The sequence below is a fragment of the [Clostridium] symbiosum genome (assembly GCA_036419695.1).
GTDB lineage: Bacteria > Bacillota > Clostridia > Lachnospirales > Lachnospiraceae > Otoolea > Otoolea symbiosa_A.
Genome location: CP143946.1, coordinates 756,200 through 813,870, shown reverse-complemented (window position 1 = coordinate 813,870; position 57,671 = coordinate 756,200). Strand labels below are relative to the sequence as shown.

Annotated in this window: 53 protein-coding genes (2 of these 53 running past the window's edge); 16 read left to right on the top strand and 37 right to left on the bottom strand. The window is 48.9% G+C overall.

The window, feature by feature from the left end; all coding sequences use genetic code 11:
* The 3 genes from ftcD to V3C10_03745 all read right to left on the bottom strand — a co-directional run.
* Positions 1–290, bottom strand: the start of a protein-coding gene (gene ftcD, locus V3C10_03755) for a glutamate formimidoyltransferase (protein WVP62953.1). Its footprint begins 637 nt before the window's first position; 290 of the gene's 927 nt are visible here — the first part of the coding sequence; it begins with the start codon at positions 288–290; its stop codon lies off the left edge, out of view.
* Between the two features lie 139 nt (positions 291–429).
* A complete protein-coding gene (locus V3C10_03750) occupies positions 430–1,047 on the bottom strand; it encodes a HutD family protein (GenBank protein WVP62952.1) in 618 nt (205 codons plus the stop codon).
* Positions 1,048–1,068: 21 nt separating this feature from the next.
* Positions 1,069–2,016, bottom strand: a complete 948-nt coding sequence (locus V3C10_03745) for an agmatinase (GenBank protein ID WVP62951.1) — start codon at positions 2,014–2,016, stop codon at positions 1,069–1,071.
* Positions 2,017–2,221: 205 nt separating this feature from the next.
* Between V3C10_03745 and V3C10_03740 the strand changes: the two genes are divergently transcribed.
* Positions 2,222–2,674, top strand: a complete 453-nt coding sequence (locus tag V3C10_03740; GenBank protein ID WVP62950.1) for an Lrp/AsnC family transcriptional regulator — start codon at positions 2,222–2,224, stop codon at positions 2,672–2,674.
* Between the two features lie 270 nt (positions 2,675–2,944).
* Here V3C10_03740 and V3C10_03735 read toward each other — a convergent pair whose 3' ends face one another.
* Both V3C10_03735 and trxB read right to left on the bottom strand, forming a co-directional pair.
* On the bottom strand, positions 2,945–4,366 hold the full coding sequence (locus tag V3C10_03735; GenBank protein ID WVP62949.1) for an NlpC/P60 family protein: 1,422 nt from the start codon (positions 4,364–4,366) through the stop codon (positions 2,945–2,947).
* 13 nt (positions 4,367–4,379) lie between these two features.
* On the bottom strand, positions 4,380–5,300 hold the full coding sequence (gene trxB, locus V3C10_03730; GenBank protein ID WVP62948.1) for a thioredoxin-disulfide reductase: 921 nt from the start codon (positions 5,298–5,300) through the stop codon (positions 4,380–4,382).
* 522 nt (positions 5,301–5,822) lie between these two features.
* On the opposite strand from trxB, the gene V3C10_03725 reads away from it, so the two are divergent.
* Positions 5,823–6,554 carry an SDR family oxidoreductase gene (locus V3C10_03725; GenBank protein ID WVP62947.1) on the top strand — a complete coding sequence of 244 codons (732 nt, stop codon included), beginning with the start codon at positions 5,823–5,825 and terminating at the stop codon, positions 6,552–6,554.
* A gap of 560 nt (positions 6,555–7,114) precedes the next feature.
* Here V3C10_03725 and V3C10_03720 read toward each other — a convergent pair.
* Complete coding sequence (locus V3C10_03720) at positions 7,115–8,182, bottom strand: C45 family peptidase (GenBank protein WVP62946.1); 1,068 nt, start codon at positions 8,180–8,182, stop codon at positions 7,115–7,117.
* Positions 8,183–8,201: 19 nt separating this feature from the next.
* Positions 8,202–9,737, bottom strand: coding sequence for an AbgT family transporter (locus V3C10_03715; GenBank protein ID WVP62945.1), 1,536 nt, complete (start codon positions 9,735–9,737; stop codon positions 8,202–8,204).
* 284 nt (positions 9,738–10,021) lie between these two features.
* Here V3C10_03715 and V3C10_03710 point away from each other — a divergent pair, with 284 nt between their 5' ends.
* Entirely contained in the window at positions 10,022–10,945 is a 924-nt protein-coding gene (locus V3C10_03710; GenBank protein WVP62944.1) for a LysR family transcriptional regulator, read from the top strand.
* Between the two features lie 140 nt (positions 10,946–11,085).
* Here V3C10_03710 and V3C10_03705 read toward each other — a convergent pair whose 3' ends face one another.
* The 7 genes from V3C10_03705 to V3C10_03675 form a co-directional block, all read right to left on the bottom strand.
* Complete coding sequence (locus tag V3C10_03705; protein ID WVP62943.1) at positions 11,086–12,276, bottom strand: Xaa-Pro peptidase family protein; 1,191 nt, start codon at positions 12,274–12,276, stop codon at positions 11,086–11,088.
* Between the two features lie 184 nt (positions 12,277–12,460).
* Positions 12,461–13,513 carry an electron transfer flavoprotein subunit alpha/FixB family protein gene (locus tag V3C10_03700; GenBank protein ID WVP62942.1) on the bottom strand — a complete coding sequence of 351 codons (1,053 nt, stop codon included), beginning with the start codon at positions 13,511–13,513 and terminating at the stop codon, positions 12,461–12,463.
* Positions 13,514–13,540: 27 nt separating this feature from the next.
* Entirely contained in the window at positions 13,541–14,332 is a 792-nt protein-coding gene (locus V3C10_03695; protein ID WVP62941.1) for an electron transfer flavoprotein subunit beta/FixA family protein, read from the bottom strand.
* A gap of 70 nt (positions 14,333–14,402) precedes the next feature.
* Positions 14,403–15,557 carry an acyl-CoA dehydrogenase gene (locus tag V3C10_03690; protein WVP62940.1) on the bottom strand — a complete coding sequence of 385 codons (1,155 nt, stop codon included), beginning with the start codon at positions 15,555–15,557 and terminating at the stop codon, positions 14,403–14,405.
* Positions 15,558–15,632: 75 nt separating this feature from the next.
* Positions 15,633–16,469 (bottom strand): 3-hydroxyacyl-CoA dehydrogenase NAD-binding domain-containing protein, encoded by an 837-nt coding sequence (locus V3C10_03685; GenBank protein WVP62939.1) that lies wholly within the window; start codon positions 16,467–16,469, stop codon positions 15,633–15,635.
* 25 nt (positions 16,470–16,494) lie between these two features.
* Positions 16,495–17,271: an enoyl-CoA hydratase-related protein gene (locus tag V3C10_03680; protein ID WVP62938.1), complete on the bottom strand. Its 777-nt coding sequence runs from the start codon at positions 17,269–17,271 to the stop codon at positions 16,495–16,497.
* A 96-nt stretch (positions 17,272–17,367) separates the two neighbouring features.
* A complete protein-coding gene (locus tag V3C10_03675) occupies positions 17,368–18,552 on the bottom strand; it encodes an acetyl-CoA C-acetyltransferase (protein WVP62937.1) in 1,185 nt (394 codons plus the stop codon).
* 1,020 nt (positions 18,553–19,572) lie between these two features.
* Here V3C10_03675 and V3C10_03670 point away from each other — a divergent pair.
* The 8 genes from V3C10_03670 (at position 19,573) to V3C10_03635 (ending at position 28,843) form a co-directional block, all read left to right on the top strand.
* Positions 19,573–20,364, top strand: coding sequence for an enoyl-CoA hydratase-related protein (locus tag V3C10_03670; GenBank protein ID WVP62936.1), 792 nt, complete (start codon positions 19,573–19,575; stop codon positions 20,362–20,364).
* A 186-nt stretch (positions 20,365–20,550) separates the two neighbouring features.
* Entirely contained in the window at positions 20,551–22,107 is a 1,557-nt protein-coding gene (locus V3C10_03665) for a CoA-transferase (protein ID WVP62935.1), read from the top strand.
* Between the two features lie 30 nt (positions 22,108–22,137).
* The gene (locus tag V3C10_03660; GenBank protein ID WVP62934.1) at positions 22,138–23,445 is read left to right on the top strand and encodes a GntP family permease; all 1,308 of its coding nucleotides are present in this window, start codon (positions 22,138–22,140) and stop codon (positions 23,443–23,445) included.
* 238 nt (positions 23,446–23,683) lie between these two features.
* The gene (locus tag V3C10_03655) at positions 23,684–24,823 is read left to right on the top strand and encodes an acyl-CoA dehydrogenase family protein (protein ID WVP62933.1); all 1,140 of its coding nucleotides are present in this window, start codon (positions 23,684–23,686) and stop codon (positions 24,821–24,823) included.
* Positions 24,824–24,981: 158 nt separating this feature from the next.
* Positions 24,982–25,404 carry a MarR family transcriptional regulator gene (locus V3C10_03650; GenBank protein ID WVP62932.1) on the top strand — a complete coding sequence of 141 codons (423 nt, stop codon included), beginning with the start codon at positions 24,982–24,984 and terminating at the stop codon, positions 25,402–25,404.
* An 84-nt stretch (positions 25,405–25,488) separates the two neighbouring features.
* Positions 25,489–26,205, top strand: coding sequence for a hypothetical protein (locus tag V3C10_03645; GenBank protein ID WVP62931.1), 717 nt, complete (start codon positions 25,489–25,491; stop codon positions 26,203–26,205).
* A 16-nt stretch (positions 26,206–26,221) separates the two neighbouring features.
* Entirely contained in the window at positions 26,222–27,238 is a 1,017-nt protein-coding gene (locus tag V3C10_03640; protein ID WVP62930.1) for an electron transfer flavoprotein subunit alpha/FixB family protein, read from the top strand.
* A gap of 261 nt (positions 27,239–27,499) precedes the next feature.
* Positions 27,500–28,843 carry a butyryl-CoA:acetate CoA-transferase gene (locus tag V3C10_03635; GenBank protein ID WVP62929.1) on the top strand — a complete coding sequence of 448 codons (1,344 nt, stop codon included), beginning with the start codon at positions 27,500–27,502 and terminating at the stop codon, positions 28,841–28,843.
* 136 nt (positions 28,844–28,979) lie between these two features.
* On the opposite strand, the gene V3C10_03630 is transcribed toward V3C10_03635, so the two are convergent.
* The 3 genes from V3C10_03630 to V3C10_03620 form a co-directional block, all read right to left on the bottom strand.
* Complete coding sequence (locus tag V3C10_03630) at positions 28,980–29,231, bottom strand: Smr/MutS family protein (protein ID WVP62928.1); 252 nt, start codon at positions 29,229–29,231, stop codon at positions 28,980–28,982.
* Entirely contained in the window at positions 29,228–29,668 is a 441-nt protein-coding gene (locus tag V3C10_03625; protein ID WVP62927.1) for a hypothetical protein, read from the bottom strand. Before V3C10_03625 ends, V3C10_03630 begins: the two co-directional genes overlap by 4 nt.
* Before the next feature lie 107 nt (positions 29,669–29,775).
* Positions 29,776–31,059: a 2-hydroxycarboxylate transporter family protein gene (locus V3C10_03620; protein WVP62926.1), complete on the bottom strand. Its 1,284-nt coding sequence runs from the start codon at positions 31,057–31,059 to the stop codon at positions 29,776–29,778.
* 386 nt (positions 31,060–31,445) lie between these two features.
* On the opposite strand from V3C10_03620, the gene V3C10_03615 reads away from it, so the two are divergent.
* On the top strand, positions 31,446–31,874 hold the full coding sequence (locus V3C10_03615) for a MarR family transcriptional regulator (protein ID WVP62925.1): 429 nt from the start codon (positions 31,446–31,448) through the stop codon (positions 31,872–31,874).
* A complete protein-coding gene (locus V3C10_03610; protein WVP62924.1) occupies positions 31,867–33,225 on the top strand; it encodes an MATE family efflux transporter in 1,359 nt (452 codons plus the stop codon). The genes V3C10_03615 and V3C10_03610 overlap by 8 nt, the downstream gene beginning before the upstream one ends.
* Positions 33,226–33,345: 120 nt before the next feature.
* On the opposite strand, the gene V3C10_03605 is transcribed toward V3C10_03610, so the two are convergent.
* The 9 genes from V3C10_03605 to V3C10_03565 all read right to left on the bottom strand — a co-directional run bounded on the left by V3C10_03605 (position 33,346) and on the right by V3C10_03565 (position 42,986).
* Positions 33,346–35,430 carry a sodium-translocating pyrophosphatase gene (locus V3C10_03605; GenBank protein ID WVP62923.1) on the bottom strand — a complete coding sequence of 695 codons (2,085 nt, stop codon included), beginning with the start codon at positions 35,428–35,430 and terminating at the stop codon, positions 33,346–33,348.
* Between the two features lie 270 nt (positions 35,431–35,700).
* Positions 35,701–36,204: a transcription elongation factor GreA gene (gene greA / locus V3C10_03600; protein WVP62922.1), complete on the bottom strand. Its 504-nt coding sequence runs from the start codon at positions 36,202–36,204 to the stop codon at positions 35,701–35,703.
* Positions 36,205–36,300: 96 nt separating this feature from the next.
* Positions 36,301–37,653 carry a phosphoglucosamine mutase gene (gene glmM, locus V3C10_03595; GenBank protein ID WVP62921.1) on the bottom strand — a complete coding sequence of 451 codons (1,353 nt, stop codon included), beginning with the start codon at positions 37,651–37,653 and terminating at the stop codon, positions 36,301–36,303.
* 34 nt (positions 37,654–37,687) lie between these two features.
* Positions 37,688–38,545: a dTDP-4-dehydrorhamnose reductase gene (gene rfbD, locus V3C10_03590; GenBank protein WVP62920.1), complete on the bottom strand. Its 858-nt coding sequence runs from the start codon at positions 38,543–38,545 to the stop codon at positions 37,688–37,690.
* Between the two features lie 19 nt (positions 38,546–38,564).
* A complete protein-coding gene (rfbB, locus tag V3C10_03585) occupies positions 38,565–39,587 on the bottom strand; it encodes a dTDP-glucose 4,6-dehydratase (GenBank protein ID WVP62919.1) in 1,023 nt (340 codons plus the stop codon).
* Between the two features lie 151 nt (positions 39,588–39,738).
* Positions 39,739–40,632: a glucose-1-phosphate thymidylyltransferase RfbA gene (gene rfbA, locus V3C10_03580; GenBank protein ID WVP62918.1), complete on the bottom strand. Its 894-nt coding sequence runs from the start codon at positions 40,630–40,632 to the stop codon at positions 39,739–39,741.
* A gap of 207 nt (positions 40,633–40,839) precedes the next feature.
* Positions 40,840–41,733 carry a class B sortase gene (gene srtB, locus V3C10_03575; GenBank protein ID WVP62917.1) on the bottom strand — a complete coding sequence of 298 codons (894 nt, stop codon included), beginning with the start codon at positions 41,731–41,733 and terminating at the stop codon, positions 40,840–40,842.
* A gap of 101 nt (positions 41,734–41,834) precedes the next feature.
* Positions 41,835–42,095 (bottom strand): DUF2164 family protein, encoded by a 261-nt coding sequence (locus V3C10_03570; GenBank protein ID WVP62916.1) that lies wholly within the window; start codon positions 42,093–42,095, stop codon positions 41,835–41,837.
* A gap of 18 nt (positions 42,096–42,113) precedes the next feature.
* Entirely contained in the window at positions 42,114–42,986 is an 873-nt protein-coding gene (locus tag V3C10_03565; protein WVP62915.1) for an AraC family transcriptional regulator, read from the bottom strand.
* A gap of 296 nt (positions 42,987–43,282) precedes the next feature.
* Here V3C10_03565 and V3C10_03560 point away from each other — a divergent pair, with 296 nt between their 5' ends.
* From V3C10_03560 to V3C10_03550, 3 genes are read left to right on the top strand one after another with little or no spacing between them, the layout of a single operon-like run.
* The gene (locus tag V3C10_03560; protein ID WVP62914.1) at positions 43,283–44,251 is read left to right on the top strand and encodes an alpha/beta hydrolase; all 969 of its coding nucleotides are present in this window, start codon (positions 43,283–43,285) and stop codon (positions 44,249–44,251) included.
* A gap of 20 nt (positions 44,252–44,271) precedes the next feature.
* Positions 44,272–44,754 (top strand): TRAP transporter small permease subunit, encoded by a 483-nt coding sequence (locus tag V3C10_03555; GenBank protein WVP62913.1) that lies wholly within the window; start codon positions 44,272–44,274, stop codon positions 44,752–44,754.
* On the top strand, positions 44,751–46,076 hold the full coding sequence (locus tag V3C10_03550) for a TRAP transporter large permease subunit (GenBank protein WVP62912.1): 1,326 nt from the start codon (positions 44,751–44,753) through the stop codon (positions 46,074–46,076). Before V3C10_03555 ends, V3C10_03550 begins: the two co-directional genes overlap by 4 nt.
* 140 nt (positions 46,077–46,216) lie before the next feature.
* Here V3C10_03550 and V3C10_03545 read toward each other — a convergent pair whose 3' ends face one another.
* The 11 genes from V3C10_03545 to V3C10_03495 all read right to left on the bottom strand — a co-directional run.
* Complete coding sequence (locus V3C10_03545; protein ID WVP62911.1) at positions 46,217–47,347, bottom strand: WG repeat-containing protein; 1,131 nt, start codon at positions 47,345–47,347, stop codon at positions 46,217–46,219.
* Between the two features lie 453 nt (positions 47,348–47,800).
* Positions 47,801–48,379, bottom strand: coding sequence for a helix-turn-helix domain-containing protein (locus tag V3C10_03540; GenBank protein ID WVP62910.1), 579 nt, complete (start codon positions 48,377–48,379; stop codon positions 47,801–47,803).
* 62 nt (positions 48,380–48,441) lie between these two features.
* A complete protein-coding gene (locus V3C10_03535; GenBank protein ID WVP62909.1) occupies positions 48,442–49,197 on the bottom strand; it encodes a class I SAM-dependent methyltransferase in 756 nt (251 codons plus the stop codon).
* An 823-nt stretch (positions 49,198–50,020) separates the two neighbouring features.
* Positions 50,021–50,347 carry an MmcQ/YjbR family DNA-binding protein gene (locus V3C10_03530; protein ID WVP62908.1) on the bottom strand — a complete coding sequence of 109 codons (327 nt, stop codon included), beginning with the start codon at positions 50,345–50,347 and terminating at the stop codon, positions 50,021–50,023.
* 107 nt (positions 50,348–50,454) lie between these two features.
* Complete coding sequence (locus tag V3C10_03525; GenBank protein ID WVP62907.1) at positions 50,455–51,552, bottom strand: penicillin-binding transpeptidase domain-containing protein; 1,098 nt, start codon at positions 51,550–51,552, stop codon at positions 50,455–50,457.
* A 125-nt stretch (positions 51,553–51,677) separates the two neighbouring features.
* The gene (prfA, locus tag V3C10_03520; protein ID WVP62906.1) at positions 51,678–52,754 is read right to left on the bottom strand and encodes a peptide chain release factor 1; all 1,077 of its coding nucleotides are present in this window, start codon (positions 52,752–52,754) and stop codon (positions 51,678–51,680) included.
* Between the two features lie 41 nt (positions 52,755–52,795).
* Positions 52,796–53,872 (bottom strand): HemK/PrmC family methyltransferase, encoded by a 1,077-nt coding sequence (locus V3C10_03515; protein WVP62905.1) that lies wholly within the window; start codon positions 53,870–53,872, stop codon positions 52,796–52,798.
* Positions 53,869–54,810, bottom strand: coding sequence for a DUF1385 domain-containing protein (locus V3C10_03510; protein WVP62904.1), 942 nt, complete (start codon positions 54,808–54,810; stop codon positions 53,869–53,871). The genes V3C10_03515 and V3C10_03510 overlap by 4 nt, the downstream gene beginning before the upstream one ends.
* A 149-nt stretch (positions 54,811–54,959) precedes the next feature.
* On the bottom strand, positions 54,960–55,169 hold the full coding sequence (rpmE, locus tag V3C10_03505) for a 50S ribosomal protein L31 (protein ID WVP62903.1): 210 nt from the start codon (positions 55,167–55,169) through the stop codon (positions 54,960–54,962).
* A gap of 227 nt (positions 55,170–55,396) precedes the next feature.
* Complete coding sequence (gene rho / locus V3C10_03500; GenBank protein WVP62902.1) at positions 55,397–57,214, bottom strand: transcription termination factor Rho; 1,818 nt, start codon at positions 57,212–57,214, stop codon at positions 55,397–55,399.
* Between the two features lie 122 nt (positions 57,215–57,336).
* Positions 57,337–57,671: the end of a replication-associated recombination protein A gene (locus V3C10_03495; GenBank protein WVP62901.1), read on the bottom strand. The gene runs 988 nt beyond the window's last position; the window shows 335 of its 1,323 coding nt (coding positions 989–1,323); the start codon falls outside the window, past its right edge — the gene reads right to left on this strand; it ends in the stop codon at positions 57,337–57,339.

The window sequence follows — 57,671 nt, the reverse complement described above, 5'->3', positions numbered from 1 at the left end:
CAAGGAATGAATGGAACTACGTCAACTGCGCCCATTCTAGGATGCTGTCCTTCGTGTTTGGTCATATCAATTAACTCAACTGCTTTTCCAAAGGAAGCAACTACGGCGTCGCGCAGTTCATCCGGCTCACCGATAACAGTTACAACACATCTGTTGTGGTTCGGGTCTGTCTGGTAATCTAAGAGCTTAACTCCTTTTTTACCTCTGAAGCAGTCAACGATCTGCTCCACCTTCTGCAGGTCACGGCCCTCGCTGTAGTTCGGTACGCATTCAATCAGTTTGTTTCCCATGATAATGATCCTCCTCTGTTTTAATAGTGATAAATAATAGTGATAGTGATATATATAATGGTGATATATATTATAATGAATCTATTATAGCTTATTCTGTGTCATTCAGGATAAGCCTGAGATAATCTTAACTCTTTTATTACTGGAAGTGGACGGCCGCCACAACAGCCGCTACGGCCGTCTTTGCGGAACATGACCAGCTGGCCCCGCCGAAGTTTCCGGTCAGTTTCATCGTATCTCCGGTTTCCAGAAGGTACTCACTTCCGTTCTCCAGTGTAATGGCAAGTGTTCCTTTATAACAGTAAACCATAACTGCTTTGTACTCCGGCATCTCAAAAGTAAGGATACTGCGCAGGTCGCAGCCTTCCCCCTCTTCCATGCGCAGCGGAACCACATGTCCGGCGCACTGGCCTTTCCGTAACATTAGGTTGAAATCTATTACTTTGCCTTTGCTCACGGTCTCATCTTTACCGTCAAAGGCATGCGGTGTAAATTCCGGCAGGTCAATCCAGTTGTCGTTGTTATGTGAAAGACTGATGTCGCCCTTCAGTGTCATAATAATGCGGTCATAATCGGGAAGGCATGTGAAATCACTCTCTTCCAGTTCCACGGTAGCTGAACTCAGCCTCCACATGAAATCTCTGTCTGCATAAATGCTGCCTTCCGGTGCAATGGAAAGTTCGGTTGTCATTCCGCCGCTCCACTCCGTCGTCTTATAATCTTCTTTGTGTAACAATTCCGCCTGGTATTCTGCCATAGCCTTACCCCTCTCTCCTGTTTAACCCTTGTCTGTTTCTTTTTGTTCCTCTATCTTGGCGAACACATGCATCATCATCAATGACGCGAGCCGCAATGTAATTCCCGACGGGTCAAACATCGGATCCACCTCCACGAGGTCGGCTGCCACGATTTTTCCCATCTTTGCGATACCGTCTATGATGTCGCATTCCTGGTTATAAAAAAGTCCTCCGGGCAGCGGTGATGCAACTCCCGGTGCGATGGACATATCAAATCCATCAATATCTATCGTAAGAAAATAATTCTTTGCTTTTGGTATCTTTGCCAGAACGCCTTCTACGCCAATCTCCTCTGCCTCGCGTGCCGAGATGAGAACACTGCCGTATTTCCTGGCATCGTCAAAATCTGTTTTCCTGCTGCTTCCCATACCCCTTAAACCAATCTGTGCCATCGGTCCGATATGGTCCATCTCCGACATACGCCTCATCGGGCTTCCGTTGCCGGTTTTCAAAGGCCCGACATGGTCGGTCCAGTCGAGGTGGGCGTCAAACTGTATTACGCACACTTCCTCCCCCAGCTCCTCAAGTGCTTTTCCCACTGGAATAGAGATAGAGTGGTCGCCTCCCATAACAACGGGAACGGCTCCTTTTCTGATAATCTTCTTTACACTTTCCGTTACATTGGCGAAGGTGTAATTAAAATCGCTGTGTAGTACATCGACATCCCCACAGTCTACAATCTTTAAAGGCGATGCAAGTCTCTGCTTACCACTCTCAAAGTCATAGTACCCCGTCTTCCCGCGGCCATACTGGGTGGATGCTTCCCTGATTCTTCTCGGGGCCAGCCTCGCGCCGCTCATAAAACCTACCGCAAAGTCTACAGGTACCCCCAATACTGCTATATCCGCATCAAGTTCATCAAGGTCGGTACAAATCGGATATTTGCCAAAAGAACAGATACCCGTAATAGGTAAATTCAACGGCTCCATGAGACATATCTCCTCTTTTAATATTGTACGATAATTTTAACAATATTACACCGTTGTGTAAATATCTTTCCGTTTGCAAAACTATTCATTCTCTAAAATTCTTATTTCAATTTTGCCCAACCGCTTTACAGAAAGTCTTTACTTACCAATTTTTATCATGTATAATGAGACTTTAGGGGAACTATTTACAGAAAGGGGAAGAGGCATGGATAATACAGATATCAAGATCATTAATATTCTCCAGGATAACTGCAAAACTTCAACCCGTGAAATCGGACAGATGGTAGGACTGACCGCTCCGGCTGTAGCCGAAAGAATAAACCGTTTAAAAGATGCAGGGGTTATTGAAGGATTTCACGCGCAGATTAACGAAACTCTTTTGGGGAGTAATATTTCAGCGTACGCGCTTGTGAACGTCCCTCCGAAGGAATACGAACCGTTCTGCAGATTCTGCGAAAATGATCCTTCTATCGTTGAACATCATCATATAGTAGGCTTAAATAATGTACTGATTAAAATGCGCGTAGGCAATGCGCAGGAACTGGAGGTGCTCCTTGAGCAGATCCGCAAGTATGGTCTCTCCAACACCTCAATTTTACTTTCCACCTATTTCAGGCAGAAAGAATTTTCTCCGTTAAGCGGAATCAAGCTGGACTGATTTCACCGGGTACGAATCATATAACAAAAATTAAAATTTCAGGCCATGCAGGACAGTATAAGCTGTTTTGCGTGGCTTTTTTAAATCATGGGAAGGTGCTCCTATGACGTAAAAAGCCTCCGGGCAGGTCGCACTGCACAAAGATGCAATATGCTGCCACTGCACAGACACATTCTTCATAAAAATAAAAACGGCGGAAAGCCTGATGCGCTTTCCGCCTGATAATCAATATGTCTATGTATATCTTCTCTTCTATATCTTATTCCTTTATTAATCCAGGAACGATACCGCTTTACACGGCGTACGGTAATTGGACGATGTAATCGTGATACCGGTCGCAGGAGTGCTGGAATGGATTACCTGGCCTCCGCCTATGTACATGGCAACGTGGTTAATGTAATTACCGCTGGCATAAAACAGAAGATCTCCCGGCTGTACGCTGCTAACCGAAATCTCACGTCCTTTGGCCGCCTGATCCCTGGAGCTTCTTCCCGTTGTGATTCCAAAGTGGGCGTATACTCCCTGTGTAAATCCGGAACAGTCCGCGCCGTTTGTCAGGCTGGTTCCTCCGTAAACGTACGGGTTGCCCAGGAACTGTTTTGCATAAGCCACAACGGCAGACCTTGTCGCGGAAGTGACCTCGCTCGATCCGCCGCCAGGGCCTTTGGCTCCTGAATCCCCGCCTCCGGGTCCTTTATTGTTTGCGGCCTTCGTCGTCTCAGGCGCCTTGGCCTGCGCTTTGGTTGTTTCCGGCGCCTTAGTCGGGACGCTGTCCGGATTCGCTTCTATCGTTCCGTTGTAGGATGTCTCAGGCGCTTTCGTCGTCGGCTGTGCCTTGGTCGTCTGCTTCGCGGCTTCCGTTGTCTGCCTGGCAGCATCCTTCTTGGCATCCTCCATCTTCTTTATCGCGTCCTCCGCATCTTTCTTAAGCTTTGCGGCCTCGGCTGCTTTCTGCTGTTCCTCCTGGGTGGAGACTGCCTGGTTAAATTCTACCTTTACATCGATATAATCTTTAAAAACATAACCAACCAGGTCGTTATCAACGGATATCTTATAAAAATCCCCCTCTTCCCCGATTACTACGTATTCCGCATCCGGTGAAAGAAGATCGAGCGTCCTGCTGTCCAATCCGGGCTTCTCGCGCAGCCTCAGAGTGCCGGTGCTGGCAACGCGGGCCTTCTGCGTCCCCACCTGCCTGGCAATCGACTCCGCCTCCGAACCCGTTATAAAATACTGTGACTTAATATATCCTTTTACGCTGCCCGACTGGATCTGGTACCACTTTCCGCCTTCCCCATCCACGGTGGAAAGAATCGTGGCGGCACAGTTGTTATAGATTTTTCCCACCACGGCGCTTTTCGTGTTGGCCTCCGCCCTCACGTTGACATAATTGCTGACACGGGAAATCGCCACATTGTCATATGCTGACTTTGCTGTGGCTTTTACAACCGGTACCTCTCCGCCACGGGACGATGTGGCCGCCTGGGCCAGTTTCTCATCCGAGGAGAAGGCCTGGGCCAGCTCCTCCTCCGGGTTCAGGCTTCCGGCATAGTAATTATTAATCGCTACCGAAGCGCCCGCCACCGGGGAATCCGTCTCAAGATTCATTGCAGCTTCCGATGAAAACGCCATCCCGCTTGCAAAAAGCAGACAGGCAGACGACATCATCAGTATCTTCAAACCCTTTTTCATGTGAAACTTCCCCCTAAATCATGGTAAGATAACTTTGGGCGCTGGTAATACAGTTCGCTCCGTCAGCAGCTGCCGTTATAACCTGTCTGAGTGCTTTCGTCCTCACATCTCCGGCGGCATATACGCCCTCCACCGATGTCTTTCCATCCTCGCCGGCTACAATATATCCGTGCTGGTCCATCTCTACCTGTCCGGAATACTGTTCGCTGTCAGGCTCGATCCCCACGGCTATAAATACGCCGTCCACCTTCAGTTCGCTCTTCTCCCCGGTCTTTTTATTTCTGAGCATTAATGACTCTACTTTGTCTTCTCCTTCTATCTCATCCACTACCGTATCCCAGATAACTTCCACGTTATCCAAGGACAGCAGGCGGTTCTGCAGGCTCTTAGCGCCTCTCAGCTCGTCCCTTCTGTGGATCAGGTATACTTTACTGCACATCCTTGCAAGGAATATGGCATCCTCTATCGCCACATCGCCTCCGCCGATGACCGCCGTTACCTTATTTTTAAAGAACGCTCCATCACATGTTGCACAGTAGGAAACACCTGAGCCCGTCAGGATTTCTTCGCCCTTCGCGCCCAGTTTTCTATGATGGGCGCCCGTGGCGATAATCACGGTCCTGGCAAGATATGTGTCGTTCTCACAGACAATCTTCTTCACATCTCCGCCCAGCTCGGCTGCCATGACGGTGTCCTCTTTAAATTCGGCTCCCAGCTTGTCCGCATGTTCCCTCAGCTTCATTCCAAGGTCAAAACCGGAAATTCCCGGAAGTCCGGGATAATTGTCTACCTCGTATGTGTTGAGGATCTGTCCTCCGCTCATCATATTTCTCTCGATCACCACCGTGTCGAGCTCCGCCCTCTGCGCATAAACGGCGGCGCTTAATCCTGCCGGTCCTGAACCGATAATGATCAAATCATGGATTTTGTCCATCTGACCGTCCTCCAATCGTCCTGATATTTTAGTCTGATTTACTGTTTTCTTCAATTACTATATTGAATTTCTGCCGTATATTTTCTGGATTTTATCTGATAGCCAGGTATCTCCGGTCGGATTACCCTGATTTTTTACGTATTCCGAACTGCTCTTATCGTCCGTTTTCAGCCATTTTAGGATCATTTAGAATTGACTTTTAAGCTTACTTTTAAGTATACCACATCTTTCCAGCGTGGAACAGATATTTTATATGGAAACTTCTTACATTTTTTGTAATCTTGTCTGACCATAAAAGGGAATTGAATTGAGATGCGGGGACGCCCGTTTCTGTGCATCGCGCAGCGTATTACCGGGCACGGAGTGAACAGTAACATGTTCTCATTCTTCAACTCCCCTATCCGTTTTTATCATGACTTTTTCCCCAATCCGTGATAAAATAACCTTATCCCCAATGAGGAACTTACTGATACGATTCACAGTGAATATCCCACAGGGTATTCTATCAAAGGAGTTGATTTTATGCCAAGAAAAACTGTACTTGTCACTGGCGCTTCCCGCGGAATCGGAAAGGCCATCGCGATAAAATATGCCAAAAAGGGCTATAATGTGGTCATCACCTGCGTTCACCGGCGTGAGCAGCTTCTGCAGACCGAGATGGAGATCGAGGATTATAATGTGGAATGCCTGACCTGGGTAGGGGACGCCGGGGACTACGGCTCATGCGAAGAGCTGTTCCAGAAAATCAAAAAGCAGTTTGGAACCCTGGACGTCCTTGTCAATAACGCCGGCGTCTCCTATATCGGGCTGCTTCAGGACATGAAGCCGGAGGATTGGGATCTTATCGTCCGCACCAACCTGACCTCGGTATTTAACTGCTGCCGTCTGGCCGTTCCTATGATGATTCAGAAACAGCAGGGCAAGATCGTCAACATCTCATCCGTCTGGGGCGTCAGCGGTGCTTCCTGTGAAGTTGCCTATTCCGCCACCAAGGGCGGGGTCAACGCGTTTACAAAAGCGCTGGCCAAAGAACTGGCTCCCAGCAACATCCAGGTGAATGCCATCGCCTGCGGCGCCATCGATACGGAGATGAACCATTTCCTGCACAGGGAAGACCTGATGAACCTGATGGATGAGATACCGGCCGGACGTCTCGGTAAAGCCGAGGAGGTAGCGGATCTGGCCTACCATCTTGGATATAAGGAGTCTTATTTAACCGGGCAGATTATCGGACTGGACGGTGGATGGATTTAAACGGACTACCCGATCATTTTGAACCCGATTCGGTAGTTCTTAATCTACCGGGCTTATAACTAAAATATGGATTACCAGGCGCTGTTTTGTAACGAGTGTCTGCTGGTGGAACACGGGAGAAAAATATAACCCGTTCTATTAATGTCATTTATAAAGTTAATAAAATATATTAAAATCACAAATACCTCCGTTTCAGATATCGTTATCATATCAAAAAGCGGAGGTATTTTTATGGACTTTCAAAATTCTTTATCGGTACATTGACAATATTTCGCCTGAACTTTCGGCAATGACGACGGAACGGAAATGGCCGAAAGTTCAGCAGTTGGGAGACAAAGCCCTTGTCATAATGCATGATACAAATTTCAAACGCACAACCGGCGTGGTTCTGAACCGGTTGCCACCTTAGATGATGGGCTCTCCGAGGCCAAAGGACGTATCGGCCTGATAACGGATAACCCGCACGCACGCTTCTGTATTGCTCAGATCGGCAGGAATCTTTATACGGAAACATCGACAGAACTGCTATTTCCATAAAAACCGCCGTTTAAATATGTCCGCTACCATGTTTTCATATGTATCAGATGTTCGCATGGATTTCCCGGCGTAGTATATAATTCCCCATCCTCCAGTACGGTGATACTGCAGGAAACCGTTTCCGTCCCCGCCTGGGGATTGGAATGACGGCAAATTGCGTTGACCGGACTGTTTGTATGGTCCGACATGATGCGTATAAAATCCTGGAACCTCAGTTTTCCCGTTCTCTCCAAAAGCATTTCTCGGATACGCTCGTACCGCAGATAAGTGGATAAATAGCTCTCCCGCTCCGGGTTCTGCTCTACATGATCTCCCAGACAAAAATGGTTGGTCCTGTATAAAACCCCGCTTTCATCCGCCCATTCGCAAAGATAGCCGTCCCTTGTTGTTTCAATGAGTACCGCACTCTCCCGATCTGCAGCTATAATATTCAGGCCGTTCATCCTGGGATAGGTATCCAGGGCCTTCAGCACCTCCCCTGTGCTGCGGCATGATTGAAGCAGGTGATGCAGGTTAACAAAGATATGGCATTTGTCAATATCCTCCATCACTATCTCCGTCTTTGGAGACCAGAATCCGGTGGAGGTGATGGTCAGGCCGGCACTGTTCAAACCAATGGCCGGATAAGTAATAATACCGGCTCCGTTCACCTCGATAATAGAACTTCCATCCGGATATTTATACTCCACGGACACCTGGTGCACCGTCATTTCCATATCTCTGTTTTTAATCAGATAGGTTAAACTGTCCATTGTCGCATTTCCACGCGCCAACAGCATACTGCAGTCCTGGGAGAAGGAATTCTTCATAAAATATGTGGGCACATTGATCATCAGAATGTCTTCAAATGGAGTTCCTGCGCCGTCGGCAATTCCTTTCATCTCTTCCCACTGGTCGGGATACCGGCTTTTAAGGAATTCGGCATTCCGTTCCGTCATTTCCTGATATTTCTCCATATTCAGAGATTCTGTTTCCAAACTTGTTCTGATATTGTTGATATTCTCATGGATCAGGCTGCAAAAACATATTCCCTCCCGAAGACCTTGCTCATAAGGCGTTCCTGTGACCGTAATTTTCCGTAATTGCTCCACTCAAATTCCTCCTTTTTCTCTAGAGATACAGACCTGCTCCCGGACCAAACGGGAGTTCCAGGACAAACCAGATAACAAATAACGCCGTCATCACCAGGCCGGATGCAATACAGTAAGGTGTCATATTGGCAAACAGTGAGCCGAAACGCAGCCGTTTATCATATTTCTGCCCCAGCGCCAGCAACATACCGAAATAGGCGAAGGTAGGTGTAATCGGATTTGTACAGGCATCGCCGATACGGTATGCCATCTGCAGCATAGCTGGATTGTATCCTAACAGCATAAACATTGGAACGAAAATGGGAGCTATAACCGCATATTTTGTCGGAGCGCCTCCAACCGGGATGTTCAAGAGTGCAATAAAGATAATAAACAGTACCAGCACCAGCCAGATTGGCAGTCCCGACGCTTTCAGCACCTCTGCTCCCTTGATTGCCAGAATCAGCCCCAGGTTTGACCAGTCGAAGTAATTCATAAACTGCGCCATGAAAAAAATCATCGCTATGTAACTTCCCATTCCAGACATCGCATTAGCCAGTCCCTCGGCCAGGTCTGCGAAATTCTTAAACTTGCCGGTTCTGAATCCAAACACGGCTCCCGGTATTGCAAACATTAAAGCTATCAGGATTGACATGCCCTGCATCAGCGGAGCGGAAGAAGCAACCGCAGATCCCGTTTCCGGATCTCTCAGCACGCCGATTACCGTTAATACGGCAACAACTGCGAGGTATCCTACAAATACAATTCCAGCAGTCTTAAGAGCCTTCATTTCCTGTCCCGTTATCGCCTCATCTTCTTCTATCGTCCCCTCTTTCGCATATTCAGGACTGTATTTTCCCATTCTCGGTTCAACGATTTTGAGGGTGACATATAGTGATACGGGAACAAGTAAAACGGCCGCAGCTGATGAGAAGAACCAGTTACACGCCGCCGACAGATGGTAATTCTTATCCAGGAGATCGATCGCCGTCTGTGTGAAACTTAAGTTTACAATATCCATGGAAGTTACCAGGATATTAGCACAAAATGCACTGGCTGTCGTTGCATAGGCGGCAAACATACCGGCCAGAGGGTTTCGTCCCATACTCAGCCAAATCATTGCCCCCAGCGGCGGCAGTACCACCCAGCCTGCACCTCCCGCACAGTCTGCCAGGACACAGCAGATAAAAAATATAACCATGACTTTCAAGTTGGAACCTTTTGAATTCTCTACAGTCCCCTTAAGAGCCACTCTGAACAGACCCGACTGTTCGCACAGGCTCACGCCCATCATACAGACCAGAACCATACCGAGGGCGCTGACTCCGGTAAAATTCCCCTGTGCCGTCACCAGCATTTTGATAAAGCCCTTAACAGACAAAAGATTATATGCCTCAATCACCTCTCCTGTAACCGGATTCACCGCCGTGATACCAAGAGCAGAGAACGCAAATGAAAGCACAATTGTAATGCCCATTAGCCATAAAAACAACAAAGTCGGATGCGGAATTTTATTTCCTATGTACTCGACCTTTTCCAAAAAGCGTTCAAATAAAGACTTCCTTTCTTTTTCCATATCTTCCCCTCCATCTGAGCCGGCTTGACAATTACTTTATAAATTTATTATAGTAAGCCCCCCTTTCTCTGTCCAACAGACTTATTCGGGCGATTTGACAGCCATTTTCCTGTCATTTTTCCTTTAAAATCCAATTTCATATCATTGTCCGATTCCGGGCAGGGTGATATAATATCCTAAAAGCAGAGAAAGTATGAAAAAGGAGATAACGCCTGCAAAGAAACCCGGTAAGTCTGCGTCATTTCATGCCTGTGCACAAGTTCGTATAGAAAGGAGGAAACACCATGATTAATTTTCTGAATCTTAAATATTTTCTCGTCCTCTCAGAGGAGATGAACTTCCGGAAAGCAGCTCATAAGCTGTACATTACTCAGCAGTCCTTAAGCGGCCATATCCAGAAGCTGGAAGAATATTTTGGTGTGCCTCTGTTCAAGCGGGGAACGCCCCTGAGGCTAACACCGGCAGGTATCCATCTTAAGAACCGCGCTGCCGAACTGCTGGCCATGGAAAGCGATTTACAAAAGGAACTGATCGATATCAGCGGATTTATCGGCGGCTCCCTGACGATAGGCAGTACCCATGTCAGGACACAGGTGCTTCTTCCCTCCGTTCTGCGGGTCTTTAATGAAAAATATCCCAGTGTAGCCATCCGGCTTTTCGAGGGAAATACGGATGAGGTTGAAGGGGCTCTCCACAATGGAACCGTTGATGTCAGTATTGGTTTTCTTCCAAAGGACACTGCCCAAATCTCCAGCATTCCTCTTTACGAAGAACATTTTATGGTCATCATACCGAATGTCCTGATCCAGAAATTTTTTCCGGAGCACAGCGTACTTAGCACCGGCAAACCGGATGCTGCTTTCGTCAACCTGTGCCTGAATACCTGTCCATTTTTATCCATGACTCCTGATACAAAGCTGGCAGAGTACAGCCACGAATATTTTAAATACCATAATTTTGTTCCGCATCCCTTCCTTGAGACGAAGAATGTGGGAACGCTTTTATCCCTGTGTTCGGCCGGTCTCGGGGTTATCATCTGCCCGGAGACGTTTATCCGTTATTCTTTCTATGACTTCTCGCATCATCAGATTTATCTCATCGAGGAGCCCCACAGAAAAAACAGTATCGTTGTAAATTTCCGTGATGTAAAGTTCCGTTCTCCTACTATCGATGCGTTTGTCCAGACCACCAAGGAAGTCATCTATTAAAAACAGACATGATAATACAAAATAACGGAGGACTGTTTTTTTACAGCCTCCGCTTTTTGTTCCTGATAATCCGGTTTTCCCCGCCCGGGCGGGAGTCCAGTATTGATTTGCATACAATTACAATAAGAGTATATCACAGATTATTTTTTGATTTGTATGGTAATTTCTCCCATCTCTAGTCTGGTCAGCCTCTCATAGCCATTCTCCGTTATCAGTACCGTATCGGAATGGCGTACCCCTCCCCAGGACTCGTCCATCAGCCCGGGCTCCACCGTGATCACCATCCCCGGCTGAAGCGTGAGCTTGTTCCCCCTCTCGATTGATGGAAATTCATGGGCGGAGCAGCCAATCCCATGGCCGACACGGCCGGGAAGTATATTTCCAAATCCATACTCCGTATAAATCCGGGCAGCCGCACAATAGAGTTCTTCATAAACCGCTCCCGGCTTTAATATCTGAAAAATGCATTCTCTGGCTCTCAGCATTCCATCGTATGCTTTTTGTCTGAACGAATCGGGACGTCCAACCATAACCGTTCTTTCATTTTCAGCATGATACCCGTCTGTCTTCGCCCATGCCATGGGAAGAGTAAGATCTCCGTCATGTGGATGGTAATGTTTGGGACAGTCGCAGCCATAGGCAATATGCCCGTTCGACAGGCACCACACATGGAGACTGTCGATCATGCCTCCTTCCGATGTCCCGAATCCGCACACCTCCGCATCGGGTAACTTTTCATGCCACAGCCTTCTCATCGCATATTGCCCCTCGGTGGATGCCTCCGCCTCCGAATATCCCTGGCTGATGTATTCAATCGCAGTTTTCACTCCCATATCAACCAGTTGGGCCGACTTCCTGATACAACCGATTTCATATTCGTCCTTAATGACTTTCATCATACTTGTCATATACGATATGGAAATAATTTCGCTCGGCCGCAGCTTCACGGTTATTTCACGGTATAACTCTACATTGATGTGATCAAGCTCCATTCCGATTCTCATATTCTCCCGGCCGAGCAGTTCTCTGAACGCATCGGCCGGTTTTAAGGCCAATGAAACTTTATCTCCCCATTTTCCGTAAATCTCCACGCAGTCAAGCGCTCCTTCTTCCTTCGCGTGTTCCATTCGAAGTGCATGTACCAGCAGACAGGGCGCTCTGTCCGGGCAGACCACCACAAAGGCAGGATGGCTGTTGATAACCGGATTGAAATTGCTGAAATAAAAGACTGTCTCCGGTTTCTGGATAATCACCGCATCCAACCCCTGTTCAACCATCCTGTTTTTCAGACGTTCTATTCTTGCTTCCACATATTTTTTAACTGACATCATTTCTCCTGCCTCCTTTGCAGCAGTTCATTGGTTCCTTTGATAAGCCAATTATACTATCGGCCCTTTTTTATTTCCAAAAGTTATTCCAAGCAAAGGTAACAGGTAAATAGCTGTTAATTAAAAAAGCACCGCAAACCCTGTTTTCACAGATGGTCTGCGGTGCTTTTTTAATTAAATCTGCTGATTAGTTCTCTTTTGCAGCAGCTTTTGCTTCTTTGATCTTCTCTGTTAAGAAAGGAACAATCTTGTTCAGATCGCCTACTACGCCGTAGTCAGCTACATCAAAGATAGGAGCTGTCTCATCTTTGTTGATGGCAACAATGATATCGGACTCTTCCATACCTGCAAGATGCTGAATAGCGCCTGAGATACCGATTGCAAAGTAAACGTTAGGACGAACTGTCTTACCTGTCTGGCCTACCTGTAAATCTTTCGGTTTCCAGCCTGCATCTACAACTGCACGGGAGCAGCTTACTGTTCCGCCGATTGCTTCAGCAAGGTCTTCAAGGATCTTGAAGTTTTCCGGGCTTCCCATTCCACGTCCGCCGGATACGAGGATCTTAGCGTCCATGATATCTACAGTATCAGTTACAGCCTTAACGATGTCAAGGATTTCTACGTACTGGTTGTTTGGTGTAAATCCTGGGTTGAACTCTTCAACTACAGCTTTAGCGCCTTTTACCTTCGGAGCTTTCTTCATAACGCCTGGACGTACGGTTGCCATCTGAGGACGGAATTCCGGGCAGGCGATAGTAGCGATTGTGTTACCACCGAATGCAGGACGTGTCATCAGTAACTGATTATGTTTTGTCTCTCTTCCAGGAATCGGGTTCATTGGGAAGTCACCGATATCAAGCTGTGTACAGTCAGCTGTTAAACCTGTATGGATTCTTGCGCAAACACGAGGTCCAAGGTCACGGCCGATTGCTGTAGCACCAATTAAGAAGATTTCCGGTTTATATTTCTCGATTACAGATGCAAGAGCGTGTGTGTATGGCTCAGTTCTGTACTCTTTTAACTCAGGATCGTCAACAACGATTACTTTGTCGGCGCCGTATTCAGCCAGCTGATCTGCAAGGCCTTTTACATCGGAACCAACTAAAACAGCTGTTACTTCTGTGTTTAAGTCTTTTGCTAATTCTTTTCCTTTGCCAATCAGCTCGAATGCGATACCGCCGATTACGTTATCAACCTGCTGTGCAAAGACAAATACTCCCTTATATGCTTCTAAGTTCATCTTATTCACCACTCTTTTCTTTGATTTTTAAATAACGTGTTTTTCTGCCAGTTTGCTTACGATGTAATCTGCGGAAGCTGCCGGGTCTAAAGTTACATGCTCGCCGGCGCCCTTTCTGACTTTATCGGAAGCCTTAGCGATCTGAGTTGGAGAACCTTTTAAACCTAAGTTGGAATCTTCTACGTCTTTCAGGTCATTTCTTCCCCAAACAGTGATTTCTTTGCTGTAAGCATCGAAAATTCCGCCTGGAGTCATGTAACGCGGCTCATTTAATTCTGCAAGAGCTGTGAGTAAGCATGGTAACTGAGCTTTAACAACATGATATCTGTCGTCATACTGACGCTCAACAACGATATATTTGTCTTCGAGATTGATCTCTTTTATTTCCTGAGCATAGCTGATTACCGGGATTCCAAGATGCTCGGAGATCTGCGGTCCAACCTGTGCCGTATCACCATCGATAGCCTGACGGCCTGTGATGATTAAGTCATACTCCATATTGCGGATAGCGCCTGCAATTGTCTGGGATGTTGCCCATGTATCTGCGCCGCCTAATACTCTGTCTGTTACTAAAACGCCATTGTCTGCGCCCATAGCCATAGCCTCACGAAGAACTTCTTCAGCCTTTGGAAGACCCATCGTAACTACGGTAACTTCTGCGCCATACTGATCTTTTAAACGGAGGGCTGCTTCCAGACCAGCTTTGTCGTCTGGGTTCATGATTGTAAGCATTGCGCCTCTGTCAAGAGTACCATCAGGATTAAATTTAACTCCGCCTTTGGTATCCGGAACCTGTTTAATACAAACTACTATTTTCACGGTATGTTCACTCCTTATTCTTGTTTTTTTCTCATAATTGAGATACGTTAAAATCTATTGCCTGGAAATCTTATTTTAACAGGGAAGCAGAAATTACCATTCTCTGAACTTCAGATGTTCCTTCGTAGATCTCTGTAATCTTAGCATCACGCATCATACGCTCTACATCGTATTCTCTTGTGTAGCCGTAACCGCCGTGAAGCTGAACAGCCTTGGTTGTTACTTCCATAGCAACCTCTGCTGCGTATAATTTAGCCATAGCTGCTTCTACAGAATAAACTTTCTGTGTCTTCTTAGCCATAGCTGCTCTGTAAACAAGGAGCTGAGCCGCTTTAACTTTTGTAGCCATATCAGCTAACTGGAACTGTGTATTCTGGAACTGTCCGATGGAACGGCCGAACTGTTTTCTTTCCTGAACATATTCAACGGTTCTGTCGAGAGCGCCCTCTGCAAGGCCGAGTGCCTGAGCGGCAATACCGATACGTCCGCCATCCAGAGTATGCATAGCGATACCAAAGCCTTTACCCTGCTGTCCTAAGAGGTTCTCCTTCGGGATTCTGCAGTCTGTAAAGATCAGCTCATATGTTGCTGAACCACGGATACCCATCTTCTTCTCTTTCGTTCCGAAGGTAAATCCTGGAGTTCCTTTTTCTACGATAAATGCAGAGATTTCTTTTTTCTTTCTTCCTCTTGCATCTTCTTTAATACCTGTTACAGCGATGATTACATAGACATCAGCTTCCTTACCGTTTGTGATGAAGATTTTGGAACCGTTAAGTACCCACTCGTCACCATCTAAAACAGCTTTTGTCTGCTGCCCCTGTGCATCTGTACCAGCACCTGGCTCTGTTAAACCGAAAGCACCTAATTTCTCACCTTTTGCAAGGGGAACCAGGAATTTCTGTTTCTGCTCTTCAGTACCGTAGGTCTGGATTGGGTCACAGCAAAGAGAGGTATGTGCGGATACGATAACGCCTGTAGTACCGCAAACCTTTGAAAGCTCCTCAACACACATAGCGTATGTTAACGGATCGCAGCCCTGTCCGCCGTACTCCTTCGGAACCGGAATTCCCATGAAGCCCAGTTTCTGCATTTTCTCAACGGTGCCTGTCGGGAAATGTTCTGTCTCGTCAACTTCCTGTGCTAAAGGTTTTACTTCTTTTTCGGCGAAGTCATGGAATAACTTCCTCGCCATTTCATGCTCTTTACTTAATGTAAAATCCATGTCTATTCCTCCATCATTTTCTTATATAGCGCTTAAAGGCGGCTTAGGCACGCCTGATGCGGTTCAAATAATTCATTAATTGTACTTATAGAAGCCTTCGCCGGATTTCTGTCCTAACTTTCCGCCGCGGACCATCTTACGAAGGAGCTGGTGCGGACGATACTTCGGATCTCCGGATTCAGCCTGTAATACTTCCATGATGGCAAGTACTACGTCAAGGCCAATCAGATCTCCCAGGGCCAGCGGTCCCATCGGATGGCTTGCACCCAGCTTCATAGCTGTGTCGATGCCTTCTACAGTTGCTTCGCCCTCAGCATAAATGCCGATAGCTTCATTTATCATCGGAATCAGGATTCTGTTTACTACGAAACCTGCGGCTTCCTCTACCTGAACCGGGATCTTTCCGATTTCTTCTGAGATTGCTTTTACTTTGTCGACAGTCGCTTCCGGTGTGTTCAGTCCGGCGATTACCTCTACCAGCTTCATAACAGGAGCCGGGTTAAAGAAGTGCATACCTACTACCGGTCTGTCAAGTCCTGCGCCGATTGCCGTGATGGACAGAGAGGATGTGTTTGTTGCGAAGATACACTCCGGTTTGCAGATTGCAGCCAGTTCTCTGAAGGTCTGTTTTTTAATTTCCATATCCTCGATTGCTGCTTCAACTACCAGATCGCAGTCAGCGCAGATTGTCTTCACACCTGGGTGGATTTTGGCAAGGACTTTGTCAGCCGTTTCCTTATCCATCTTGCCTCTTGCAACACGTTTCTCAAATCCCTTTGCAATTCTCATTTTGCCGTTTGCGGCGAATTCTTCATTAATATCACATAAACATACTTCGTAACCATCTACCTGGGCAAAAGCCTGGGCAATACCGGAACCCATTGTTCCCGCACCAATAATACCAACTTTCATGACAAATCCTCCTGATTTTACACTGTTATTTGTTATTGAAATTTTCCACTTTCCGTTTCTCGAGAAACGCGGTCATGCCTTCTTTCTGATCCTCTGTCTCGAAGCAGTCGCCAAATGCCTTTTCCTCAATGACGATAGCCTGATCCATATCAACCTGAAGTCCTTCGTTCATCGCTTTCTTAGAATTTCTCACTGCAATAGGAGCATTCTTTGCGATGCCTGCCGCCAGCTTCTTTGCCGCCGGCATCAGTTCTTCCTGTGTATAAACCGCATTGACAAGTCCCAGTCTGTACGCCTCATCCGCCTTGATGTTCCGGGCGCCGTAAACCATCTCTTTCGCTTTTCCTACACCAATCAGACGGGCCAGTCTCTGAGTGCCGCCGAATCCCGGTGTGATTCCAAGGCCAACTTCCGGCTGTCCGAACATCGCATTGTCGGAACAGATGCGGATGTCACAGCTCATGGCAAGCTCATTGCCGCCGCCAAGCGCGAATCCGTTCACTGCCGCAATTACCGGAATCGGGAAGGTCTCGATCTTACGGAAAATATCATTGCCGAATTTGCCAAATGCTTCACCCTCAGCCTTTGTCATCGTGCTCATGGCAGCGATGTCAGCTCCGGCCACAAAGGATTTCTCCCCTGCGCCTGTCAGGATAATGGTTCTGATTCTGGAAAGATCCACTGCATCAAAAGCAGCTTCGATGTCCTTTAACACATCTTCATTTAACGCATTGAGTGCTTTGGGACGGTTGATGGTCATAATGCCAACGTATCCATCCTCTTCGTAATCAACAAACCCCATTGCCATCATCTCCTTACATAATTATGTAGTTAAACCAGAAACAGCCGGAGCGTGGAGGGGTTGTCCCCCTCCACAGATTCCGGTTATTTAAACTGCTTAGTCTCTCTCAACGATTGTGGCACATCCCATGCCGCCGCCGATACAAAGTGTTGCGAGACCTTTCTTAGCGTCCCGTTTCTGCATCTCGTATAACAATGTAGTAAGGATACGGCATCCGGAAGCTCCTACCGGATGTCCAATGGCGATAGCTCCGCCGTTTACGTTCAGGATGTCGGTGTTGAAGTGTAAATCACGGGCAACTGCGATGGACTGTGCAGCGAATGCCTCGTTTGCTTCGATCAGGTCGAAGTCCTCAACTTTCATGCCTGTTTTCTTGAGAACCTTGTTGGTAGCTGCTACAGGGCCGATACCCATGATAGTAGGATCAACGCCGCCAAGTGCGCCTGCAACCCAGGTAGCCATTGGTTTGATTCCCAGTTCTTTTGCTTTTTCTTCGCTCATAACAACTACTGCTGCTGCGCCGTCGTTGATAGAGGAAGCATTACCTGCCGTAACACGTCCGCCGTCTGGTTTAAATGCAGGACGAAGTTTAGCAAGTGTTTCTACTGTTGTACCTGCACGCGGGCCTTCGTCGGTATCAACAATGACAGTTTCTTTTTTCTTCTTGACTTCGATCGGAACGATCTCGTCTTTGAATCTGCCTGCTTCACGTGCTGCGCATGCCTTCTGCTGGCTGGCTGCTGCAAACTCGTCAAGCTCTTCTCTTGTAATGCCCCATTTGTCGCAGATATTCTCTGCGGTGATTCCCATGTGATAACCGTTGAAGGCATCCCACAGGGCGTCATTTACCATGGTGTCGATCATTGGAGCGTTGTTCATACGGTAGCCGTAACGTGCGTTCATTAACGCATATGGTGCTGCGGACATGTTCTCCGCGCCGCCTGCTACTACGATGTCAGCGTCACCTGCAACGATCATCTGTGCTGCTGCGTTTACACAATGTAAACCGGAGCCACATACAACGTTCATTGTCACTGCCGGAACTTCAATAGGAAGTCCTGCTTTGATAGACATCTGACGAGCCACGTTCTGACCAAGGCCGGCCTGGATTACACAGCCCATGTAAACGTGATCTACCTGTTCCGGTGCTACGCCAGCTCTCTTCAGTGCTTCTTTAATAACGACAGCACCCATTTCGGCTGCCGGCACTGTGCTGAGCTGACCGCCCATGGAACCTACGGCGGTACGGCATGCACTTGCTATTACGACTTTCTTTGACATATCAAATTTCCTCCTTAAAAAATGACTTGCCACGTAAATAAAACAATTGCATAGATTGATAGTAACTCTATCTTATCACTCTTGAAGTGTCCTGTCAAATAATTATCAATGAATTTATAAACTTTTTATAATGCTTTCTTAACACGGTTTTAGCGATGATTTTTTGCCGGTTTTTCAGCCCCTCTGGCAATTTTGCACAATTTTTTTAACATATTTTTTACTTTTCCCCCGGTTTCTTTTGCGTTATTACTAAATAGTAACACGACTATGTGAGATTTTGGACAGACCTTTTCTCCTGTTATTCACCATGATTTATAACTGTGATATTAATATATCAATAATCGGCCCTTTTTTAGGATTATAACGCGGACTTTCGGGCGCTCTGCGCCGGTACATCATCGTAACTATTCACAATAAACCGTTTTCCATATTATGCAATCTGTACATTGACGAAAGAGAAAAAAAAGATTATCATACATACAAGCTTTATCTAGCATGCTAACAATTAGCTTACCTTTAATAATTTCAGCATGCTTCAGACAGCCGCTGCGTCAGGGAGCCGAAAAGGGCCGTTCCTCCGGCCACACGTTACATTCCGTATAAGTTTAGTCATTACATGTACTACAAAAATATAACTGCTGCGTATTTAAAACAAGTGCTGGAAAGATAGTAAAAGTGAAAAGAATGTAATGTCTTCGGCTCCGCTTCTGATGCGGAGGCTCCCTTCTCTATAGAAAATCAGACTCCATTTTTGTTCAATTAGACGGAAAAAATTGGTTCTTAGAAATTTCATCCCCCATTTCCAAGGGTAATTTCCCCAAAAAACTAAAATATTTTTATCTATTTGTGCCAATTTTTTGCTTGCTCTTTGATTTATTTCAAATTATTAGCATGCTATATTTTTTATCCCAAACTATTCACATTCGTTTATAACTGTGATATACTCCTGATTATAAGAGCAGCGACGATGGCTCAGAAAAATTTTATTAACCAAATCATTCAAACTGGGAGGAACGGATCATGGAAGTAAAAACTTACAACAACTTATTGGTAGAAGTAGAAAATGGCATTGCAGTTGTCACAATCAACCGTCCTAAGTCTTTAAATGCACTGAACAGCGAAACGCTGGCAGAGTTGGGCGACATTGCCGCCGAGATTGAGAAGTCGAAAGAAGTGAAGGTGGTAATTTTGACGGGAGCCGGACAGAAAGCGTTTGTCGCAGGCGCCGACATTTCTGAAATGGTAGGCGCCACTCCCCAGGAAGGACGCGCCATGGCGCTTCTGGCAGCCGATACCTTTAAAAAATTTGAGAATATGCCACAGGTTACCATTGCAGCCGTCAACGGTTACGCCCTCGGCGGCGGGTGTGAAATCTCCATGTGCTGCGATATCAGGATTGCTGCGGAAAACGCTAAATTTGCCCAGCCGGAAGTTAACCTCGGAATTCTTCCCGGCTTCGGAGGCACACAGCGCCTTCCAAGACTGGTTGGCAAGGGACGCGCCAAGGAACTGATTTTTACAACCGACCAGATTGATGCCCAGGAGGCCTACCGCATCGGACTTGCCAATAAGGTGGTTCCTCAGGAAGAGCTTCTTAACTATTGTAAGGAAATGGCGAAGAAAATCATGTCCAAGGCCAGCTTTGGAGTTACCCTCGCAAAACAGGCCATCAACACGGGCATGGACACCGATTTGGACAGCGGCCTGAAACTGGAAGCCAATCTCTTTGGCCTGGCCTTCTCCACCCATGACAAAGCGGAGGGAATGCAGGCATTTCTGGAAAAGAGAAAAGCTGATCTGACGGATTTTTAAAATTACATAGGTAATACAGTTTGACCGGAGTTGGTGTAAAACCCGGCTCCGGTATTTTTTATATTTTTTTGCCCAAAATTATCTGATTTATTATCATTTATAGTTTTAAAAACTGTTTTTTATTTTAAAAATCTTCTTTTATCATACAACACTGTTTTATGATTCTCAAACCACAGGAGGTAATATATGAGCAAGGTATCTATTATAACAGCCGCCGAGGCAGCCGCAATGGTCACAGACCGCATGACTGTGACTACCAGCGGATTTGTGGCAAGTGATATGCCGGAGGCTCTGTCAAAGGCTCTGGAGCAGAGATTTCTGGAAACAGGCGCTCCAAAGGATCTGACCCTGTTTTACGCCGCCGCCCAGGGCAACAGGGATGGCAGCGGCGCCGACCACTTTGCCCATGAGGGTATGGTGAAACGCGTAATCGGCGGCCACTGGAATATGGTCCCGAACCTTGGCCGGATGGTCCTGGAAAACAAAATCGAGGGTTACAACCTTCCCCAGGGCACTCTTTCACAGCTGTTCCGCGATATTGCGGCGCACCGTATCGGCACCATCACCCACGTGGGCCTGAACACCTTTGCCGATCCAAGGATTGAGGGCGGAAAGCTGAACTCCATTACAACGGATGATTTGGTGGAGGTAGTCGAGATCCTCGGTGAGGAAAAGCTGCTTTATAAATCATTTCCTCTGGATATTGCCTTTATCCGCGGCACTTATTCCGACGAAAACGGCAACATAACGATGGAGCACGAGGTGGCGTCCCTTGAGTCCACATCCATTGCACAGGCTGTCCGTAACAGCGGAGGCAAAGTGATTGTGCAGGTGGAAAAGGTCGTAAAGAACGGCTGTCTTGACCCGAAGCTTGTCAAGATCCCTGGAATCTATGTGGATGCCGTTGTCGTATGTGAGGATGTGAAGGATCACGAACAGTGCGTCGGATGTGAATACGACGGAGCCATGACCGGCGATTTCAGCGTGCCGTTAAGCAGCCTGTCCTATCCTCCCCTGTCCGCAAAGAAAGTAATCGGCCGCAGGGCTGCCATGGAACTTAAAAATGATTCCGTCGTAAATCTGGGCATCGGGGTTCCCGAATATATTTCCATGGTTGCGAACGAGGAGGGAATCGGTGACTATATGACTCTGACCGTGGAGGCCGGCCCTGTCGGCGGAGTTCCCCAGGGAGGTCCGAAATTCGGCGGTTCCGTCAATCCCGAGGCAATTCTGGATCAGCCGTACCAGTTCGACTTCTATGACGGAGGCGGCGTAGACTATGCGTTCCTTGGTCTGGCCCAGGCCGATCGGTGCGGCAATATCAATGTCAGCAAGTTCGGTCCGAGAATAGCTGGCTGCGGAGGCTTTATCAACATCACCCAGAATGCAAAACGAGTATTCTTCTGCGGTACGTTTACCGCCGGCGGACTTAAAGTTGCCTTTGAAAACGGGGAACTTCAGATTCTTTCTGAAGGCAGGGAACAGAAATTCATCGAGCAGGTAGAGCAGATTACCTTCAGCGGCGATTATGCCAATAAGACGGGGCAGCCGGTGCTCTACATTACCGAGCGGGCCGTCTTCGAGCTAAGAAAAGACGGGGTCTATCTTCTCGAAGTAGCTCCCGGAATTGATATACAGACTCAGATTATCGATCAGATGGGATTCACTCCCAGGATGGATGGACAGCCAAAATTAATGGACGGCCGGATTTTCAGAAATGAGCTGATGGGACTGGCCAAATAGCAAAACTTATTGTCAGGGGGGCATAAATCTATGAATTTTCAGATATGGATTTTATTTATTGCTATCGTATTATTTGGGCTGCTGGCGTTTAAACAGGTCAGCGCCCTGGTTCTGGCTCCGATTATCACCATCTTTGTCGCGGTCTGCTCGGGCCTTCCGATTCTCGACAGCCTGCAGAACCAGTTCATGCCGGCTGCCGGAGATTACATTATCAAGTATTTCCTTATCTTTTTTGTGGGCGCTCTGTTCGGCTCCGTCTATCAGTTTACGGGAGCCGCAGAATCCATTGCAAGAGCCATCGTCAAGGTCAGCAAAGGAAAATATGCCGCTCCGATAATCATGTGCATCACCGGAATACTGACATTTGGCGGCGTCAGCGGCTTTGTTGTGTTCTTTGTCATCTATCCGATTGCCATCCAGTTATTTAAGGAAGCCAATCTGACGAGGAGGCTGCTGCCGGCCGCCATATCGGCGGGCTGCTGGACCTGGTCCATGAGTGGTCCCGGTTCTCCTTCCATCCAGAACTACATTGCCATGACCAACCTGGGAACTCCGGCCACGGCTGCTTTTGTGCCGTCGCTCATCACCACAGTCGCCATGTTCGCCCTGATTTTTGCCTGGCTGGAATACAGGGCCAGGAAATTCACAAAAAAAGGCCTGGTATTTAACGATGCCTCTCTCAAATACCAGCTCACGGACGAGGAACTGAGTACCGAGGAAAGCAGGGATCTGCCTCATTGGATCATTGCCTTCCTGCCGATTCTCATTATCCTGACCGTATTTAACCTTCTTAATTTCCCGGTGGAAACCGCGGTACTGGCCGGCATCGGCGCTTCCGTCCTTCTGATGTTCCGGAGGGTAGGCGGCCTGAACCGCTGGATCGAAGTGTTTAACAAGGGAGCCGCCGACTCGGGAGTCGCAATCCTGAACACGGCTATCGTCGTCGGATTCGGAGGCGTTGTGCAGAATACGCAGGGGTTTTCCGATCTTGTACTGACGCTTAAAAGTCTGCATATGCCGCCCCTCGTATTCGTTATGATCACCGTGGCGGTCTGCGCCGGAGCCTGCGGTTCCGCTTCCGGCGGAATGGGCGTCGCCTTCAACGCATTAAAAAGCACTTATATGGAAATGGGCATCAACTTCCAGTATGTCCACCGCATTGCCGCCATCGCTGCCGGAACTCTCGACACCCTGCCCCACCAGGGCGCGCAGATTACGCTTCTTGGCATCTGCAAGATGACGCACAAGGAAGCTTACTGGGATATTGCCGTCACCCAGATTATTATTCCGTTTATCGCCTGTGGTTTCTTCATCGTGCTGGCATCCCTCGGGCTTTGACAGTTCCGGCCGGACTCTGCAGTTGTTGTAAAATTACACAAAAAAATGTCCGATAATTTTACACTTTGTATATTGACCAACAGAGAAAAAAGAAGTATTATTTATGCAAGCTATTAATTAGCATGCTAGATATTTGTAAATTAAATTTCTCGCATGTAAAATATTAATCAAAACACACGGCGGTCCCGTCGCGGCCGCCCGAAAACAAACCAATCATTTATCCTAAGGAGGTAACACTATGAATTTCCAGTTAACAGAAGACCGATTAGCATTACAGCAGGCAGTAAGAGAATTTGCAGAGAAAGAACTGGCGCCGGGTGTCATTGAACGTGATGAGAAAAGTGAGTATCCGGTAGAGCTCTATAAGAAGATGGGCGAGATGGGCCTGATCGGACTTCCTTATGCGAAGGAATACGGCGGCTCAGGAAGAGATTATCTGGACTACGCCATTGCAGTAGAAGAAATTTCCAAGGTTGACGCATCCGTCGGCATCTCCTACTCCGTATCCACTTCCCTTTACGGCGGCAGTATTGCAAACGGCGGTTCCGAGGAGCAGAAGAGAGAATTCCTCCCGGAAGTTCTTTCAGGTAAGACATTTGGTTCCTTCGGACTGACCGAGCCGAACGCAGGCTCCGACGCGGGCGGCTGTGTTACAATTGCAGAAAAGAAGGGCGATAAATACGTATTAAACGGCCTGAAGTGCTTCAATACCAACGGACCTCTCTCCGACCACTTTGCAGTATATGCACTGACCCATCCGGAGCTTGGCAGCAAAGGCCTCTCCTGCTTCCATGTAAAGAAAGGCACACCCGGATTCTCGATCGGAAAAATTGAGAACAAGATGGGTATCCGCTCCGCACAGGTTTCCGAACTCGTTTTCGAAAACTGTGAGATTCCTGAGACTGCTCTCCTGGGCGAAGAGAAACAGGGCTTCAAGATTGCCATGAAGACACTGGACGGCGGCCGTATCGGCGTTGCCGCACAGGGCCTCGGACTCGCCGAAGGCGCGTTTGAAATCGCAAGAAAATATCTCATGACAAGAGAACAGTTTGGAAAACCACTTTACAGAAACCAGTACCTTGCTTTCAAGATGGCCGAACTGGAATGTGAAATCGAGCAGGCTAAATACATGCTCTACAAAGCCGCTCTCGACAAATCGGAAGGAAGATCCTATTCTATCCCAGCTGCCAAGGCAAAACTTGTCTGCACCAACGCCGCAATGCACGTTACAACAGAGGCAGTTCAGATGCTGGGCGGCAACGGCTTCATGAAAGAATACCACGTAGAGCGTATGATGAGGGATTCCAAGATCACTCAGATTTACGAGGGAACAAATGAAATCCAGAAACTTGTAATCAGCGGAAGTTTATTCAGATAAAAGTCTCTCATACGTCTTCTGTTACTGCTCACGGCATGGCTGTTTCACGGCTGTGCCGTAATGAGTCCGGATCTGTTTGACTTTGCATGCAAATTTTCTTATAATAGAAACAGTTCGAACAGAAAATATTTGTACAGAAAGGCGATGAACAAACAATTATGGAACTCAAAGAATGTATTAATTTTCTGCTCACCACTGCGCAGCATACGGTTTTCCAGTATCTGAGCCAGCGGCTGGCGCCTTATGACATCACCCCTTCCCAGTACGGCATATTAAACTGCCTGTGGATCGGCGGCGGCACCTGCCTTCCGCGTCAGATCGCAGAAATGCTCTGCCTGGAGACCTCCACTGTGTCAGGAATCCTGGACAGAATGCAGAAGAAGGATTTAATTGACCGTGTCATCAACCCGGATAACCGGCGTGAGATTCTCGTCATGATCACTCCCAAGGGCGAGGCCCTGAAGGAGCCGGTCCTCAAGATTATCGATGAGGTGAACGAGGAAGTCTTAAAGGATTTCAGTCCGAAGGAAACAGATTTTATTAGAAAATCGCTGCGGCAGATTGCGGAAAAAGCATTGTAGTCTTCATGACACAATGCTTTTTCTTAAATTAACAGCGAAAAATCCGCGATATGCGCTTTCCGTTGTTTCCCCGGAGGATTTTTTATGAATACGATTGCCATCATTCGCCAAACTGCCCCTGACACAGAGGCAAAACAGGATTACGCCGCAGTGGAGGCCGCCCTGCGTTTAAAAAAACAGGCCGGCGGCACGGTCACCGCCGTCTGCCTGGGAACGGAGCCAGGACTTTCCCTTCTCAGGGAGGCCGTCGCAATGGGATGTGACGGCGCTCTTCTGCTCCTTCTCCCTCCCGGCCTTCCTTCCACTCCCGAACCGTTACTGTATGCCCGGCTGCTCTGCGATAATCTCCGCTCCATGGAATTCGACGCCATTTTCACGAGCTGCTATAACGTGGATGGCGACACAATCCAAACCGGTTTCCTGCTGGCTTCATTTTTGGATCTCCCCCAGGCCGGGTATGCGGACGAAGCCGCCTATTCCGAAAAGGATGGTTTTACCGTAAAACGCCTGTTTGAAGACAGGTACCAGATGGTGAACCTTCCTTCCCCCTGTCTGATAAGCGCCCTTTTGCAGCCCGGAAAGCGTATCTATATGACGGCCGACGGCATTACCAGGGCCTACTCGATGGAGATTCCGGTGATCCCGGCAGACAAGGCGTTCCGCTCCGGCGATTCCTCCTGTCTCACACTTCTCCATTCAGATAAGAAAAAAGAGAGGCATCATGGAACCATCCTCACCGTTCCCACGGAGGAGGCCGTAACCGCCATTATGGACATCATGCACAAAAACAATATAATCTAGTAGAAAGGGATACGAAATGAACCATGATATTGTCATAATCGCGGAGCAGAGAGACGGAATTTTACAGAAAATCAGTCTGGAGCTGATCTGCGGAGCCAGAGAACTGGCAAAACAGACTGGCGGCAGGGTGATCGCCGTTATTGCCGGTTTTCGGCTTAAAGAAAGCGCAGAGAAACTGGCGGAGGAAGGCAGTGACGAGGTGTGGGTGATTGACGCTCCCTTTCTTGAAGAGTACAGGGCGAAACCCTATGCGGGGGCTGTGAGCCTGGCCATTAAAAAGGCAGAACCGGAAATTGTCCTCTTCGGCTCCACTATGATCGGGATAGAAATCGCCTCCGGCGCCGCAGCCAGGCTGAATACCGGCCTTGTCACCGACTGCACCGCCCTCTCCCTCTCACCGGAAAACGGCCTGCTGCTCATGACGCGCCCCAATACGGACGGCATTTCCATTGATACCTTTGTCTGCAGGGAAAAACGGCCGCAGATGGCCACGGTCAGGCCGGGCGTGCTTGCAAAAATGAGGATGGAGGCTGATGCACTTCCGGCAGATTTACCCTCTCCTGCTGTGAACCCGGCCGTTATCCGTTCCTTTCCCGTGGATTCCAGCAATATGGAAGACGGCGTCTCCGTCATTTCCACGGTCAAAGGCAGGGAACAGGAATCCGACATCACCCGGGCCAGGGTACTTGTCGCAGGAGGGCGCGGCATCGGCGGTCCTGAAGGATTTAAAACGCTCCGGACACTGGCTTCCCTCCTGGACGGCCAGATCGCCTGTTCCAGGGCATGTGTGGAGTCCGGCTGGATCGACGCCTCCCCTCAGGTGGGACAGACAGGAAAAACCGTGCGCCCCGAACTCTATCTGGCCTGCGGAATCTCGGGAGCATTCCAGCACGTGACGGGGATGGAGGCTTCCCGGCTGATTATTTCCATCAATAAGAATCCGGCCGCGCCGATTTTCGATATCTCTGATCTGGGAGTCGTCGGCAGCGTGGAAGTCCTGCTGCCAAAGCTCATCGATGCCCTGACGGAGTAGTTACTGTTCACTCCGTGCCCAGTAACACGCTGCGCGATGCACAGAAACGGCAAAAAACGCCGTTTCGCGCCGCAACCCTCGGGTTTTCTGTGACTTTCGCTGCGCTCCACTCACAAAAAACGCCTCGCGGAATACTACCTGTAAACAGTAACACGGAGTATCAGCGGGCATAAGCGCCAGGCCCATGAGCATTGACAAAAAATCCACAGAATGCTACACTTATTTCATCATTTTAAAAAGTTTAAGGATAAGGTGAACAGTATGGATTATAAGAAAATGTATGCAGAAAAACTGGTTTCCGCCGACGCGGCCGCTGCAGTGGTCAAGTCCGGTGACTGGGTTGACTATGGCTGGACGACCGGAACTCCGGTTGCCGTAGACGCCGCCCTGGCAAAACGTATGCCTGAGCTGACCAACGTCAATTTCAGAGGCGGAATCCTGATGTGGGTACCGGAGATTTTCAAAATCGAAAATCCGGCCGAGCATCTCACATGGAATTCCTGGCACATGAGCGGAATCGAGAGAAAGGCAATTGCTCAGGGATTTTCCTATTATGCTCCAATCCGCTATTCCGAGCTTCCAAGATACTACAGAGAATCCTCTACCAAACCGGACGTTGCCATCTTCCAGGTTGCCCCAATGGACGCACACGGATACTTTAACTTCGGACCGAACGCCTCCCATATGGCAGCCTGCTGCGAAACCTCCAAAGTCGTCATCGTGGAAGTGAATGAAAATATGCCGGTCTGCCTCGGTGGATTTGAAAACGGCGTGCATATCTCCCAGGTTGACATGGTTGTAGAGGGAAATAATCCTCCTATCGCCGAGATGGGCGCAGGCGGAGCCGCCACGGAAGTGGATGAGGCCGTTGCAAAACTGATCGTGGAGGAGATTCCGGACGGAGCCTGCCTCCAGCTTGGTATCGGCGGAATGCCGAATGCCGTAGGTTCCCTCATCGCCAAATCAGACTTAAAAGATCTGGGCGTTCACACCGAGATGTATGTTGACGCATTTGTGGATATTGCCGCCGCCGGTAAGATCACGGGCGCCCACAAGGGCATCGACAAGGGCCGCCAGGTTTACGCATTCGGCGCCGGTACGAAAAAACTTTACGACTACATTAATAACAATCCTGAATGTATGAGCGCACCGGTTGACTACACCAATGATATCCGCTCCATCTCCGCGCTGGATAACTTTATGTCCATCAACAATGCGGTAGACGTGGACCTCTTTGGACAGGTCAATGCGGAGTCGGCAGGCATTAAACATATCAGCGGCGCCGGCGGACAGCTTGACTTTGTACTGGGCGCTTACCTTTCCAAAGGCGGAAAGAGCTTTATCTGCTGTTCCTCCACCTTCAGCACAAGGGATGGCCAGTTAAAATCCAGAATTCTTCCGACCTTAAACCAGGGTTCCATCGTAACGGATACCCGTGCCAATATCCATTATCTCGTAACAGAGTACGGCAAGGTTAATTTAAAAGGTCTTTCCACCTGGCAGAAATGCGAGGCTATCATCTCCGTTGCACATCCACAGTTCAGAGATGAGCTGATTAAGGATGCCGAGAAGATGAATATCTGGAGACGCAGCAATAAGATTTGAAAAACGTAGAATTTGAGAAACATAAAGATTTGGACTCATAAAGAATGACAGAGCCGCCGTAGACCGGGAAGCATATTCCGTCTGCGGCGGCTCTGTCTGCCGTGTTTTAGAGCGGGAATGAAGTTTCATACACGTTCTAGTATTCACGCAGCACCAGTTCCGTTATTCCCTGGTTCATCCCGTGCTCCAGCCGCACCACCCGCGGTTCACGGCCGTAGGAATACTCCTCCCAGATCATATTCTTTATTCCGGTCCCTCCGTGGAACCCATGTATCAGGCGGATCCGGTAGACATTCCGGCCTGCCCGGTCAAGCTCGGCGTCGATCAGGCGTTTTGCCTCCTCAGCTCTCCGGCCGTGCAGATCCAGTTCTATGATTCCGCCGTTCATCTCTCTGCCCCTGTGGTCTCACGGATCAGGCGTTCAACCGCTTCGTCCGTGTAGGACAGGAGTTTCCCGAAATCCCAGGCTATCCGGTAACGGGCCTCCCCCGTATACCTGCCTTCCCTGATTAATTCTTCTTTCCGCTTTCTGAGGGACAGATAGCTGTCCAGATCTTCGTCATTCTTATAAAAGATATAGTGACTGGCTCCTCTGTTCATCTCCTCCGGAAAAAGATCCGTGACAAGAGAATCATTTTCTTCATACATCTTCGTACCATACTGAGCGCATATCTCACGGCACGCTTCTAAACACTCATCCCGCTCCTCCGGCGTCCGGCACGGGTGGCTCATGGCAATCTTCTTTACTCCCGCATTGACCATCTCGTTAAAACAGTCGATCACTCCCAACTGGTAGGAATATGCATCAATCTCTCTTTTGTTCATCCCTGCTCACCTCTCCTGGCAAATATTTTTCTGCCCTAAGTATAGCATGCACAAACTTGTTTTGTCACTACGCGGTTTTATACCTTGATACTCCTTAATAAATCTCATCACTTCAGCATCTGTACCAGCACCCCTCCAAGGGTCAGCATCAGCGCTCCGCATGATCGGGTCACAATCTGCGCAAAGGGGAGCAGTTCCATCCGCTTCGCGCTGCTCAAAACGGCTACGTTGCCCGAGCCGCCCATGTTGGTTGTGCACATACCGGCAGCAATGGCGGACTCCAGAGGATAAAATCCTATCTTTTTACCGACAAATGACGCGGTCAGCGTGATCGCCGCGACAACCAGCACCACCGTCAAAAGGTAGAACGGAGTGATCGTACTGAGAATGGTCTTCAAATCAATCAGCGTAGCCCCGATTCCCGTCAGGGCCGCCGCCGTCCAGCTGTGGATGGCAAACTGCCCCCACTCCCTCGCCGCATCCTCCAGCTGCTCCGACATAATTCCGGTTCCCTTCACCAAAACTACCGCGATAATCATCCAGGCATAGGTCGGAATAATGGGAATATAGCGGTGAAACAGCGCCCCCAGCTCATAAAACGCCAGGGAAATAATGAGGCCCGTGCATAGCAGGGCGAAAGTGGGTTTCATCGGCGGGCGGGGCGCCACCTCATGCCCGTCGTTGACAAGGCGCCCGTTTCCCGTCAGGTTCGGTTTCCGCTCTCCCAGGTTGTTGGCCAGGGCGCCGAACACGATGGCCACACAGTTTCCCAGCACGGTGGCCGGGGCGATACGGGTCAGTATCCCTCCCGCGTCCATCCCAAGCACGGACGAATACATCTCCGACAGGGGAACCGCCCCTGCCGTCATTCCTCCGCTTGTCATCGGAATACCGATAAAAAGGATTCCCTCCATAAAACTGTTTCCCATAAAAAGCCCGAGAAGACCGGACAGGCTCACTCCCACTGCCAGAGCTATCACTGCGGTCGGGAGCAGCTTTACGGTTGCCCTGATCAGAAGATCCCGGTCAATATTAAACAGGCTGCCGGTGATCAGCGCTGAAATATAAAACACCAGGAATCCCTCCTGGTTCACAAAGTTATCTATAATTGTATTCGTCTCCTCCGGGATCAGCCCCGCCGACTGAATCACGGCCGCGCCCAGAATGCAGATAACGGAACCTCCGAGATAAGTCCTGACTACAGGTACCGAATTGCCGATTGCATTCAGCCCTTCTCCCAGTACCATTAAAACTATCAGGCCTCCCACCAGGCCTTTTGGCAGGCAGCCTGCATACATGCAAACCGTGACCAGCGCGAATATCGCCAGATAAAGCGGAAGCGGAAAACCGGCTATTTTTACCCACGCTTTTTTACCAGTATCTCTTTCCATAACCATCACTCCTCCAATATCTTCTCTGCTCTAATCTTTTAATCATAGCATAGCAAATTCGGAATTTCTATGATTAATTGTAATTTTCATATTAATATTTCCATGATACCAGCTGCCGCTTTTTCTTTTCATAATATTGAAAAAAATATCAAAACCTCTTGATTTTTTCTCTCATAGCTCATATAATAGTTGAAGTTAGCAACGGTTATATTATGCAACATACTGATTATCATTATTTCGTATGTATACGATTCATTACTATTTTATTGCAGTTCGGCCCGGATCTATTTCATGTTACTGCACACGGAGTGAACAGTAAATGTTTCTCATTACTGCCGCCCAGTCCCTGGCTAAACTGTATCTTTTTGTTTTCCCGGGAGGTTTTTATGCAAATCAATATTGGTATTATACGCCGATGTGAACAGAGCTTTTTGAGGGACCGGCTGCGCACCTGCAACCTGAAGCCTGTAGACAGCGTTGTCCTGCTGGCCTTAAGCCGCCACGGACAGTGCAACCAGGACACCCTCTGCAGTATCGTCAATATCGACAAGGGCCGAATGGCAAGGGTGATGGAGCGTCTGGAAGAACGCAGCCTGATACGCCGTCTGGTTAACCCTGACAACAAACGTGAAAAGCTGATAGAAATGACGGAAGAAGGGGAAGAGATGCTGGAAGTCATTAATTCCTTTTCCAGAGAGTGGAATGAACGCTGTTTTGCAGGATTCACGGAAGATGAGAAGCAGGAGTACCAAAGCTATCTGGAACGGATTGCCAGAAATGCTCTTGCAGGAAAGGAGAATTTAGAAAATGATTAAAAATCTGACGGAAGGAAAACCGCTGAAACTGCTGTTTTTCTTTTCTCTTCCTATGCTGATGGGAAATCTATTTCAGCAGTTATACAACATGGTGGACTCCATCGTTGTCGGCAATTTTGTCGGAGCTGACGCTCTGGCCGCCGTCGGGGCGTCTTTCCCGGTTGTTTTTCTGGCTGTTGCCCTGGCCTCCGGGCTGTCTATGGGGTGTAACGTCGTTATCTCACAGCTCTTCGGAGCCGGTCGGGTGCGCGAGATGAAAACTACGATTTCCACCGCGCTGATCGGCCAGTTTGTCTTAAGCGCCGCCATTACCGTGATTGGAGAGATTATCTCACCCGGAATTTTAAGGCTATTAAAAACACCAGATAACATTATGGCGGACTCCCTGATTTACCTGCGCATTTATTTGGGAGGAGCCATTTTCCTCTTTATTTACAATACCTTAAACGGTATCTACAACGCTCTGGGAGACAGCAAGACGCCGCTGTATTTCCTGATGCTGTCGACCCTGACCAATATCGTACTGGATCTTTTATTTGTAATCAAGTTCCATATGGGCGTCGCCGGTGTGGCCTGGGCCACCCTGATTGCCCAGGGAATCTGTGCCGGTCTGTCGTTGGTCGTCATCATGGCGCGCCTTAAAAACCTGGAGGATGAACCGGGACACGAGAATGAGATGAAACGGCCGCTGTTCCATTTCTCCGCCGTGAAGCGGATTGCCAGGATCGGCGTTCCGTCCATGATTCAGCAATCCATCGTATCCATCAGCATGCTGATGATGCAGGGTCTGGTAAACTCCTACGGCTCCATCTTTATTGCCGGTTATACGGCCGCGACCAAGATCGACAGCCTTGCAATGATGCCCAACATGAACTTTTCAAACGCCATGTCCAGCTACACGGCCCAGAATATCGGCGCCGGGAAAATCGAGCGTGTCAAAGAAGGTTACAAGGCCAATATGTTCATGGTTGTCGTGTTCAGCGCCATTATCACACTGATTATCTTCCTGTTCGGCCCGAATCTCTTAAATATGTTCATGGATTCCAATGCCAACGTCGAGGCAATCAACTACGGTATGGATTATATGCACGTGGTATCTTCGTTCTACATATTAATGGGAATCATGTTTTCAAGCAATGGTCTTTTACGGGGTGCGGGCGATATGAAAACCTTTATGTTCAGCTCACTGGGCAACCTTTTCTCCCGTGTACTCCTGGCTTACTTCCTGGCCAACCGGATCGGCCCGGGGGCAATCTGGTGGTCTATCCCGATTGGATGGCTTGTCGGTTCCGTTATCTCCTTTACAAGATATAAGACAGGCGGATGGGCGAAAAAAGTTCTTGTGAAATAATATAAAAGAAAATGCCGTTCTGTCACTGGAATTCAGTGGCAGGGCGGCATTTTACTGTATCAATAGCCAGGCGGTTATACACAGGCTATAAAATCTTATTCTGTTTCTTTTCAATTCTGATTACAGAAGGTGGAATGAAACAACTACTCCCGCAAATACAATCGAAACCATCGTGGTCAGCTTAATCAGGATGTTGATGGCAGGACCTGAGGTATCTTTGAATGGGTCACCTACGGTATCGCCTACGACCGCTGCTTTGTGGCAGTCACTTCCCTTGCCGCCGTGGGCTCCGCTCTCGATGTATTTCTTTGCATTGTCCCAGGCTCCGCCCGAGTTAGCCATCATGATGGCAAGTACGAAACCTGTAACGGTATTTCCTGCAAGGAGTCCGGCCACGCCGTTTACTCCAAGGATAAGGCCGACTCCGACAGGTACGATAACCGCGATCAGCGCCGGTGCAATCATCAGGCTCTGCGCCGATTTTGTACACATATCTACGCAGGCCGCATAGTCGGGCTGCTCTTTTCCTTCCATCAGTCCGGGGATTGCCTTGAACTGGCGGCGCACTTCCACTACGATGGACTGCGCTGCCTTGCCTACGGCATCCATGGTAAGGGCCGCGAACAGGAACGGCAGCATACCGCCGATGAAAAGGCCAATCAGTACAGGCGGGTTGATGATATTCAGATCCATCTCGAAGTCGGGTGCAATCTGATGTACTTTGTCAATGTAAGAAGCAATCAGGGCCAGAGCCGTTAAGGCTGCGGAACCGATGGCAAAACCTTTACCGGTTGCCGCGGTCGTGTTGCCCAGGGAGTCAAGGGCATCCGTACGCTCCCTTACTTCGTGAGGCATATGTGTCATCTCGGCAATACCGCCCGCATTATCGGCGATTGGGCCGTAAGCGTCGGTTGCCAGTGTGATTCCCAGTGTGGACAGCATACCTACCGCGGAAACGCCTACTCCGTAAAGTCCCAGGTTGAAATCGGAAGCTCCGCCTGCACAGAAATAGCTGACCAGTACGGAAATGCCTACAATGACAACAGGAGCCACTGTGGAAAGCATTCCAAGAGAAAGTCCGCTGATAATGACGGTTGCGGAACCTGTCTCACTGGAAGCGGCCAGATCCTGTGTCGGTTTGTAAGTGTCGGATGTATAATACTCTGTCAGCGCGCCAATCAGGACACCGGCAACAAGTCCGGAAATGATAGCCGCGTATACGCCCATATTGTTCGGAAGCAGCACCTTCACTGCCACGAAAGAAGCGATAATGATTAAAACAGCACTGATATTCGTGCCTTTTCTCAGAGCCTGCAGAAGGTTCTTCTGGGATGCATCCTCTTTGGTGCTTACAAAGAAGGTGCCGATGATGGAGAAAATAACTCCCAGTGAAGCTAAGAGCATTGGAACCGCAACGCCCTTCACACCCAGTCCTGCCGCAACAGCCAGGGCGAACGTGGATAAAATGGAACCTACATAGGATTCGTAAAGATCGGCGCCCATACCGGCAACGTCGCCTACGTTGTCACCTACGTTATCTGCAATAACAGCCGGGTTACGCGGATCATCCTCCGGGATTCCCGCCTCCACCTTACCAACCAGATCGGCTCCTACGTCGGCCGCTTTTGTAAAGATACCGCCGCCTACACGGGCAAACAGCGCCATACTGGAGGCGCCCATACCGAATGTCAGCATGTTGGCGGTTACCTGGGCAATACGCTCCGCCTCAGGCAGTGAACCGAATACCAGGTTCAAAATCGTGTACCAGATGGTGATATCGAGAAGTCCAAGGCCTACAACGGTAAATCCCATAACAGAACCGGCGGAAAAGGCCACCTTCAGTCCTCTGTTCAGGCTGTGGGACGCTCCCTCTGCCGTACGGCAGTTCGCCATCGTGGCGGTGCGCATTCCGATAAATCCGGATAATCCCGAGAAAAATCCGCCTGTCAGGAACGCAAACGGCGTAAAGAAGCTGAGTAAACCGCTGAACGCCAAACCTAATAATATTACAAACATAACTGCAAAGAAAATACCGATACCCTTATACTGTCTCTTCAGATAAGCATTGGCACCTTCACGCACAGCAGTGGAAATCCGAATCATCTCGGAGCTTCCTTCCGGCTGTTTTTTCACTTTGGCAAACATCGATGCTGCGAACAAGAGCGCTGCCAGTGAACCAACCGCTACAAAATACATAGCATACATAATCTTTCCTCCCCTTGTCTTGGTATAAATTCATACCTTTTCATCCATTATATTGGCAGAATCCGGCAATTTCAATAACGCTTTACAGATACTTTACAAATTAATATTAAAATCCGTGTTACGCTTTATTTTTCCCGGAATTTTCTTTATATTTTCAAAATTCATAAATTAATATTGTCAAATCCTTGTCAATTTATTGTGAGTTCTTATAAATCGAAGCCGCCAGTCTTGTTTTCAGAGCCTTTTAAAAAGGGGAGAATGAAACCTGAACTAAAAACTTCTGATTCGGTCGGCGGCGTCCTCGCCGGTCTTCTCTATCTTCTTTATCGTGACGGTATACCCGGCCTTTTCACTGACCCGGACCTCCACGCTGTCCCCTTCCCGGTGGCCCTTAACGGCTTTTCCCAGAGGTGATTCGATACTGATCAGGCCCTTCAGGGAATTCCCTCTGATACTCGTCACAAGGCGGTAAACCTCCTCCTCGTCGTCATCCTCAAAATAAAGGGTGACCGTATCGTTTAAGCCCACCTTGTCGGGCCTCGACTTATCCGATACCACCCTTGCATTCTTAAGCATATTTTCCAGATAACGGATGCGGCTCTCATTCCGGTTCTTGTCCTTTTTGGCTGCATAATATTCAAAATTTTCACTGAGATCGCCCTGTGCCCTGGCCTCCTTTACGGCCTCGATCGCCTCTTTCCTGACCACCAGTTTTCTGTGATCTATCTCTTCCTGAATTTTTTTAACATCACTTTCCGTCAGTTGTTCCCGCATATCTATCACCTTTCCCCGAAAAAGCTATGCGGCTGTCTGCAGAAGCAGACAGCCGTATGATTGTATGATTGATTCTATTCCCGGTTTGAACCGGCTTTACAGGAGATGTCCCTTCTCCTTCATAACCGCAATTACCTGATCCACGTATTTTTCGCAGATTTCATCGGTCTGGGCTTCCACCATAACGCGGATCACCGGCTCGGTTCCGCTCTGGCGCAGCAGGATGCGTCCCGTATCCCCGAGAGCTTCCGCCACTTTCTCCACCTCTGCCTGGACATCGGCGTCATCCTGGGCCTCCGTTTTACTCTTAACCTTCACATTCTTAAGAACCTGAGGATAAATCTGAATCTCCGACGCCAGCTTGCCGAGCGTCTGTTTTTTCTCCAGAATTACTTCCATCACCTTGAGGGATGTAAGGATACCGTCGCCTGTCGTGGCATTCTTACTGAAAATAATGTGGCCGGACTGCTCACCGCCGAGGCAGTGGCCGTTCTGTGCCATATTCTCGTATACATACTTGTCGCCCACAGCCGTCTTCTCATAGCTGATTCCTTCTCTTTCAAAGGCTTTATATAGGCCGAAGTTAGACATAACCGTCGTCACAACCGTGTTGTTGACCAGGGTTCCCTGTTCCTTCATGTATTTGCCGCAGACGTACAGGATCTTGTCGCCGTCCACCACTTCGCCGTTCTCGTCCACGGCCAGGCAGCGGTCTGCGTCGCCGTCATAGGCAAAGCCCACATCCAGCTTATTGTCTTTCACAAACTTCTGGAGCTGCCCGATATGGGTAGAACCGCAGTTGGTATTAATATTGGTTCCGTCCGGATCATTGCTGATCACATGCGTCTCCGCACCGAGTGCATCGAATACATTCTTGGCAATGGAAAAGGCGCTTCCGTTGGCACAGTCCAGTCCGACCCTCATGTTCTTGAATGAACGTGTCGCAATGGAAATCAGATATCCGATATAACGGTTTCTACCCGCCGCAAAATCAATGGTGCGTCCGATGGAATCTCTCTTGGCAAGCGGAATTTCCCCGATTTTGCCGTCCAGATATTCTTCGATCCTGTCAATCACTTCTTCTTCCAGTTTCTCTCCGCGCTCGTTGATTACCTTGATTCCGTTGTCATAATATGGATTATGGCTGGCGGAAATCATAATGCCGCAGTTAAATTCTTCCGTACGGACCACATAAGAAACGCTGGGCGTGGTCGTCACGTGGAGCAGATAAACATCGGCTCCCGAGGCCGTAAGGCCTGCAACAAGAGAGTATTCAAACATGTAACTGCTTCTTCTCGTGTCTTTTCCGATCACAACGCGGCAACGGCTGTCGGCTGCCTTCTGTCCGTAATACCAGCCCAGAAAACGTCCTACTTTAAACGCATCTTCTACTGTCAGATTCACATTTGCTTCCCCGCGGAAGCCGTCGGTGCCAAAATATTTCCCCATCTGTGGATGTCCTCCTTGATTTGTCCCTTTATTGTCACAGAATTTCCTTCAGATACCGTTCCAGGGCATCCTGCCATGACGGCAGCCGTTCAAAGCCGTTCTGTTCCAGCTTATCCTTGCTGATACGGCTGTTCATCGGCCTCCTGGCCTGGTTCGGAAAACACCTGGTGTATTCTTTCGTATCCACAGGCGTCACCCTGACGTCCTCCATGCCCGCCTTTTTAAAGATCTCCACAGCAAATTCATACCAGCTGCAAAGCCCTTCGTTGGTGGCATGGTAACGGCCGTATTTGTCCGTCTCTATCATATCCACTAAAAGCCTTGCCAGATCATAGGTGTAGGTCGGAGAACCGATCTGATCATCCACGACCGAAACAGCTCCGTTCTCTTTGCCGAGCCGCAGCATGGTTTTAATAAAGTTCTTTCCGTTGACGCCGAATACCCAGGCGATACGGACGATAAAATACTTATCCAGAAGTTCCTCGATAGCCAGTTCTCCCTCATACTTGGACTGGCCGTATGCGTTCAGAGGCTCCCTTTCATCATCCGGCTCCCAGGGCCGTTCGCCCATCCCGTTAAACACGTAATCCGTGCTGATGTACATCATCTTTATGTCTAAATCGCGGCAGACCACGGCAATATTGCGCGTTCCCTCTGCGTTGACCTTCCTGCAGACTTCCATGTTCTGTTCCGCTGCATCTACTGCAGTATATGCAGCGCAGTGGATAACGGCATCTGGTCCCACTTCCGTAATTACGCGGCGGCAGGCTGCTGCGTCCGTGATATCCATCTCGTCCACGTCCACTCCGATTCCCTCAATCCCGCGTTTTGCCAGTTCGTTCATGACATCGTAACCCAACTGGCCTTTGACTCCCGTCACTAATACTTTCATCGCATTATCTCCCGGCTTCTTATAATCTGTCTCCATACATCTTATCGAAGTACTGGCTGTACTCACCGCTGATGATATGTTTCCACCAGTCCTCGTTTGCCAGATACCATTCGATAGTCTGCTTGATTCCCGTATCAAAGTTATACTTCGGTTTCCAGCCAAGCTCCGTCTCCATCTTGGTCGGGTCAATGGCATAGCGCAGGTCATGGCCCGGCCGGTCCTTGACGTAGCGGATTAAGCTCTCCGGCTTGTCAAGCGCCTTCAAAATCGTCTTCACCACTTCCAGGTTGGTCCTCTCATTATGGCCGCCGATGTTGTAAACCTCGCCCACACGTCCCTTGTGGATAATCAGGTCGATGGCCTCGCAGTGGTCGGAAACGTGGAGCCAGTCGCGCACGTTGGCGCCGTCTCCATATACCGGCAGTTCTTCATCGGCAAGGGCGCGGCTGATCATAAGCGGAATCAGTTTCTCCGGAAAATGATACGGGCCGTAGTTGTTGGAACATCTGGACACCGTCACAGGCAGTCCGTATGTCCTGTTATAGGCAAGCACAAAGAGATCCGCGCTGGCCTTGGAGGAAGAATATGGGCTTGATGTGTGAAGCGGCGTTTCCTCCGTAAAGAAGAGATCCGGGCGGTCGAGAGGCAGATCCCCGTAAACCTCATCCGTGGATACCTGATGGTAGCGCACTATTCCATATTCACGGCACGCATCCAAAAGTGTCGTCGTGCCGATGACATTGGTCCTGACAAAGGCCTCCGGATCGGTGATGGAACGGTCCACATGGCTTTCCGCCGCAAAGTTGACCACCATATCCGGTTTTTCTTTCTCAAATAACTCAAAGACAAACTTCCTGTCGGCGATGTCGCCCTTTACAAATTTATAATTCGGTTTATTCTCTACCGGTTTGAGCGTTTCCAGATTTCCCGCATAGGTAAGCAGATCCAGATTGATAATCTGATAATCGGGATATTTATTCACCATATGGTGTACAAAGTTGCCGCCGATGAATCCGGCGCCTCCTGTTACGATGATTTTCATAGTATATTCTCCTCAAATTTATTTTTAGGCCGCCATGCACGTTATTGGCATTCATGCTGCTGTTAAGCACGTTACCGTCATGCACATTACTGTCCTGCATGGTTTTGTCATGCATGTTTTCGTCCTGCATGTTTTCGTCCTGCCGTACGCTCTATCTGTCCTGAAGTTTGTCGACATATTTGCCGTCCAGAACATCTTTTAAGTATTTGCCGTACTGGTTTTTCTTATAAACCTCATATGCGGACATAACCTCATCCCGGCTGATCCAGCCGTTTAAGTACGCAATCTCCTCCAGGCAGGCAATCTTCCTGTGCTGGTGTGTCTCCACCGTCTTCACGAAGTTGGTGGCCTCCACAAGAGACTCATGGGTACCCGTATCCAGCCAGGTAAATCCCTGGCCCATCAGGATGACATCGAGATCGCCATTTTCCAGATAGATGCGGTTCAAATCGGTAATCTCCAGCTCGCCTCTGGCGGACGGCTTTAAGTTCTTCGCATACTCCACGACGCGGTTGTCGTAGAAATAGAGGCCTGTCACACAGTAATTGGACTTCGGTTTCTCGGGTTTCTCCTCGATCGATATGGCTTTGCCCGTCTCATCGAACTCCACAATACCAAATCGCTCCGGATCATCGACATAATATCCGAAAACAGTGGCCCCATTCTCCTTGGCGGATGCGGCGCGCAGGCGCTTTCTGAGTCCCTGGCCCTGGAAAATATTATCTCCCAGAATCATGGCGACGGAATCACCTCCGATAAATTCTTCTCCTATAATAAAGGCCTGGGCCAGCCCGTCGGGACTCGGCTGTACCGCATAACTTAAATTGATACCAAACTGATGGCCGTCGCCGAACAGTTCTTCAAACCTCGGTGTATCATCCGGTGTGGAAATAATCAGAATATCACGGATTCCAGCGTTCATCAGAACTGAAAGCGGGTAATAAATCATCGGTTTGTCATAGATAGGCAATAACTGTTTGGAAGTTACTTTTGTAAGCGGATACAGGCGTGTTCCTGAACCGCCTGCCAGAACGATACCTTTCATTGTCTTCTCCTCGTACTTTTTATTTTCTGCTTTTGTATCCATCCCGGAGCAGGGCGTCTTGCGGCGCGTCTCTCTGAAAATGGGCAGATCTCGGCACTATAGGTAATATAGCACAAAGGAAATGGGCTTGTAAACGGATAACATTTACAAAAAACTTAATATTTACCGCTGTTTTTCTCTGTCTGCGGCTTTTTGTCCCTTTTTCCTTTATTCCGCCCCTTCATTTTCCCGGACCGCGTATAGGATGGTGCGGGCGTCATTGAACTCATAGCTGCATGTGACAAAGGAATACAGACCCCCGATATCTCCCTCCGGCAGTTCACGGAAACTGCAGTTTTTTGTCATCTCATCCACATAGGCGTCAAATGACTCCCGGGAAGTGAACTGTGTCCTTCTCTTCTCTCCGTCTGCGTCGCCGTACACGGCTGCTATTGTTCTCAGGTGAAGCTCCGCCTCCGGCGTATAGAGAATCACCTCCCGGTTTTTCTTAAAAAATGCCTCCTCCTTGAATTTCACAAGCTGTGCGAACATCGTCTGGTTTTTCATGTGATGCCCATAAAGAATCGAATGCAGCCCCATAAAATCGGCATCGCTGTCCATATCCAGGAAAATAGCTCCGGATGCGCTGTTTCTTCCCTCGAAATCACGTTTCAGATATGTCTCATTGTCCCCTGTCTGCACGACCGGATAACTGATATCCGTTCCGGGTATCTCCACCCAGGCGACGACATCGGGATTCACCGCCCTGAGGCTTTCAAAATCCACGGGAGAATGATAGCGTTCCGACTCCCGGGGCGCTGTCTCTTCCTCCGTCTCCCGGCTGCTCTCCGCCGTAGTTTCCGCCTGGGTCTGCTGCGTTTCCTGAAGCGCCAGCCTCCGGATTTCCTCGTCCCTGTTTCTCTGCCGGATTCCCTCCATGATATGCCCCGCAATCAATACAGCGCAGACGGTGATGAGAATCAGAAGGAATGTGTCCATGATTTTCCAGGGGCGTCTTTTATCATGCGCTTTCTTTTTGTCCATGCCGGGCCGATCTTTGTTTCTGTCCGGCCTCTTTCCGTCTCTGTTTTTACTGCTTTTATCTCTTTGATTTTCCTCCATCCGGGCGACTCACCTCCATTCCTGGGCTTAATCCACTTGCCCTATATGGCCGTCGGGATCAAAAAAACGGACCACGCATTGTCCCATCGATGCTCGAATACTCAGATATTCTTATATAAGCCGTAATAATCCGACTCCATGTTCTCACTCACCTGCTTATGCCATCGGAAGGCGTCGTCCAGCGCCTTATTGTAAATAACCGGCCCCAGTGTTTCGAGGAAAAAGTCCATGATCTGCTGTTCCTCTATCATTCCAATTTCTTCTCCCCTTACATCCAGATAGAATGCCTTTATCTCCTCTGTAATTTTCTTTTTTTCCGCATCTGTCAGTGACAGAATCTGAACCGGTTTTCTTTTTGCCAAAGTATTTCTCCTTCCAAATTATTCTTCCGCCTTCTCCTCCAGCGGAATCCGGCCGTTCCTCTCCCTGTATTCGCTGGGAGTACAGCCGATTCGTTTTGTAAACATATTGGTAAAATGGGTCGGGTTATCATAACCGACGCGTTCCGAAATCTCCGTTATGGTCAGATCCGATTTCAGCAGGTACTCTGTTGCATAGGTAATCCGGCAGTGAATCAGGTAATTAATCGGAGACATATGATAGGCCTGGGTAAAAATCCGGCTCAGATGTGACGGACTGATATTAAAGTGGCTGGACAGCGATTCCAGGGTAATCTTCTGTTCCCTGTTGTCCTGGATGTAATTCAGGATATCACTCAGGGAATATTTCGACGCAATCCTCAGCGTCATGGTCTCATTGGTAAACAGAATCCGGGTAAGCTCCAGCAGCCCCAGGCATATGGACTGGAATGCTCCGTCCGCGATGCCGCCGTTGGCATGGTGGATATTAAAAAGCAGCTGCAATGTACTCTGAATATAGGGAAGACAGTTAAGACCCGATGTAACCGCCAGCCCCAGGCCGCGAAAGAACGTCTGGAATTCGCCATCCTCCGGCGTATTCTTAAACCGCAGGGTATAATACTGCATGCCAATATCGTCATCCGCCGTAAAACGGTGGGCGATGCCGGGCGGAATGATGATAACGGAACCGTTTTTCACGGGAAAGGACTGGTTATCAATCACAAGATGACCGCATCCGCTGGTGATAAACGCGATCTCATAAACATCTTTATGGTCGTGCCACGGGTATGTCCAAAGCGGCAGGTTATCAATATAGCACATATGGGTAATCTCTACAAACGGCTGCTGCCGGTAGGGATTATCCTTTTCTGATTTATAGTCGTAGATCCACATATGAACCCTCCTTCCCACTCCACCAATTATAACAAGAAGAAATTTTTTTGACAATAAAATTGGGAACCCTGTCGGGTGAAATAGAAAAATAATTCGGTAAATGAGAAGATAATTTGGTCAAAACATTCAGCTCCGGTTTTTATCCCCTTAAATCCGTATACAAAATGATAAGTTTCTTAAGCAAGATAGTAAGATCCTTTGTAGAATAATTCCAAATTCGACTATATAATGTGATCAGTTAAAAAAGACGGCTTTCGGAAGGGAACAGAAATCCCTCCTGAAGGAAAGGAGAAAAAATGTATTCTGCAACAAAGGAGGATGTGCTCCGCACAATTCCCGGAAGTGAGACAATCCCCAGGAGCACCGATTTAAGCGGGTTTTCCCGTTCTTATACTGACCTGCCGTATTCCAGCGGTTCTGCCGCACAGAAGCTCAACATCGTACTGCCGAATGAAGGAGAAGGGCCTTATCCGGTCATCATGTTCATCCACGGAGGAGGCTGGCTGACCGGTGATAAAAACCATGTCCAAACCCAGCAAATCTACCGGCTTTTGTATGCCGGATATGCAGTATGCTGCATCAATTACAGGCTCTCGGACGAAGCCAAATGGCCTCTTCCCCTGTATGACTGCAAAGCTGCCGTCCGTTTTCTGCGGGCCAACGCCGCAAAATATAATCTGGATACGGAACGGATTGGCGTAGCGGGCAATTCTGCCGGAGGCCATCTGGCCGCCATGATGGGTACGACAAACGGAAAGGCCCGGTATGAAGATTTGACGATGGGCTGCGCGGACTATTCCAGCAGTGTCCAGGCCGTCTTCATCTGGTTTGGTGTTTACGACTTTGTAAATTGGGCCGAAGACTGCATGAAAACGTATCCGGACCGCAGTTTTGACTATGAATCCGGCGCCGAGGCATTTATGTTCGGACACTCACTGAAAGAGCATCCTGAACGTCTTAAAGATGCCAGCCCCATCTGTCATCTGGACAGCCGGACGGTACCGTTTTATGTGGAACACGGAACGGGGGATCATGTGGTTCCTTACTGTCAGTGTGAAAGATTTTATCAGAAGTATACCGAACTTCTGGGGGACAGCCATATTTCCATCCGCCTTTTCGATGGTGCGGAGCACTCGGATCCCGCTTTCAAGACGGATGAAAATGTGTTCGAATTTGTTAAGTTTTTTGATCAATATGTGAGAAGGATTCCCGAGCGCGGGTATTTTCTGCTCGGTACGCCGGGGGACTGCGAGACGACCATATAGAATGGAAGGAGACAAGGGTTATGGAACAAAAGAAAGATTTTCTGGACGAACTGGCACAGAATCTGATGTTGATTATGATTGTCATTGCATCGGTCTGCACCCTGCTCAGCGTGGTGTTTCAGTTTATCTCGGAAGACATCAGGACATTATTTATGCAGTTTTCTTACTATGCTTACGGCTGGATGGTATTTCTGGCTTTGGGGCCTGCGGTGAAAAGAGCCGCCTTTATGCGGATCGACATGGTGGTCGGCCTGTATCCGGAGGGCATTAAAAACTTTCTGAAGATTTTCTGCGACGTGGTCCTGTTCATCATGATGATTTTAATGTGCTGGTTCAGCATTCAGAATCTGCTGAACGCCGTTTCCACCGGAGCCGTCAATGCTAAAACACCTGTACTTCCCCTGGCAGCGGCATATGCCGCCCCGGTTGTGGGCTACGCACTGGGAGCGGTCGCTTATATCGTACGGTTTACCCAGGCAAAGAAAGGAGGCGCTGAATTATGACAGCTATATTTCTGATACTTTTCTTCTGTGGATTAATCTTCGTAGGAATGCCCATTGCCGGATGCATCCTGGTATCGGCCGCCAGCATTCCGCTGTTCATGGGCGCCGCCTCGCCTCTTACGTGGACGCAGGTGGCCGGTGAGGCAATCAACGGCGCAGTCGCCAATAATGTCGGGCTGACCATTGTACTTTTCATGGTGGCCGGTGAATTTATGGCCAGAGGAAAACTGACCGATAAAATCTTTGATACTTTTTCCTATTTCTTCGGAAAGAAAAAAGGATTTATGCCCATTATCTCCATTGCAACCTGTATGTTTTATGGCGCTATCTCGGGCTCCGGCCCCGCCACAACTGCGGCTGTCGGCGCAATGTGTTACCCGATGCTGGTCGGCATGGGCTATGATAAATTCTTCAGCGCCAGCATTCTGGTGTCGGCCGGCTGTCTTGGAATGGTCATCCCTCCCAGCGTGCCGCTGACCGGAGCCGCCGGACTGGCCGGAGGGCTGGAACTGGTTCCCCTGTACCAGATCGCGGCCGTCGGCGGTGTCTGCGCCGGTCTCCTGCTGATTGGCTATGCCTATCTGCACTGCTGCCTGAAAAATGACGGCGATCAGGTGAAAATCAGCGCCGCCGTCGACAAGCTCCACGAACAGAGCTTTGGTTCTCTCTTTAAGGACAGTATCTGGGCGCTTTTGACTCCGGTCCTGATTCTGGGCACAATCTTCAGCGGCATTGCCGATACGGCCCAGGCCGCGGTTCTGAGTCTGGCTTATTCAATGATAGTGGCAATTTTTGTATACCATACAATCCGGGTGGAGGATGTCGTTCCGATTCTGAAGAAATGCGTAATGAATGCCGCTCCCCTCTGCTTCCTGATTGCCCTGTCCAATGTATTTTCAGCGGCCATGAGGGGGCTGGACATCCCGGCCAGCCTGGCGGGCGCACTGATAAGCTCCGGCGTTTCCAGCACGCTCCTGATTCTCCTGATTCTGGCGTGTATGCTGATTCTGGGCGCGTTCATGGACTGCGGCGCTGCGATGACAATCCTGGTCCCGCTGTTTGCACCGGTCATTATCAGCTTCGGGATGGATCCCTATACGGCCATCGTTGCAATTATCATGTGCCAGGCGGTCGGCCTCTGCAGCCCGCTCTGCGGCCTGTGTATCTTTGTCATGTGTCCAATTGTGGGCTGCACCATCGGTCAGTTGGGCAAATACGTCATCAAACTGAGCGCCCTGATTGTGTTTGTCTCCGTGGTGATGGTACTGATTCCATCTCTGTTCTCATGGGCTACTTCAGGAGCATTTATCCCGGCTCTGTGATGAAATTATAAACTCGGATCTGTTAAATACTCCCAACCAGGGAAACTCAATATGCCTCTCTTAAGCCGAAACTTAAGAGAGGCATATTTGTAAGGATAAAAGGGAACGCTGCCTTTTTAAATCAGTGGTTCCAGGCTCAATCAGCGGAGCCGGATCGTCTCGATTACCTGATTGTCTGCCGCGCTGACATCCATAAAATCTACCGTTCCATCCTTCCTCACCTCCGAAAACCGCCTGGGCCCACAGTAATAAGTGCTGGGAGCGTCTGGAGCCGGATCGGGATTCGCATATTTTTCTGACGGCTCTACCACATAGTTTCCATGAATGTCAATGATCCCCCACTGTCCGCCTTCCACGTCAAACATGGAAATGGTTCCGCCGTCCTCTGTGAAGGGACGGAGGCTGCCCCCGGCCAGGACAGAGGCGTAACCGTTGGAAAAATCGCTGACATACCCATATTCGCAAGGGATTGCAATGTCCCCGGACTGATCCATAAATCCCATCAGGCCCGTATTCATGTCCCGGACCGCCATCAGGCCGTCGCAGTAACATTTTCCATTTTCCAGATAGCGGTAACCTTCCCGCCGTCTCGTGAGTTTGAAATCCTCATTATAGAATGTGACTGTATACTTCTGGTCATCGGCGATCATATAGCCGTCCGGAACCTTTGTTACAATCTGATGTGTGGCGCCCTTATCGTAGCTGAGCACAGGATGATACAGATCATCAGACTTTGACACATGCACCGTTCCGTCATACTCAAAAATCAGGTAATCTCCGGCCGAGTAGAGCAGATTATCCCATCTGCGCACCCCCAGCGTCTTCCCTCCGTCCAGCCTTTCGAAACTGCGGGACTGGGAATTGTAATCAATGCTCCCGCAGCCATTCCCGTCCTTCACGGCTGTCCCCGCGGTCAAGGCGCTGGCCCACTTGTATCTCCCCTCCACAAGATCCGGAACTTTCTCGTATGATTTTCCGTCCTTTTCAAAAAATCTCTCAGAAGAGAGAGCCCCGTCGGTATATCCATCCTCCGAACCGCCCTGACTGCCCGTATCCTGTGCATGTTCACCGGCAGCGCCCGGTTCCGCATTATGATTTTCATTTTCTCCTGTACACTGAACCGCTGCCTGCTCCGTACTCTGGGATGCCTCCAATGCGGTACTCTGTGCCGCTGCCGGTTCTGATGAGGGCCGTGCCGTCCCCGGCTTCCCACATCCATATAAAACTGCCGCTGTTCCTGCAATCAGCAGAATATGATACATTCTGTGCATAATCTCCTCCTTATTGCAATCTATTCGCTATTTTTATTCCACACGGTTATGTGTTATTTCAATCCAATGTTCCGCTTTCTCTGATTATCTCATATGTGATTCTAAAAACCAATTAAGTTTTTATTACTGTTTCTACTTTTTCGTTCTCCGGCATGATAAAAGAAATACATCAAAATAAAACTATTGTATTCATGGTTGTGTCAAGGTAATAACAAATTACATCGGCAAATAGCCAGACAGAAAGTAAATATCAACATCTGGCCTGGGATATTCCTTCCCTAAAAGGAAAAAAGAATCCCCGAAGAGTTGCCGCTCTCCGGGGATTCGCTTGTTTTGCAATGCACATACTCTCTTTACTCTGCTGACATTATCATGCACCACTGCCTGACATATGTCAATACTATATAGTTTTTACGTTTCCTGTCATATATACCTCATTAATTATCTGACAATTCACTGCACCCACACTCCATCCCGGCTGCACCCAAAATAGAATTTACCGCCGCGCATCCGCGGCATTCTCACTTCACCGCTCTGTTCCGGGTAAAGGCGCACCAGGTGAATGCTGTTGTAATTTACGTATGCTACAAAGCTCAAATAATGTTCCTTTGTCATTTCATGCTCAAATGTGATATAAGATTCGCCGTCAATTTCCTCCAAATGGAGCCTGTGTATTCCGTCTGCTTTCTGCGGCGCCTGGGGCGCCAGCTTCCTTCCGCAGCAGGAAATCTCCGCTTCCCCTGTGGCTGTCAGTATATTGCCGCAGTCGGGGCAGATGTAAAATTTAATCCGTTTCATGTTTCCTCCGTCTTCACTGTTAGGGTCAAGCTGCCCCGTCAGTATCTTCTCAATGTTTACCCCCAGGGCTGCAGAAAGTTCTCCAAGCAGCGAAACATCAGGGCATCCCATACCTCGTTCCCATTTGGAAACAGCTTTGTCGCTTACCAGGATCATTTCAGCCAGCTGTTTCTGTGTATATCCTTTTTCCTTCCGCAAAGACGATATGAGCGTTCCCACTTTTTGATAGTCCACTTCTTTCTACCTCCTGTAAATCTGTACAAATTCAGTATAAACAAGAACGGCGGATCATTCAATCAACGCTCCGTAGAGTTTGAGCACCGCTTTACTGCACTGACAATCAGCATCATCGGGCGGCGCATCTCATCCCTCATACCCGGGACCGTATCAATCATGTGGGCTGGCGGCTGCGGCTCCACAATATTTTTAATTTCAAAACCGTTTGTGAGCAGGCCGTTCAGATAAGTTGTCAGGGTCTTATGGTACTTTACAACATCCTCACCCAGGAAATTAGCGGTTCTCTTTCCCTCATAATAATAATTATCTACCGGAAAATGGAGAATCTCCCCCTTCTCATCATAATACCAGTCCTGTGTCCCGTAAGCGGTAAAAACAGGATGCTCCACCGAGAACACAAAACTTCCGCCCGGCTTTAAAAAGGCCTGTACCTTCTTTGCCACGGCGTCAAACGATTCAATATAATGAAACGCCAGGGAACTTAACGCGATATCAAAGCTCTCTGCTGGAAAATCCATGTCCTCCATGGCCACGCACTGATATTCCACCTGAGGGTATTTCGTCTTCTCCCTGGCAACTTCCAGCATCTTTGTGGAAATATCAATCCCCACGGCCGAATCGGCTCCCTGCTCCATGGCGTAAATGCAGTGCCATCCGTATCCGCATCCAAGATCCAGCATGCGTTTTCCCTTGAAATCGGGAAGCAGCTCTTTTAAAGTCTCCCATTCGCCGGCGGCAGTCAGTCCTCCTTTGGAGCGGTCCATCTGGCTGTATTTCTCAAAAAATATGTCATTGTCGTATTTATTCTCTTTCATGGTTGTTCTCCTTTCTATATAAGGATTTAACTGAGGTGAGGAGGACGCGTCCGGAACGGACCATGTCCGGTGTGGTGAGGGGGCTGGCTGAGTCTTTTGTCCCCGATTGGAGGTTGTCGTGAGGGGGGAATCCGGCCGGAATGAATTGTTACGGGGACCGCTCGCGCTTTTTGGAGTGCGCAGCGGTGCCAGGCTCGAAAAGACCTCGCCAGGCACCGGCGGACTCCCATATCCCCTGCACAATTAATTCCGCCTCCTTCCCCCGTCAGGTTATCGCCGGGGACAAAAGACTCAGGCGGAGATTTTCGCGCCACCGGATATGGTCCGCTCCGGCCGCTGATTGTCTCTAACCTTAAATGGGGAGGGTCCTGTCGCGGCCACTACGAAGCTGCAACAATTTTACGTTCTGACGGTATCTCACCAAACCAGTCAGAGACCAGATAGCAGATATTTTGAAGCATTCGTAGGAACATAGTGGTTGCGACGCTCCTCCTCCCCCTTGAAGGAATAAGAACAATTCAGCGGCCGCAGGCCGGGTTTCGGGATGGCGAAAACCAACGCGTCTTCAGTCCCGGTCCATAACCTACCGGTGGGGAAGAAGGGAGAAAAAGATTCCGGAGGGAACCTGGGAGTCCATCGGCACTTACCGAGGTTTTTTCGAGGTTAGTGTCCGCTATGTACTCCAAAGAGCGCAAGCGTTTCCCGCAGGAACTTTTTTGCCCGGATTTCCCACCCGCGACCAAACTCAAACCGGGACTGAAGACTCACAACCTCCCCTCACCATCCCGCCCCCGACCGTCCCGGCGGCGTTCTCATTCCTCAATTAAATCGTCAAATCATAACTTTCCCCTATCATCCTTTTCACTTCCTCCTCCGGAATCGTACCATCCATTATAATGGAATTCCAGTGAACCTTATTAAGGTGATAGGCAGGTATCACGGACTTATAAACACTGCGCCAGAAATCTCTCCAGTCAGGGCTGCATTTCACATTAACCCAAATATGGCCATCCCGCTCAAATATCCATGCAAAAATCTTTTTATTCTCTTTGTGACGCATGACCGTCCAGCCCGGATCATGGAACGGCTGATCTTCATAAACATTCTTAAATGTGCGGCAGTAGCGGATTATTTCCTCTCTGTTTTTCATTTTTCCACCTTGTTCCTATCTCAATACATTGATTATACTCTTCGTGAAGGTCCGGTACAGCGGTAATCTCCGTTTGTTCATGCACTCCCCACAGTGAGCGTTACTGTTTATCCGGTGGGCGGCAGCTGGTGATCTCTTATCAGTTCAATGGCTATTCTCTTTGCGTCGGTGCTGGAAAAGTCTCTATTGTCTGTTCCCCCCAGGTAAACGCAGAAATAGGTCTTTTCTTTTCCCGTATCGGCAAAACCGGTAAACCATGCATCGGCCACGATTCCGGATGTCTTCCCGAGTCCTGTTTTACCATAGATTTTAACATCAGGAAAACCGGAATCGGTTATCAGCATTGCGTCTCTCAGCAGTGCCAGTTCCTGCTCTTTATAGGATGAATCGTTACTAAAAATGCGTTCCAGCACTTCCACCTGCTCTTTAGGCGAAATTTTCAGTGATGACTCGATCCAGAAGCCGGTCAGGGAACGGTTGCTGTTATTGTTGTTGAGGCGTCCTTCCCAGTCTGAGATATCGCGGTTTCCATAGTTGAGTTTGTCCAGTTCTTCCTGAATCGTCTCCGGTCCCAGTTCATCGGTGATTTTTCTGAAGTACCAGACACAGGAGGTTTGAAAGGCGTCCTTGAAACCGATATCCCTGTTCCATTTGTCGTTCCAGAATGTCTCTCCGCTCCACCTCCGGACGGAATTCTCCTCCGAGATAACGCCATTCTTAATACCAATCAAAGATGATATAATCTTGAACGTAGAGCAGGGTGATCTTCTGGTATTGCATACATTCTCATTATAGATCTGATATTTGTTCTCATTGGGAAGATAGATTACCGCGCCTCCGTTTAACCCCTGAAAATAGGACGACCAGTCTTTTTCTTCTATCGCGGGTTCTTTCTTCACCGCTGCGGATGCATCTGATAAAGCTGAAGCATCCGGCTGCGCAGAACCGCCCGGCTGTGTCAGCTCCCCCGGCAATATCGGGCCGGCCGGCCCGGTCATCAGCTCACGCTCCTCACCGTAGGACTCTGCCGTTCCGGGTTCCCCCGTCTGCTCTTCTCCTTCCGGAATCACCACATCTCTTCCGTCACTTATACTGCTTTTTTCCGCAGTATTGACGGTTAATTCCTGCATATTGCTTTTACAGGCAGTTAACGATATGGATAATGCAAATATCAATAAAAATGGTAACTTTCCTGTTTTTTTCATCTTACAATCCTCATCTTTATCTGTCAACACGGCAGCCGACAAACAGTGCACGGACACACTTTCCCGTGATGTTAAAAATCGCCCCATTTTCTCATAAAATGGAGCGATGATAATAACAATGATTTTTAAATCTGTTCGTTCAGTTTACTTAACTTCGCAGCCTGGTCGGCGGCAATCAAACTGTCAATCAGCTCGTTTAACTCCCCGTTCATAACGGAATCAATCTTATAGAGCGTCAGCTTAATTCTGTGCTCCGTCACACGTCCCTGAGGGAAATTATAGGTGCGGATTTTCTCGGAACGGTCCCCCGTGCCAATCTGGCTGCGGCGTTCCTCCGCCTCCTGGCTCTGGCGCTTTTCCAGCTCCATATCAAACAGCTTGGAACGGAGCAGGCGGAATGCCTTCTCTTTATTCTGAAGCTGTGATTTCTCGGTCTGGCTGTAGATTACGATTCCCGTCGGCATATGGGTCAGACGGACGGCCGAATCGGTGGTATTAACACACTGTCCCCCATTACCGGAGGCACGCATAACATCAATACGGATATCCTTGTCGTCAATCACTACGTCGAACTCCTCGGCCTCGGGCATAACGGCAACGGATGCGGTGGACGTATGGATTCTTCCTCCAGACTCTGTCTCGGGTACACGCTGCACGCGGTGTACGCCGCTCTCGTATTTCATCTTGGAGTAAGCTCCCTGGCCTGTAACCATGAATACCACTTCCTTGAAACCGCCGATTCCATTCTCATTAACACTGACAAGCTCCGTCTTCCAACGGTTGCTCTCCGCAAAATGCACATACATTCTGTAAAGTTCCGAGGCAAAAAGAGCCGCCTCATCGCCGCCGGCTCCGGCGCGGATTTCCACCATTACGTTCTTTTCATCATTCGGATCCTTGGGAAGCAGAAGGATCTTCATCTCCTGCTCCAGTTCCTCTATTCTCTTCTTTGCTTCGGCCAGTTCCTCCTTGGCCATCTCACGCATCTCCTCATCGGACTCCTCCTCCAGAAGAGCCAAGCTGTCTTCCACATCCTGGTTTGCTTTCTTATACTCTTTATACGCCTCCACAATCGGCGTCAGATCCGCCTGCTCTTTCATCAGCTTACGGAACCTTTTCTGATCCAGCGCCACATCCGGGCTGTTCAGTTCTTCCATCAGCTCTTCAAAACGAATCAGCAAATCGTCCAATCTGTCAAACATGGTAACCTCCTGCGTTATTTATCACGCTTCCAATTTATAAACTATCTGTTCCAGCGCGCTTTGACCACACGGTCAAGCCCCGGTTCATCCCTGATTATCTCAATGTCACAAAACCCGGCCGTAGCCAGGAGCTGGCCCACCGCCGCAGCCTGATCATATCCGATCTCAAAGTAAATCATACCGTCCTTTTTCAGGTAGGCACCGCTCTGCCAGGCCAAACGCCGGTAAAAATACAGTCCGTCGCCGGAACCGTCCAGAGCCAGCCTCGGCTCATGATCCTTTACCTCAGGTTCCAGCCCGTCAATGACCGAAGACGGGATATAAGGCGGATTTGATACAATAATATCATATTTATCGCTCTGATCCAGGCTGGAGAACAGATCGCTCTCCACAAGAAACAGCTCTCTCTTCCTGACTCCCGGCACCGCGGCGATTCCCGGTTCCCTGGCTCTCACCGCCGCTTTCGTTCCCTCTCCAGAGGCGGACTGCCGCTCTCCTTCAGAAGAATCTGAACGGTAAACGTACGTGCTCATCTTAAGCTTCCACGGAGTTTCCGAAAGTAACGTAGACTCCGAACGGACCGTTCCCTTCTGGACGAGGAAATGACGGCGCGCATTCTTCTTCGCTACTTTAAGCGCTGCCCTGGATATATCGGCGGCCATTATCTTTTCATAGGAACCCAGCACCGCCAGACTGACGGCGATACATCCTGAACCCGTACACATGTCAAGGATTGAGATATCCCTGCCTGGGTGCTCTTTCAATACCGTCTCCACCAGTTTTTCCGTATCCTGCCTGGGTATTAAAACATTCTCGTTGACCGTAAACTCCAGCCCCATAAATTCCTGGTTGCCGAGAATATGCTGGATCGGAATACGCGACGCTCTTTTTTCAAGATATTCCTGATAAACCGGACCGGACTTTGAGAGTATCCGCCCATCCACCGGCCGGTTTTTATCCATCAGAAAATGCACCCGATCAATGGAGAAAGCCGCTTCCAGAAGATACCATGCGTCCAGTTCCGCATCCGCCACTCCGGCATCCTGAAGACAGTTTTTCCCTTCCTCCAGCAGCTGCTGCCAGGTGGGCCCCTTCTCTTCTCTCAGAAATGTAGTCATAATTTCGTCTCCGGAAAATTCTCCTTTAAATATTCTTTCCAGTCAAACACGGCTTCAGTCGCCGCAATGGCCACCTCTATCATGCTGTCGTCCGGCTCTGTTGTCGTAAGTCCCTGCATCCACATTCCCGGACGGCTGACAAGATCCATGAATTTTGAGTTGCTCCTGCCCGCCTTCTGCAGTATCTCATAAGACACACCGGCGATTACAGGAATCAGGATAATCCGGCTCAGCATCCTGAGGCCGATATTATCAATCCGTATCACCATAAAGAACAGGATACTGATTATCATGACGATCAGGAGAAAACTGGTTCCGCATCTTTTATGTTCCTTGGAACTCGCCCTGACATTCTCCACCGTAAGAGGATGACCGTGTTCCACACAGTTAATACACTTATGTTCCGCTCCGTGGTACATGAAGGTTCTTCTGATGTCCTCCATCCTTGAAACGAGCTTGATATATAAGATAAAAATTGCGATTCTGATTACGCCTTCCAGAACGGCCATCACATGTTCCGATGCAATAAATGATTTAAAAAAGTTGGCAATCACCAGAGGAAGAAGCATAAAAATTCCGATTGCCAGGATAAAAGAAAATACCATTACAATCGTCATAATCACGCTCTCCAGCTTTTCACCGAATACATGGTCCAGAAACTTCTCGAACTTCCCCGGTTCTTCCTCCTCATCGTCCTCAAAAAAGCTGGCTGAATAGGTCAGGGTCTTCATTCCCAGGATCATTGAATCGGCAAACCTGAATACCCCCCTGATAAATGGAAGGGACAGAATCTTTGCTTTCGCCGTGATGCTCTCATAATTGTCCTTCTTGACCTCAATCTCTCCATCGGGTCTGCGGACCGCCACCGCATAATCGTTGCGGTTCATCATCATAATTCCCTCAATGACGGCCTGGCCGCCAATTCCTGAATATTTCATTCGCTATACTCCTGCCTGCAAAACGGCTTGACATCTCAAACAACGAAAAAATACGCTCCGCGGATTTTTCATTGCCAATCAATAAAATTTAAAATAAAAAGGTTGAGTTTAATGTCGCCACTAAAACCCAACCCTTACATTGTTCAAACTTATTTGTCTGCATTCATACCGTACTTACGGTTGAACTTATCAATACGTCCACGGGCTGCAGCTGCTTTCTGCTGTCCTGTGTAGAATGAATGGCACTTGGAACAAACCTCTACGTGGATGTCCTTTTTTGTAGAACCTGTTACGAACTCGTTGCCACAGTTGCAAACAACTTTTGCCTGATAATAGGCTGGATGGATTCCTTCTTTCATGATTTTCACCTCTCTGATTTTTCTTGTGCGATTTCCGACCGCCGTTTTTGTTACTATATTAAAGCCTTGCACACCCATGTTCCGCTCTTCCATCGTCTAAGCAGACCATCAATCGTAAGGACGACTCACGCAGATGTCAAAACTACCGTCTAATTATACAGCTTATCCAGTATACCATATGAATCCATGAATTGCAAGCGCTTTCAAAGTGAATTCAACGAATCAAATCAGAAAAAACGCCTCTTGCGGGTAATCTCCACAAACTCCTGATTATTTCTCGTTTTTGCAAATAAATCCAGGATTTTCTCCACCGATTCTTCCGATTTCTGGGTATTGGTCGCCTTATGGATGATATCCACGGCCTCGGACTCTTCCTGCGTCAGCAGCAGATCGTCCCTTCTTGTGCCCGACTTTAAGATATCGATGGCCGGGAAAATCCTCTTCTCCGACAGCTTGCGGTCCAGGACAATCTCCATGTTGCCGGTTCCCTTAAATTCCTCGTATATAACATCATCCATACGGCTGCCCGTATCGATCAGTGCCGTAGCCAGAATTGTCAGGCTGCCGTTCTCCCTCATATTTCTTGCAGCTCCGAAGAAACGCTTCGGCATATGGAGCGCCGCCGGGTCAAGACCGCCGGAAAGCGTACGTCCGCTGGGCGGGACCACGAGGTTGTATGCCCTGGCAAGACGTGTGATGCTGTCTAACAGGATCATGACATCCCTTCCATGCTCCACCAGGCGCTTGGCCCTCTCAATTACCATCTCGGACACTCTCTTATGGCGATCGGGAAGTTCGTCGAAGGTAGAGTAGATAACCTCCACATTCGGTCCCGTGATGGCCTCCTTGATATCCGTAACCTCCTCAGGACGTTCGTCGATCAGAAGGATAATCAGGTGCATCTCCGGATGGTTTACCGTAACCGCCCTGGCAACCTGTTTTAACAGTGTCGTCTTACCTGCCTTGGGCGGCGAAACAATCATGCCTCGCTGTCCCTTTCCTATCGGTGAAAGCAAATCCATCACACGCATGGCGGTGGAATTCTTAGAACCTGGCATCTCCAGATGGAGACGGCTGTTCGGGAAAATAGGAGTCAGGTTTTCAAAGTTCGGCCTGCGCTCCACCACGCTGGTCGGGTATCCGTTGACCGTATTAATATAAAGTAAAGCCGCAAACTTCTCCGTGGCTGTCTTCACTCTTCTGCTGCCGCCTACGATATCGCCCGTCTTCAGGTTAAAACGTCTGATCTGGGACGGAGCCACATAGACATCGTTCTCCCCCGGAAGGAAATTCTCACAGCGGATAAATCCAAAGCCGTCCGGCATTACTTCCAGAATACCATCCGCCTGAATCCCGCTGTCAAGCTCCTGGAAATCCGTCTTAGGCTCATCACTCCTGCCCTGGTAGTCATTCCTCGGCTGGCTCTCCGTGCGCTGCTGGTAATCACTTCTGGACTGGCCGTCCCCCCGCTGCTGATAGTCGCCTCTGGACTGGCCATCGCTCCGCTGCTGGTAATCGTTTCTCGGCTGGTCACCGCGCTGCTGGTTATCGTTCCTGGACTGGCCGTCTCCCCGCTGCTGGTAATCGCTTCTGGACTGGCCGTCCCCCCGCTGCTGGTAATCACTTCTAGGCTGGCTGTCACTTCGCTGGTTATCGCTTCGCTGCTGGTAATCGCGCTTGCGGCCGTCATCCCTGTTGTAGCGGTTTGTCTCTCTCCTTGGAGCATCGTCTTTTCTTTCATCCCTGACGTTTCTTTTGTTACTGCGCGGTTCCTGGCCTGCGGTTTCCGTAAACTTTACATCCGGCCTTTTGTCTTCCGCCGCCTTTTCGGCCGCCGTCTCAGGTAAAACGGGCGTTAAGCCGCTTTCCCCGCTCTCTGCATCGCCCTTCTCCTGCGTATCTTTGTCCGCTGCTTTTGCGCCGGCTATTTCACACAGCCTGTCTATAATTTCTGCTTTTTTAAGGGCGGTCACGCCTTTAAGCCCCTGTGCCTTTGCCAGTTCTCGAAGCTGTGTCAAAGGAAGGGTCTGCAATTTTTCTCTCATACAACTCTCCTTGATTTGTTAAGTTTTGATTTTTTATTGGGGATTATTAAGAAATAAGAAACGTCGGAATTACTTTTCTTGTCTTCTTATTATATACCATTTTTGGAAAATTGCAAATTTTTTTATTCGGATTCCTTTAAAAAGCGAAGCCATTCCCCGATCTTTTTCTCATAGCCGTTTTCTGTAGGCCGATAGAAGGAGGCTCCCTCCAGTCCGTCCGGCAGATACTGTTGTTTTACATAGTGATTCGGATAACTGTGGGCATACTTATAGTCAAGTCCCCGCCCCAGCTTCTCCGCCCCCTGATAATGCCTGTCCTGGAGGTGTACCGGCACGGGAGCCGCCGCAGTATTCCGCACGGCTGCCTCCGCCTCTTCAATCGCCACGCAGGCCGCATTGCTTTTCGGTGCGCTGGCCACATAGGTGACGGCCTGGGAAAGTACGATTCTGGCCTCCG

Excerpts from the sequence above, each read along its gene's own strand:
- V3C10_03750 (WVP62952.1), bottom strand. The coding sequence starts at position 1,047 with ATGGCAGAATACCAGGCGGAATTGTTACACAAAGAAGATTATAAGACG.
- V3C10_03745 (WVP62951.1), bottom strand. The coding sequence starts at position 2,016 with ATGGAGCCGTTGAATTTACCTATTACGGGTATCTGTTCTTTTGGCAAA.
- V3C10_03740 (WVP62950.1), top strand. The coding sequence starts at position 2,222 with ATGGATAATACAGATATCAAGATCATTAATATTCTCCAGGATAACTGC.
- V3C10_03735 (WVP62949.1), bottom strand. The coding sequence starts at position 4,366 with ATGAAAAAGGGTTTGAAGATACTGATGATGTCGTCTGCCTGTCTGCTT.
- trxB (WVP62948.1), bottom strand. The coding sequence starts at position 5,300 with ATGGACAAAATCCATGATTTGATCATTATCGGTTCAGGACCGGCAGGA.
- V3C10_03725 (WVP62947.1), top strand. The coding sequence starts at position 5,823 with ATGCCAAGAAAAACTGTACTTGTCACTGGCGCTTCCCGCGGAATCGGA.
- V3C10_03715 (WVP62945.1), bottom strand. The coding sequence starts at position 9,737 with ATGGAAAAAGAAAGGAAGTCTTTATTTGAACGCTTTTTGGAAAAGGTC.
- V3C10_03710 (WVP62944.1), top strand. The coding sequence starts at position 10,022 with ATGATTAATTTTCTGAATCTTAAATATTTTCTCGTCCTCTCAGAGGAG.
- V3C10_03705 (WVP62943.1), bottom strand. The coding sequence starts at position 12,276 with ATGATGTCAGTTAAAAAATATGTGGAAGCAAGAATAGAACGTCTGAAA.
- V3C10_03700 (WVP62942.1), bottom strand. The coding sequence starts at position 13,513 with ATGAACTTAGAAGCATATAAGGGAGTATTTGTCTTTGCACAGCAGGTT.
- V3C10_03690 (WVP62940.1), bottom strand. The coding sequence starts at position 15,557 with ATGGATTTTACATTAAGTAAAGAGCATGAAATGGCGAGGAAGTTATTC.
- V3C10_03685 (WVP62939.1), bottom strand. The coding sequence starts at position 16,469 with ATGAAAGTTGGTATTATTGGTGCGGGAACAATGGGTTCCGGTATTGCC.
- V3C10_03680 (WVP62938.1), bottom strand. The coding sequence starts at position 17,271 with ATGGGGTTTGTTGATTACGAAGAGGATGGATACGTTGGCATTATGACC.
- V3C10_03675 (WVP62937.1), bottom strand. The coding sequence starts at position 18,552 with ATGTCAAAGAAAGTCGTAATAGCAAGTGCATGCCGTACCGCCGTAGGT.
- V3C10_03670 (WVP62936.1), top strand. The coding sequence starts at position 19,573 with ATGGAAGTAAAAACTTACAACAACTTATTGGTAGAAGTAGAAAATGGC.
- V3C10_03665 (WVP62935.1), top strand. The coding sequence starts at position 20,551 with ATGAGCAAGGTATCTATTATAACAGCCGCCGAGGCAGCCGCAATGGTC.
- V3C10_03660 (WVP62934.1), top strand. The coding sequence starts at position 22,138 with ATGAATTTTCAGATATGGATTTTATTTATTGCTATCGTATTATTTGGG.
- V3C10_03655 (WVP62933.1), top strand. The coding sequence starts at position 23,684 with ATGAATTTCCAGTTAACAGAAGACCGATTAGCATTACAGCAGGCAGTA.
- V3C10_03650 (WVP62932.1), top strand. The coding sequence starts at position 24,982 with ATGGAACTCAAAGAATGTATTAATTTTCTGCTCACCACTGCGCAGCAT.
- V3C10_03645 (WVP62931.1), top strand. The coding sequence starts at position 25,489 with ATGAATACGATTGCCATCATTCGCCAAACTGCCCCTGACACAGAGGCA.
- V3C10_03640 (WVP62930.1), top strand. The coding sequence starts at position 26,222 with ATGAACCATGATATTGTCATAATCGCGGAGCAGAGAGACGGAATTTTA.
- V3C10_03635 (WVP62929.1), top strand. The coding sequence starts at position 27,500 with ATGGATTATAAGAAAATGTATGCAGAAAAACTGGTTTCCGCCGACGCG.
- V3C10_03630 (WVP62928.1), bottom strand. The coding sequence starts at position 29,231 with ATGAACGGCGGAATCATAGAACTGGATCTGCACGGCCGGAGAGCTGAG.
- V3C10_03625 (WVP62927.1), bottom strand. The coding sequence starts at position 29,668 with ATGAACAAAAGAGAGATTGATGCATATTCCTACCAGTTGGGAGTGATC.
- V3C10_03620 (WVP62926.1), bottom strand. The coding sequence starts at position 31,059 with ATGGAAAGAGATACTGGTAAAAAAGCGTGGGTAAAAATAGCCGGTTTT.
- V3C10_03615 (WVP62925.1), top strand. The coding sequence starts at position 31,446 with ATGCAAATCAATATTGGTATTATACGCCGATGTGAACAGAGCTTTTTG.
- V3C10_03610 (WVP62924.1), top strand. The coding sequence starts at position 31,867 with ATGATTAAAAATCTGACGGAAGGAAAACCGCTGAAACTGCTGTTTTTC.
- V3C10_03605 (WVP62923.1), bottom strand. The coding sequence starts at position 35,430 with ATGTATGCTATGTATTTTGTAGCGGTTGGTTCACTGGCAGCGCTCTTG.
- greA (WVP62922.1), bottom strand. The coding sequence starts at position 36,204 with ATGCGGGAACAACTGACGGAAAGTGATGTTAAAAAAATTCAGGAAGAG.
- glmM (WVP62921.1), bottom strand. The coding sequence starts at position 37,653 with ATGGGGAAATATTTTGGCACCGACGGCTTCCGCGGGGAAGCAAATGTG.
- rfbD (WVP62920.1), bottom strand. The coding sequence starts at position 38,545 with ATGAAAGTATTAGTGACGGGAGTCAAAGGCCAGTTGGGTTACGATGTC.
- rfbB (WVP62919.1), bottom strand. The coding sequence starts at position 39,587 with ATGAAAATCATCGTAACAGGAGGCGCCGGATTCATCGGCGGCAACTTT.
- rfbA (WVP62918.1), bottom strand. The coding sequence starts at position 40,632 with ATGAAAGGTATCGTTCTGGCAGGCGGTTCAGGAACACGCCTGTATCCG.
- srtB (WVP62917.1), bottom strand. The coding sequence starts at position 41,733 with ATGGAGGAAAATCAAAGAGATAAAAGCAGTAAAAACAGAGACGGAAAG.
- V3C10_03565 (WVP62915.1), bottom strand. The coding sequence starts at position 42,986 with ATGTGGATCTACGACTATAAATCAGAAAAGGATAATCCCTACCGGCAG.
- V3C10_03560 (WVP62914.1), top strand. The coding sequence starts at position 43,283 with ATGTATTCTGCAACAAAGGAGGATGTGCTCCGCACAATTCCCGGAAGT.
- V3C10_03555 (WVP62913.1), top strand. The coding sequence starts at position 44,272 with ATGGAACAAAAGAAAGATTTTCTGGACGAACTGGCACAGAATCTGATG.
- V3C10_03550 (WVP62912.1), top strand. The coding sequence starts at position 44,751 with ATGACAGCTATATTTCTGATACTTTTCTTCTGTGGATTAATCTTCGTA.
- V3C10_03545 (WVP62911.1), bottom strand. The coding sequence starts at position 47,347 with ATGCACAGAATGTATCATATTCTGCTGATTGCAGGAACAGCGGCAGTT.
- V3C10_03535 (WVP62909.1), bottom strand. The coding sequence starts at position 49,197 with ATGAAAGAGAATAAATACGACAATGACATATTTTTTGAGAAATACAGC.
- V3C10_03530 (WVP62908.1), bottom strand. The coding sequence starts at position 50,347 with ATGAAAAACAGAGAGGAAATAATCCGCTACTGCCGCACATTTAAGAAT.
- V3C10_03525 (WVP62907.1), bottom strand. The coding sequence starts at position 51,552 with ATGAAAAAAACAGGAAAGTTACCATTTTTATTGATATTTGCATTATCC.
- prfA (WVP62906.1), bottom strand. The coding sequence starts at position 52,754 with ATGTTTGACAGATTGGACGATTTGCTGATTCGTTTTGAAGAGCTGATG.
- V3C10_03515 (WVP62905.1), bottom strand. The coding sequence starts at position 53,872 with ATGACTACATTTCTGAGAGAAGAGAAGGGGCCCACCTGGCAGCAGCTG.
- V3C10_03510 (WVP62904.1), bottom strand. The coding sequence starts at position 54,810 with ATGAAATATTCAGGAATTGGCGGCCAGGCCGTCATTGAGGGAATTATG.
- rpmE (WVP62903.1), bottom strand. The coding sequence starts at position 55,169 with ATGAAAGAAGGAATCCATCCAGCCTATTATCAGGCAAAAGTTGTTTGC.
- rho (WVP62902.1), bottom strand. The coding sequence starts at position 57,214 with ATGAGAGAAAAATTGCAGACCCTTCCTTTGACACAGCTTCGAGAACTG.